The following is a 57,671-nucleotide window of genomic DNA, read 5'->3' as shown; positions in this document are numbered from 1 at the left end:
CATCGACGCCGGGGGCCACCGCGCCGCGGTCGAAGATCATGGGAGCGGCATCGATGTCCTTAGAGGCTCCGGCCCAGATTCCTGCCCGAATGCCGTCGCCGGTGCAGGTGGGGTTGAAGCTGGAAGCGGTGCAGCAGGCCACGGCGGCCGGCTGAAGGGCGCGCATCATGACGGGGTTGGCCGCATAGCCGCCGGTGGCCAAAAGCGTGTTCTTGGCGTTGATCTGCTTGTAGCCGTCCTTGGTCTTGAAGATGGCACCGGTCACCGTGCCCTCGCCGTGGAGCAGTTTCACCATCTCATGCTCGAAGAGGATGTCGTGGCCCTGGCCGGAAAGCCGCTCGGCGATGACGTCGTTGCGGGTCGGCGGTACGTAGGAGGGCTCCCACAGGTGCTGCACATAGGGGACGTAGTAGTCAGTGCCCCCGGTGGCGTGGGCGGGCGGCATATCCAGCATGACCTCCTTGCCCTGATCCTTCATGACCTCGGTGACCCAGTCCACGTACTCGGCGCTCTCGTCGATCCACATTTTGATGAGCTTCTGGTTGCACTTGCCCGAGGCATAGCGCGTCAGCTCGTTCAGAAGCTTCGGCTTGTTGATTTCCACGTTGTTCGCCTTGGCGTAGGCCGTGTCGACTCCGCCCAGGTACTCGCGGGTCTCGGGCACCTGGTTCGCCTTGTCGCAGATGATGAAGTTCAGTCCCAAGTCGGCCGCGGCGCCGGCGGCGGCCAATCCCGCCGTACCCGCGCCGATGATGAGGAAGTCGGTGTCCAGGGTCTCTGCGATATCGCCCTCGGCGACCTCCGGCTCAGTGCCGAGCCAATCGGATGCGGCCGCAGCATCGGTTGCCGCACCTGTTTCGCCGAGGCTCTTCTCGGCGGGAGCACTCGGAGCGCAGCCCGCAAGGCCCAGGGCGCCGACGACGGCGGCTCCGGCGGCCCCGAGGCCGAGGAAATCGCGGCGATTCATGCTCATGGTTTTGTTGCTCATTGGTCCCTCCTGTCGGTGATACTCGGGCGCGCCGCTCTCCTGCCGCTTCGTCACGAACGGGCGGGGCGAAGCGCGCGACGCAAGGGCACCATAGGAAAATGCGAGGGCGCTATCTATCGCCCTCTGGCGGCGATTGGAGAAATCACCCTTCTGAGGTGATGCCGTTATCAGGGCTTTTCGCGAAGGGCGGGGGAGGGACAGCGGTATACTCTTCCGAGGAAAATTCACGTGGCGGTATTCGCGCTGCGTGGCAGCCTGTTTGTTTTCGCGGAGTCGGGGGGGGAATTTGGTGAAGAGCGTGACGGCTCGGGGGAGAGCCTTGGCATCGCTGGGATATATCGAATCTGCTTTCAAACTGCGCTATATGGGCATCGGGCTCGTTTGGGCGTGGCTGTACTGCTCGTATTCCACCTCGGCGCTGTTTTCCGAGCGCCAAGGGCAGTCCATAAACGCCGACGCGTCGTGGCTCGCCTCGGCTGCGGCGGTGGTGATCGTGTTTCTCGTCGGCGGTATGGCTCTCAGCCGGATTCCCCGAACCTCGTCGCTGTGGCTTCCCTTGCGCCTGGCAGCGCCGCTGCTGATGGCGGTTGGCACGATCCTCTCCTATCTGGGGGTGGGCGCTCCGATGCTTTCGGGCGCAGGCGGATTGCTGACGGGCGTGGGCTACGCTCTGCTCAGCTTGCTGTGGGCCCAGGCCCTCATGGTGCTCGACATCGAGGAGATGGAGGTCGCCATTCCCCTCTCTTTTATAGTGATCGTGCCGTGCGTAGTGGTCTTTCCCCACCTGCGGGGCTTGTCGGGGCTGGCGGCCACGGTGCTGCTGCCCTTGGCGTCGGGGGTACTGCTTCTGCTGTGCGCCCGCGACGGCGAGGCGGGGGAACGGGCCGAGGGCTCCTCGCACAAAGGGGATCTGCCGTGCGCCGAGTTTTGCGTGGATGGGAATCGCGCTGCGCGAATCCCGATCGAGCGATCGTGGCGCGTCTATCTTCTCCGTGTAGTTCTCGTGCTGGCGGTTCTCTATGTGTCGGTGGGTTGGCTCTCCTCGCTTGCGGAAACGCGCGACGGTCTTCACGAGCTCGTTGATTTCGATGTCGCCATGCTCCTCTCTAGCTTGGCCAGCGTGGCTTTGGGGGTGGCCATCGTTTTCTTCTCGAAGAAGGTGAGCTTCTCGGGCCTGTTCCGCTGGGCGGTGCCCTTCGCCGTGGTGACGCTTGTGTTGCGCGAGATGCCGGGTTTGTGGCCGGGATTCGCCGCCAGTGCCATTGGGGAGACCTTCGATTCGCTCATCCAGGTGCTCGTCTATCTCTTCGCGCTGACGCTCGCCAAACAGGGGAAGGTGCCGGCAGCCCTGGGCGTGGGACTGCTCAACGGCGCGGTGCAGGCGGGGGTGCTCGTGGGAAACGTTGGCGGCGAGCTGTGCGTTGCCGCGGGCGTGCCGCTTACCACGGTGGGACTGCTGCTCATCTGCCTGGTCTCGTTTGCCGGCGTCGTGGCGCCTTCCGGCGAGCCGACCGAAGATGCCGATCAGCTTGTCGGGGCGAACGCGGTGGAGCGTGCGCTGATGGAAGGCTGCCTGCGCCTGCAGGAGCGCTTCGGTCTGTCCGATCGCGAGACCGAGATAGCGTTTCTCCTGGCTCAGGGCCGCAGTCGCCCCTATATTCGCGAGAAGCTGTTCATCTCGAAGAACACGGTGGCGACGCATATCAAGCACATTTACCAGAAGCTCGGCATTCATTCCAAAGAGGAGCTCATCGACTTGGTGACGGCGGTCGCTTCCCAAGGGTAGCGGCGCGTAGGCTTGGCCCCGCATCTTCGCAGCCTTCCGGGCTGCCGGTTGCAAAATACGCAGGGGCTATTCCGATAATCTGCATAGCCGATTCCCTTTGTGAATTGCGCGAAAGGGGGCCGCGCGGTTACTATGGTCTCAAGAGGAAAAGCGGACGTGCCGCGCCGAGGGCGCTGGCCTTAAACGAAGGAGACCCTTGTGGACAGCAAGCGCGTTATCGAAGTGAAGAGGAACATCCTGGCCGCCAACGACGAGGCCGCCGACGCCTTCCGCGCCGCGCGGGCCGAGGACGGCACGTTCTTCGTGGACGTGATGGCGAGCCCGGGCGCCGGCAAGACCACCATCCTGCTCGCCATCATCGCCGAGCTGCGCGGCCGCGGCGTGGAGGCGCTCGGCGTCATCGAGGCGGACCTCGAGAGCGACGTGGATGCGCTCAAGATCAAGGAGGCCGGCGTGGAGTCGGTGGAGCTGAACACCCGGGGCGTGTGCCATGTGGAGATGGGCATGGTGGAGATGGCCTTCGAGGCCTTCGACGGCTCGCGGTTCGACTACCTGTTCCTGGAGAACATCGGCAACCTCGTGTGCCCGGCCGACTTCGACACCGGGGCCCACACCCGCGTCATGCTGCTCTCGGTCCCCGAGGGCTGGGACAAGGTCATGAAGTACCCGCCCATGTTCGCCGCCGTGGACGCCCTCATCGTCACCAAGTGCGATTATCTGCCCTTAAACGAGGACTTCGACATGGACCGCCTCAAGGAACAGGCGCGTCTGCTGAACCCCGCGCTCGACATCTTCGTCACTTCCGCCCGCACCGGCGAGGGCATCCCCGAGCTGGTGGACTGGCTTCAGGCCCAGCGCGCCGCGAAGGTGAAATAGCGTCTCCGGCACTCCGCGGCTTAGCCGAAGAGGAGCTGCAGGAAGTCGATGTGCTTCTGCAATCCCTCATAGATGAAATCGGTGCGTCCGTACATGGAGGGGTTCTCGTCGAGTAAGTCGGTGGCCCATTCGGGAAAGCCCGCCAGCTTGTCGAAGTCGAGCCAGGAGGTGTCGCTCGCAAGGCGCAGCTGCCGATCGGCGTCGTCGTAGAAGGGGCGATGGCGCCGCCTTCGATGACCCTGCAGAACACGCCCTCGCGGGGCATGATGCAGTCGCCCACCTGGTGGTAGATGGCACAGTGCGCTGGCGCTGAGGCGGGCACGACAGAGCTGATGCATATGGCTTGGGCGCACCTTGCGAACTATTGCAATTTCTGACCTGGTATTATGTTAGAAAATGTTAGAATGTTAGAAAAAGTTAGAATATGTTAGAAACCAATCCAGGGGAGACGGTCGTGAAACTTGACTTTCAGGCCGGTTTCACGAATCTTGCGCTCCTTCTCTCGGATCAGTGCCCCTCCTTTCTCAAAGCGGCCGCCTTTGACGATGACGAGCGCAACGCCTTTCTGGAACGCGAAGAGTACACCGGATCCCTTTTGGCCCAGCTCGATAGCGCCTATGAGTTCCTTGAGTCGCACAACAAGTTCAAGACGCGCTACGATGGATTGGAGCGCGTGGACTTCGACGACTATCCGTCGACGGCATTGCGGGAGGCGCTGGTGAATGCCGTGGCCCATCGCGAGTATGCCCTTTCCGGTCCAACGTTGGTGAGCGTTATGCCGTCTCGCATCGAGATCGTGACGCTCGGCGGTCTGGTGCCGGGGATCACCTTTGCAGATCTGACTGCTAACATATCAGTTCCAAGAAACAAGTTGCTTGCCTCGGTCTTGTATCGCCTGGGAATTATCGAGGCATGGGGGACGGGCATTGGCCGGATGCGATCGGCCTACGAGGGGCGGCCCGCGGCAGTCGAGCTTTCGGTCACACCCAATACCTTCACCGTGGCACTGGCCAACAGAAACGCGAGGAGGCTCGGTAATGTGCCAGTGGGAGAGCTGACGCGCGACGAAATTGCCGTGGCCCGCGCCATTGCGGAGGGCGAGACGACGCGAAGCGCCCTTCAAGAGGCGGCGGGCTTTTCCCAGACCAAGACCATCAACGTGCTCAACGACCTTATCGACAAGGGGATCGTTGTAAGGGAGGGCGGTACGCGAAATGTGAGGTACCTTCTGAAATGATAAGGTGAGTTGCCCAGGCGAAAATTGAGCCCCGAGTCGGACTGCTGGCTCGGGGCATTTTCGGAGAGCACTGACCTAGAGGGCGGCGTGCTTCTCATCGCTGAGGGCTCGCCTCCAGCTTACTGCGCGATTTCGATGGCGTCGCCGGGGGCGATGGTACCGCCTTCGATGACCTTGCAGAACACGCCCTCGCGGGGCATGATGCAGTCGCCTACCTGGTGGTAGATGGCGCAGTGGGCGTGGCACTGCTTGCCGACCTGAGTCAGCTCCAGCACCGCGTCGCCGCAGGCGAAGCGCGTGCCGATGGGGAGGCTCTTCAAGTCGAAGCCCTCCACGACGATGTTCTCGCCGAAGGAACCGTGGCCCACGTCGGCCCCGCGCGCCTTGAAGGCTTCGATCTGCTCGTAGGACAAAAGGCTCACCTGGCGGTGCCACGGCCCGCCGTGGGCGTCGCCCTCGATGCCCCAATCGGGCTTCAGCTCGATGGCGTCCTGTTCGGTTTTCTGGATTCCCTTGATGCTGCTCGTGCATACGGCTTTGACAACGCCCATGATGCACCTTTCTCGCTGGCGACAGGCCGTGCGCCACTCTCGACCCGCCCGGTGCATTGGACATATCCCCGGCCCGCTGCACGACGAGAGGGGGAAACTTCGGCGCGGGAAAATTCTAGCGAATTCCTGGAATATTCGCAAGGGAGAATAATAGGGCCCGCACACCTATCCGCACAGTCCGCAAGCCACAAGCAATATCACGAGAAAGGCCACGTTCAGCAGGGTGAACAGACCGAGAAAGCGGCCAGTTGACAGCTCGGGCACGTCGCGCGTTTGGGGAAACACCTTGCGCACGCTGGTGAAATGCTGAAGGGTGATGAGGCTGGCGAGCGAGCCCACAAGGGTGCCCGCGCCGCCGATGTTCACGCCGACGAGCAGAGGCTGCCACGCGTCCGTGAAGTGCGACAGCAGCACGGCGGCGGGCACGTTGCTGATGACTTGGCTTGCGCCGGCGCTAATAATGAGGCCGTGATCGTCCATGAGCGGGCCGAGGATGGCCGCCAGCTCGGGAATGCGGGCCAGGTTCCCCGCGAACACGAAGAAGCAGGCGAAGGTGGCGAGCAGCGACCAATCCACGGCGGCCAGCGCCCGGCGGTCGAGTGCGGCGAGGGTTGCCGCCACTGCCGCGACGGCCACGGCGATGGGCAGGACGCGGAACACGGCCAGCAGCGTGAGGGCCAGCAGCACGCCGTAGGCGCCGAGACGACGGCGACTGAGCGGCATGGGACGGCGAGGGACGGGCGCGGTTGCGGGTTCGGCGGCGGCCCCGATGGCGGCACGAGCCGCAGGTGTCGAGGAGGCGGGAGCCTTCGCCGTGGTTATGCCCCGGGTCGCCTCCGCGCTTGCCTTCTTCCTGCCGGGTCGCCCTGCGAGCCACCAAGTAGCGGCAACGACGCCGACCACGGATACGGTGAAGGGAAGCGCCATGGTGCGCAGGAAGTCGCCGAGGTGCAGCCCGTAGTACGAGTACAGGTACAGGTTCTGCGGATTGCCGAAGGGCACGATCATGCCGCAGAGGTTCGCCGCCAGGCTCTGCAACACGAAGACGGCCGGTATCAGCCGTGCCCGCCCCGCGCCCACGAGGGTGGCGGCCGACAGCGGCAGCATCATGATGAGGGCCATGTCGTTGGTGGCCACGCACGAGAGTGCCGCTGTGGTGAGTACGAGCGCAAGCGCAAGGGATCGCGGGCTCCCGAATCGCGCGATGACGGTTCGGGCCGCGCGGTCGAAGGCGCCCATGAGCCTGAGAGCGCTCGCTACGGCCAACACGCAGAACAGGCAGCCGAGCGTCTTCCAGTCGAAATATCCCCAATACGCGCTGTCGGGCGGCACCGCCACCATGGAGGCTACCGCCGCCACGGCCGACACCGCAAGCACGGCATGCTCGCGCAGAAACGCGATGGGGGATAGCGGCTTCAAGGGACGGCCTTTCAACGGGAGTTTGCCAGCGTCGGTCAGTATACCTTACGGCCTCTGGGCGTTGGGAATCCTTCTCTTACTGCAAGGAAAGCGCGGCATACTCCTCATCGGTGACGGGCTCGCACCACTCGCTCGCGCAGGCGGTGCCCGGAGCCTCGAAGGCCACGTGGCTCATCCAGCTGTCGGCGGTTGCGCCGTGCCAGTGCTTCACGTTGGCGGGGATGACCACCACGTCGCCGGGCAGAAGCCTGCGAGCCGGCTGGCCCCATTCCTGGTACCATCCTTCGCCATCGGTGACGAGCAGGATCTGGCCGCCGCCGTCTTCCGCATGGTGGATGTGCCAGTTATTGCGGCAGCCAGGCTCGAAGGTGACGTTGGCGATGAACTGGGTCTGCGCGGGGTCGGTCAGCGGGTTTAAGTACGACTGCCCGGTGAAGTACTGCGCATAGGCGTCGTTCGGGCCGCCCAAGCCGAAGATGCCGCCATGGGACGTCGGGCTTTCGGTGCCGAGCGCATCGCGGCCGGCGGTCTGGACTACTTTGGTCATGGGGATCCTTTTCGTTGAGGGCTGGGTTCAACGGTATAACTTCGAGTAAACTCCAAGTCAAGTAAGTCTTCGACGTCTACGCGGCCGGCAGCAGGGCGCGGGCGAGCAGCTTGCCGGCCAGCACGCCGGCTACGCAGAGGACGACGCTGGCCAGGGCGTAGGCGCCGGCCACGGCCCATTGGCCGCCTTCGATGAGCTCCAGGGTTTCCAAGGAGAAGGTGGAGAAGGTGGTGAAGCCACCGCAGAGGCCCACTTTCAGGAAGAGCACCGTTTCGCGGGGCAGGGCGGTTGGGGCGAGGGATGCGGCCTCTGCGACCGCGCCGATGACCACGGAGCCGACGAGGTTGATGAGCAGGGTCACGAGCGGCAGGCCCGATGCCAGGGGAATGAGGCCGAGGCCATAGCGGCTCACCGCGCCCACGAAACCGCCCGCCCCCACGCACAGCACGCTCATCATGATGTTGCCCTTTCCCCATCGTTTCCGTTTTCGCCAGTATAGGCGATGGGCGGCTGCAAGGGCGTCCGCGGGCGCTGGGCGCTCGGTTGCCGTGTGGCTGGAGGACGGTTGGCGTGCGGCCGACGGGCGGTGGTCGCACGGTTCGCAGACGGACATGGGGTCTACGAAGCGTAGGTTGCCAGGGCGGTCGCGAGCGCCCATAATCGGCGACGTTCAATATTCGGAAGAAGGAGCACCCCATGACCTCATACATCAGCGGCGCGTCCATCCGCGCCCTGCGCGAGCGGGCAGGAATGACCCAGCGGCACCTGGCCGATCGGCTCGGCATCACCGACAAGGCGGTATCGAAGTGGGAGACGGATCGCGGACTGCCTGACATCACGCTCGTGGAGCCTTTGGCCTGCGCCCTCGGCGTGTCGGTGGCCGAGCTTCTGTCCGGCGAGCAGATCGTGAACGCCAACCGCGCGGGTAACCTGCTGCGGGCGAAGTTCTACGTGTGCCCGCTGTGCGGCAATGTCATCCACGCTACGGGCGAGGCTTCCATCAGCTGCTGCGGCATCGCGCTGCCGGTGCTGGAAGTGGAGAACGCCGTCGACGGGAGGATTCCCGCGGCTCCCGAGAACGCGGCGGCGGCCGACCCGTCCGCTCATCTGCCCCGGGTAGAGGTGGCCGACGGCGAGGTGTATCTTACGATGGAGCACCCCATGGGCAAGGACCACTTCATCAGCTTCATGGCATACGTGACCACTGACCAGGTGTTCTTCCGCAAATTGTACCCCGAGCAGACGGCCGATGCCCGCTTCCCTTACCGCGGTCTCGGCATCATTTTCGCCTATTGCAACCGCCACGGCCTGTTCGCCTGCCGCACCCCGCGCGTCCAGCGCAAGAGCACCGTGCGCCTGATGTAGAAAGGCGTAGTCGATTGAGCTTAGAGCGTGATACCCGTTATAGGGTGTGATCGCCTCGTCAGGCGGCGTCCTTTACCAGGCATAGATGGTCGATGGGAAAAGAGGCGTTTGAATTTGAAGGGGCCGTCGGCCGTTGCCAGCGGGGTCATCCTGATATATAACGCTGTCATGGAAAGACGGTAGGAAAGGGCAAGGTCGGATGACGAAAGAGACGCAGAGGCAGCCGCAATCGGTAGAGCACGGCATTCCGCCGGTGTTCGATGGACGGTCGGAGGTGCTCGTGCTGGGCACGATGCCTTCGCCGAAATCGCGGGAGGCGGGGTTTTTCTACGGCCATCCGCAGAATCGGTTCTGGCGCGTGCTGGCGGCGCTGTTCGACGAGCCGGTGCCCGAGGGCAACGCCGAGCGCACCGATCTGCTGCTGCGCCACCATATAGCGCTGTGGGACGTGCTCGCCTCCTGCGACATCGAGGGCGCCTCCGACGCTTCCATTCGCAACGCCCGGCCCAACGATCTCTCGCGCATTCTGCATGCGGCTCCCGTGCGGCACGTGTTCTGCACCGGCGCCACCTCGGCGCGGCTCTACGAGAAGCTGTGCGAGCCCGTTTGCGGCATCGCGGCCCAGAAGCTGCCCTCCACGAGCCCGGCCAACGCCGCCTGGTCGCTGCCGCGGCTCGTGGAGGCCTACCGTCCCATGGCCGAGGCGGTGACTTGCTTCGAGCCACCGGTGCTGGATGTGTCCGCAGTGGTGGCGCTGGAACGGGCCATCGCCGCCGCCGGCACGCCGCTCGACAGACTCATGCGCCGCGCGGGCCGCTTCCTGGCCTACGAGGCGCGCAAGATGCTGGAGGGGAGAACGGCTGGCGGGAACGTTGCCGCAGAGAGCGGTGCCGCGGGTGCCGATGTGCCGCTAGTCGCCGTTGGCGCCGCAGCGGGCTTCGATGGGTCGGCGGCAGCCGTTGGCGCCGGGCACAGGGGCTTCCGGCGCGAGAGCCCGGTTGTCGTCTTCTGCGGCAGCGGCAACAACGGGGGAGACGGCTGGGTGGCCGCCGAGTACCTGGATCGGTGGGGTATCCCGGTGCGCGTGGTGACGGCGCGGGCTCCCGAAGACCTAAGGGCCGAGCCGGCGCGCTCGGCGGCGCTCAGGGCCCGAGCGGCCCTGAGCGACCGCGCCGCGGTGCTCGTCGCGCCCGATTCCGGTGAGGTTGCCGATCTTTTGGCGACCGCGCCCCTCGCCATCGACGCCATCCTCGGCACCGGATTCTCCCACGATGCGGTGAAAGCCCCCTTCGACAGATGGATTCGCGCCCTGAACGACGCCCGCGTCCGGGGCACCGTGGTGGTGGCCGCCGATGTGCCGAGCGGGCTCTCGGCCCAGACGGGCGCGGCCGCCGCCGACACGGTGCGCGCCGACGTCACGGTCACCATGATCACTCCCAAACCGGGACTGTACATTGTCCGCGATCAAGGTTGCGCTGGGCGAGGCGGTGCCGAGGGCGGGCCGCTCGCCGTGCAGGTGCCTGGCGGCCAGGCGGCCGCAGCAACCGCCCCGCTCGTTCCCGCGCCCTGTTGCGGTCGCATTCGCGTGGCGCCCCTTGCCTATATCGAGCCGCTTCTCGAAGCCGCCGCGGGCTGACCGCAGCGGCGCCCCGGTGCCGTGGCGGCCCGTTCGCTCCGGTTCGTTGCGCTCCTACCGGTGCTCTTTCCGCACCCCGTCGGGAAGGCCCGCTTCGGGAACGTGCAGGGTGCCCGCTTTCTCGCGCCGGCGCAGATCCCGCAGCATGAGGGCCGCTACGGCCAGCAGGGGCAAGCCGCCCACGATACCCGTGCACAAGGGTCCCACGAAGGGGCTGCCGCCCGAGATGGAGCAGATGGTGACGAGGTTCACCGACCCGTTCAGCGCGCCATGGCCGATGGCCGCCGCGAAGGTGGAGCGCGTGCGGATGGTCACGTAGCCGAGGAACACAGCCAGCGCCACGCACCAGGCGCACATCGCCAGGACACCGCCCCAAGGTTCGGTGGGATAACCGGTGCCGTAGTTGTGCCCGAGGGCCACGATGGGTGCGTGCCACAGACCCCAGATGACGCCCGTGACCACCAGGGTGGGCACGATGGAGAGGCGGGTCGCCAGCTTCGGCATGAGGTAGCCGCGCCAGCCCCACTCCTCGCCGAAGGTGGTGACGATGTTGAGCGCGGGCGCGATGGCGCAAGCTCCGAGGAGGCTGACGACCATCGCGAGGGGCGCAGCCGCTGCCTCATTGAACGCTGCCAGAGTCGCTGGGTCGGCGCCGTTCGCCATGGCCGCGGCGCGCTGCGCCTCCACGAAGGAGATGAGGGCGGGATCGAAGTCGCCGGGGAACAGCAGGTAGTACACGGCCCCTCCCGCCAGCACCAGAAGGATCGGCCCGAACCAGGCCACGGCGAACCACGGCAGCGATTGGCGCGGCGGTGTCGGCTTCAGCACGCAGTTCTTGAATCCCTCGCGCGTCACCACGCGCGTGAGCACCACGCCGAGCGCGGGGAAGAGCATGACGAGGGCCACGGCTCCCATGTAGGCCAGCGTCGGCGAGACGAGGTCGCTTATGTAGGGCGCCGTACCCGCTGCCAGGGGATACACCACGAGAAACTCGTAGGCGTAGGTGATGCCGAAGGTGATGGCGAGGAAGATGAGCGCTCGTTTCATGGGGTACCTCCTGGAGCAATTTTGTTCTATTGAAGCTATAACAATTTCTGTTATAATACGAATAGAACAGAAAGTCAAGAGAAAGGGGAGCGCCATGATGCTCGCCGTGGACGGGGCCCTGGAAGAGCCTCTGTACCTGCAGATTCGCAACCAGATCGTGGCCGGTATCGCCACTGGCGAGCTGGAGCCCGGCCAGGCGCTGCCGTCGGTGCGCTCGCTGGCAAGCGACTTGGGCATCAACCTGCATACGGTGAACAAGGCCTACGCCGTCCTGCGCGACGAGGGCTACGTGCGCATGCGGGGCCGCGCGGGCGCCGTCATTGCCGACCCCGCCGCGGCCGATCGCGCCGATGCGGACGAGCGTGCCCAGGTGAAGATGGAAGACGAGCTGTTCAAGCTCGCCCTGGCCCACCGCGCCCGCGGAGGCGCGCGCGGCGCCTTCCTGGAGGCGGCAGCCGCCCAAGCTGCCCGCGCCTACGGCGTGATGGGCGCCTCCGTCGAAAGCGCCACGCCCGGCGCCTCCGCGGCGGACCGCCTCGCAACAGGGGCGTGCGGAATGCCTCTGCAGGGAGCGAGCGTGTAATCGGGCGCAAAATTGCGGAAATGGTGCAAGCCCCGGCTCTGAAGGCCTCTCAAAGGCGGGAATCCCTCGAGTCGTGGCGCATGGTTTCGTTTTTGGTGCAGTTTGGTTCGATTCGACGTTTAGGGGCGACTCGAGATGCACCAAAATCGAAAAAATGCGCCATCTGAGGGCATTCCGTCCGCCACTCGATCCGTGACGCCTCGTTGCATCTGCACCGGGTGCTACTGAGCGAAAGGAAAACCATGATATCCATCGAACCGACCATGATGCTTTTGCTGGGGGTGATCGTGATCGCCCTTCCCCTGACCGGCGCCCTGTTCGCGTTCACGCCCTACCTGATGCCCAAGCGCGAGTGCTTCGCCGTCACCGTGCCCGATGCCGCCCAGGCCGACCCGTATCTGCGTCGCCTCAAGCGCGCCTTTACCGCGAAGGTGCTCGGGCTCACGGCGGCGCTCACCCTGCTCTCCGCGCTCTCGCTGGCCTTCGCCTCGCCCCAGGCTTTCCTCGCGGTGCTCTGCCCGGCGCTTCTCGTGCTCATGGTGGCAGGCTACGCCCTCATGCTGCGTTCCCGTGCGAAGGTGCGCACCTACAAGCGCGAGCGCGGTTGGAAGGCGGCCGGGGAGCAGATGACCGCGCTCGTGGCGGACGAGTCGTTTCCCAAGCCCCTCTCGCTGTGGTGGTGCCTGCTGTACGTGCCCGTCATTCTGCTCACGCTCGCCATCGGCCTTGCCGGCTACGGCGCTATGCCCGAGCGCATCCCCATGCAGGTGAGCCTCGACGGTGCTGTGACCCGCTGGGCTGACAAGTCCCCGGGTGTCGTGGCGTTTCCGGTCATCTTCGCCATGTTCATGGCCGCCTGCTTCACCTTGGGGCAGTGGTCTATCCTGCGCTCGAAGAAGGGGAGCGATCCGACATGTCCGGCGGCCAGCACCTGGGCCTACGGCATGTTCGCCCACGCCCAGAGCATCCTCATCTTGGGAATGGGGCTGCTTGCGAGCCTGATCGGCCCGCTCATGCAGCTCGCGTTCGTCGGCGTGCTCACCTTGGCCCAGACGCTCGTGCCGCTTGTCGCCATCGTCGCGATCATCCTCGTGGCAACGCTCGCGGTGAGTGTCGTGTACGGTCAGAACGGCAGCCGTCTCATCGCGCGCATGGAGGCGAGCGATGCCATGGCCCGCGACGACGACCGTTTCTGGAAGCTCGGCATCCTCTACGTGAACCGCGGCGACGCGAGTCTCTTTTTGCCCGAGCGCTTCGGCATCGGCTGGACGATCAACTGGGGCCGCCCGGCCGCATGGGCGCTCACGGCCGGCTTTGTGCTCGTGACCGCGGCCTTCGTGGCGGCCACGCTGCTGCTCACGTAGGCATGCGTCGTTTCACGGCGTTCGAGCGCGCTCCTCGGGTGCTCAAGCGCCGTTCTTGCGGCAGTCGGCGCGGGGGCGCTCGCAGGTCTCGCAGCGGTGCAGGGGGTGTTCCGCTAGCTCGGCTTCCCAGTCGAAGTCGGGCGGCGGCCCAAGCGGCCCGTCGGCCGCGCCGTCGCCGCCGGCCGTCGCGCCTTCGGGATGGCCGTCCCACTGGTGGGCGCCCATGAGCACCCGGCCCTCCTCGTCGAAGGCCACCCCCTCCGCGGCCAGCATCTTGCGCTGCTCGTCAGGGCCGCCGAAGGCGAAGCCCGTGGCCATGCGGCCGTCCTTGAACACCACGCGGTGGCAGGGGATGCATCCCGGATCGGTGCCCGGCTCCGGGTTGCCGTGCAGGGCATAGCCCACGTAGCGGGCCGCCCGCGGCGCCCCGATCATACGTCCCACCTGGCCGTAGGTGGCCACCTTCCCCGCGGGGATGCGCCGCACCACCGCAAATACCCGATTGGCGAAATCTCCCATGACCGACCTTCCGTGGACGCCCGTTGAAGTTTTGCTGTCAGCATAGCGCAGTTTCTGGTTCCCGAGGGCGCGCGGTGGTATCGTGCGCTAAGAAAACCACGCGGTGCTCGGCGCCGCTTTCCCCGAAAGGTTCGTTATGCTCAAAGTCCGTTCCAAGTACCTGCTGCTCATCGCGGCCGCGGTGTGGCTTATCGCTGGAAGCCAGGTGGCCCGCATGGGCATCGAGGCCATAGCCGCGGGCCAGGGCAATCTGTGGCTGCTGCTTCTCGGCATTCCCGCCACGTTCCTCGTCTTCCATATGATGTTCTCGAAGCTGGTGGGCAAGCATGCCGCCCGCATCCGCAGCTACGGGGAGGAGAAGATGCATGTGCTGAAGTTCTTCGACGTGAAGGGCTATGTCATCATGGCCGTTATGATGGGCGGCGGTGTGGCCCTGCGCTCTTTCCACCTGGTGCCCGGCTGGTTCATCGCGTTCTTCTACACGGGGCTCGGCATAGCGCTGGCCCTGGCGGGCATCGGGTTCGTCGTGCACTACGCGCACCGGAACGGGTGCATCACCTGTCCGGTGACGGGCAAGGTGCGCGAAGGGTAGGAGGGGCACCGCCGAGGGGCGCGGCACCCGATTCGCAGTGCCTCTGGTCGAACGAAAAGGCCAGGCGAATTCGCCTGGCCTGTAAGGGGAGGGCGCCGTGTAGGGAGGGCTACTTGCCCTTTTTCTCCCAGTAATGCTTGCATTCCTCATATTGCATGGGATTTTTCGGTTCCATCTTGCCGGTGAGGGCGTGAATGACGGCATAGCGGCCCATGGTCATGTAGATGCCGCAGCACAGGCCGCCCTGGGCGAGGTTCCACTCGAGGCCGCCACTCACACTGCCCGCGCCCGATCCCACGGAATACAGGCCCGGGATGGGCTCACTGTTCTCGTCGACCACTTGGCAGTTCCCGTTAACTCCAATGCCCGAATTGATGGCCGAGCAGCGAATCCATTGACGTGTGCCCCAGTACGGCGGTGTGTCGATGGGCTTCATGAGCTCAGAGCTCAAACCGAACTCCAGATCCTCGCCGGTCTCGCACATCTTGTTCCAATCCTCGACGCTCTTCTTCAGGGCATCGACGGGAATGTCAAGTTGCTCGGCCAGTTCATCAAGCGTATCAGCGCGATAGGTATCGGTGAGGTCGGGGTATACGTTCTCGGGATCTTCCTTGAACCCGGGAATGTAGTTCTCCAGGGTCTTTACGCCCATCGACGGCGGCAACTCGTATTTTGCCTGGTAATCGTTATCAAAGATGCGAACGAAGCGGCCCGGATCCTCGACATCTAGGGAGCGTTCGCGCAAGGTCAAATCCCAGCTTTCCATGGGGATGTCCTCGTTCATGAAGCGCTTGCCGCTCTCGTCGAGGGCCATGAAGGGCTTGCGAGTGAGGAGCATGGGCTGGGCATCCATGTCGTGCATGGTCTTCGCGTGGTTCACCGGGCAAATCCGGCCTCCTGCCAAAGCTGCCATGAGGATACCGTCGCCCGTGCGGCCGGACTGCTTGCGACCAAAGCGCGCGACATCGGGGGACAGCGCCTTGACCATGTTCTCGTTGTTCTGGTAGTCGCCTGCGGCGATGATGACGGCTTTGTTTGCGATGAGCTTGACGTAGCCGTCGGAGTTCTTGCCGATGGCGGCAACTACGCGGCCCGAGTCGTCTTTCTGAAGCTGCACGCACGGAGTGCCGTAGTAGAAAACGGCGCCTTCCTTCTCAGCTCGCTGGGCAAGGGTACGCATGAGAGTGCCATGGTTGTCGGGCTTCGGGCCGTAAGACTTCAAGACGGCTGTGCATGTGCCCTTGTCGCCTTCGTACTTATTGGCGGTTGCGGAAACGTTGTAGGACGGGAAGCCCTCTTCGTCCGAGCGCGTGAGAATCCACATGGCGGTTTCTCCCGAATGGTCCATGAACAACTGGAGAAGATCACTCTGCATGCGATAGCCGCCTGACTTGCGCCATGCCTGGATGTACTGCTTCATGCCCAGCGGGTTCGACTCTTCGAGGATAATGCCCGACGAGCCGTTGCCGTTAGCCTGGGCGCTGTCCTCGCGCTGCAGGCAGGCAACGGTGGCGCCCTCTTCAAGGGCGGTCAAAATGGCGGGCACGCCGGCTGTGCCCGCCCCGATAACCACGATATCGTAACGAGCTGGGGGCGCCGATGTTCTGAAGAGCATAGGCGTCCAAAAAGGCGAGTACGTTGAGGGAGAGCGCCTTACGCTGCTCTGCTGGATTTTCTTCGTTCTGCTCTTCTTTGTGGGCATGGCGGTTATCGTTGCGAGTCAATCCTATGCGCTCGGTGGCCATATCGTCGTTGTCGCGCGGAGTGGGCTCGATTTCCTGCTGTGGATCTTGCTGTGCGGCATTGCCGCAAGCGAGCGCGTGCGCACGTGCCGACTCTTTCTCGTATGCGGCGTGCTTACCGAAATTGCATCATGGACCATAAGCTACCTGATCATTCCCTTGGCTGCCACGGAAAGCCAGGAGTTTTTCTCATCGTTGGGCGGGCGCAGTATCTTGCTCAGCCTGTTCTTCTTGCTCGCAATGCTCACGCTCACGTTCGGCGCGCTTTCCCTTAATCGCGAGCCGGTGGCCACAAGCGGGACGGTGGCCGATATGAAAGCGGATCGACCGGATGCCATCGCCCCCGAGCTCGTCGGTCGGTACGGACTCTCGAAGCGTGAGGCGGAGGTTGCGTGGCTCTACGGTCAAGGCTATAGCCTCTCGAAAGTCGCAAGTCGGTTGTTCATCTCAACGGGAACGGCGCAAACCCACATCAAGAGCATTTATCGGAAACTTGACATCCATAGCCGCAACGAGCTTATCGAAATTATCCTGCCGCGCTAGACGAGCCGATAGATCACTTGCTTGTTGCCGATCAATCCGCTAAGCATTATCATGGCTGGGTTGGCCGTAAAAGGAGCCGACGGGATTATCCATCAACTGAAGGAGCGGGAATGAAACTGAAGGCAAAGATCTTGGCTGTGGCAGCTTGCGCGATTGCCCTGACCGTGGCTCTCACGGGCTGCGGCGGCGGTGGCAATTCCGCCGACAACGCCGCGAATTTCCAGGGCAACTGGGTGCTCACCAGCGGTAACGTGGACGGTCAGGAAGTGACTCCCGAGGTCATGGACGAGGCCGCCAAGCTCGGCATGTCCATCTACATGCAGTTCAACGAGGACGGCTCCTGTGTGCTGAACGTGCTGGGTAGTGAGATGCAGGGCACCTGGGAGGCCAAGGACGCCACCACCGTGTCCTTCACTTTCGAAGGCTCCACGGAGCAGGCCAAGCTGGAGGGCGATGAGCTCGTCATGAGCTACGGCGACGACAACATGCACTTCAAGCGCGGCGACATCCCCACGGCCGCCAGCGAGACCGAGCAGGGCGCCGAGCAGGAGGCTACCCCGGAGGCCTAAAGACCTGCGGAAACGCTTCCCTATGTGGAAACTGAGAGCCCGCCGCACCATGCGGCGGGCTCTTTTTGTGCAATTGCACAAGAGGACGAGAGGTATTAAATCTAGGCATTATACGGGTATGATAGGTGTTCAGATGATCCTTTTGATCAGAAAGTGCTACACTGTAATAGTGCACCAGCGGAGGATTTTCGGATGATCTGTCAATGGGAGCGTACCATGGATGAGATGTTGCAGGTTTGGGCGATGACATTCGACCGCAGCCCGCAGCCCTTCGGCATCGTCGAGGTGCTCGTCGACGACGACGGCCGCCCCTACGATGCGGCCTACCGCTACCTCAATCCGGCCATGGCGGCGGTGACCGACCACACCGTGGAAGAGCTCACCGGCGCGCTCATGTACCTCATGTGGGGCGGCGATCCCACCTGGCTCGAGCACTTCTACGAGGCGGCCTTCGCGGACCGCGTCGTCCAGTTCGAAACGCTCTCCGACATGCTGCAGCAGTTCTTCCGCGCCGAAGCCTTCCCCGTGGCCCCGGGTCTGTGCGGCTTCACCCTGCAGGATGTGACGAGCTGGATCGTGCCGGCCCAGCGCTCGCTCGATAAGGCCGGCGCGGGCCTGTTCTTCTACGATATGCGCTACCGCCAGCTGCTGCTCACCGACTCGGCCCGCGAGCAGAGCGGAGTGGATACCAACTACATCAGCCTCCCTGAGTTCATCGAGCTTACTTTCGGCGCCACCGCCGGCGATGATCTGCTCCGCCAGATGGAGAACTTCCTCGACGACCAGACGAGCCTCTACCAGGAGGGCCAGCTGCCCGACGGGCGCTGGCTGCGCATCAGCTTGGATCACACGGGCCATTCGGAGCGCTTCGCCTACGGCTTCGTGGAGGACTTCACGCGCACCAAGCAGGCCGAGCAGAAAAGCGAGCAGTACGTAGAGGTCATCGACAGCCTGGGTGCCGAGAACTTCGCGCTGTATTTGGTGGATCTGGAAACCAACGAGCTGGAAGTATATCGTCGCGGTGCGGATAACGCGACTCAGTTTGCCCTCATCAGCGAGCAGGAGGGTGACTATCCGGTCGCTATGGAGCGCTACATCGATACCTACGTGGTGGAAGAGGATCGCGCCCGCGTGCGCGCTGAGGTGGGGCCCGATGCGTTGTGGCGGCGCCTCGCTGAAGGCGATGCCGATTTCTCGGTGGGCTACCGGCGCCTGTTCGGGGACGAGGAGCAGTACGTGGAGCTGCGTATCATCCGTCTTCCGCGGCCGAGCTCCAAGGTGATTCTCGCAGCGCGCAACGTCACCGCCGAGATGCGCGAGCAGCTGCTGCAGAAGCTGGCGCTGCAGAACGCGCTCGATCTGGCCGAGCATGCCAGCCGGGCGAAATCGACCTTCCTCACCAATATGTCCCACGATTTCCGCACGCCGATGAACTCTATATCGGGATTCGCCTCCATTGCGCTCGACCACTTGAACGATACCGACCGCGTGCGCGACTGCCTGCGCAAAATCATGGTATCGAGCGATCACTTGCTGAGCCTCGTGAACGATATCTTGGACGTGAGCCGCATCGAGAGCGGCAAGCTGTCATTCAACGAGGATGTGGTCGATCTAGCCGAGGCGGCCGAGGAGGTGGCCGCGATGTTCGGTGACAAGGCCGAGGCCTCGGGCATCGATCTGACGGTAAGCACCTCGGGGCTTTCCCACAGCCGGGTGGTTACCGATCCGCTGCGACTCAGCCAGGTACTTGTGAACACCGTCGGCAATGCCGTGAAATTCACGCCGGCCGGCGGCCTGATCACGGTGACCTTCAGCGAGAGCGGCGAGGCGCCTCGCGGGTTCGGCAGCTATGTTATCACGGTGAGCGATACCGGTTGCGGCATGACGCCGGAGTTCCTCGACCGCATCTTCCTGCCTTTTGAGCGCGACGGGTTGGGCTATGCCAACCGAACCGAGGGTACCGGCCTTGGTATGACCATCACCAAGAGCCTCGTGGACTTAATGGGCGGCGAGATCCAGGTGGAAAGTACCGTGGGCCGCGGCTCCACCTTCACCATCACGCTGCCGCTGCGCCTGGCATCGCCGGAAGAGGTGTCCCGCGAGGAGGCGCGGAGCTCTGCGACTGATGAGTGCCGCCGCGATTTTACGGGCTGCAAGGTGCTCGTGGTGGACGATGACGATCTGTCCCGCGAGATCCTCATGGAAATTCTGAAGGACTACGGCTTCGCGGTGGAAGAGGCCCGCGACGGCGACGCGGCCGTGCGCAAGGTGGCCTCGGTGGTGCCGTTCTACTACGATGCGGTGCTCATGGACATGCGCATGCCCCGCATGGACGGCGACGAGGCCACGCGCGAGATACGCGCGCTCGACCGCCCCGATGCCGCCAGCCTGCCCATCATCGCCGAGACGGCCGATGCCTTCGAGGAAGGGCAGCGCCGCGCCCGGGAGGCCGGCATGACGGCGCTGACCACCAAGCCTTTGAACACCCACGCCCTCATCGCCCTGCTCGCCGAGCACATTTCAGAGAAGTAGGGGAAGGCGGCGCGCCCCTCCGTCGTTGGAGTCCACTTTCTTATGGGCGGCGGGACGGTGGGTGGCGTCCGTTTCGGTCCTTGCGGTCGGGGCGTGTCAAGCTGTAGAAAACAGGAAGGGGAGCCGAAGCGCTTCGGTTCCCCTTCCTTGTGCATGTATGAGTGCGAGACGTGTGCAGCCGCGAGATCCTAGGCCACCGGCGGGGTGCCCTCCCAGTTGCCGGCGATGGCGTCGATCATGATGCGGGCGCCGAAGGGCAGCTTGCCGCAGCCGACGACCTTGCGGGCCGGCTTGTGGTCGCCGAAAAAGGCGGCATAGGCCTCGTTCATGGCGTCCAGATCGGCCAGGTCGGCCAAAAACACGTTCACCTTCACGATGTCTTCCACCACGTGGTCCACCGACTCGATGATGGTCTTCACGTGGGCGAGGCACTGGGCGGTCTGCTCGGCCGCGCCGCCGGCGATCAGCTTGCCGTCAGCGCCGAAGGGCAGCTGGGCAGAGATGTTGTTGTAGTGGGAGAAGGCCACGGTCTGGGTGGAGAAGGGGCACTTCGGGGCGGCGTCGGTGTTGTTCGCCTCGATGATGAGACCGTGACGGTCCTCGATGGCCTGGGGCGGGGTGCCGTCGCCATGGGACACCACGGCCTCCACGGCCACGTCGCAGTGGAAAGGCAGATCCTTCACGGGCACCACGGTGCGGGCCGGCAGGTAGTTCACGGCGCGGGCGATGCCGGAATCGGGGAAGAAGGTCTTGTACACCTCGTTCACGGCCTCCATATCGGCGAGGTCCTTCACGAAGATGGTCACCTTCACGATGTCGTCCAGCGGTACGTCCACCGACTCCAGGATGGCCTTCACGTTCTTCAGGCACTGGGCGGTCTGGGCGGCCGCATCGCCCAGGATCGGGCGACCCGACTTCGGGCACAGCGGCAACTGCATGGTGATGTTGTTGTAGTGGGAGAACGCCACGGTCTGGGTGGAGAGGGCGTCGTAGGGAGCGGCATGGGTGTTGTTGGTGAGCTTCACCAGGTCGCCGGCCTGGGGCACGGACTGAGTGCCCTCGCCGTTATCCACAAGGGCCTCGATGAACACGAGGGCGTCCTGGGGCAGGGCGTCCACGGCCACCACGGTGCGGGCGGGCTGGTAGGTGGGGAAGAAGGAAGCCTGCACCTTCTCCACGGCATTCAGATCCATGATGTCGGCCAGGTAGACGGACAAGCGGATGATGTCGTTCATGTCGTGGCCGATGCTCTCCACGATGGCCTGGATGTTCTTGAGGCACTGCTCGGCCTGCTCGGCAGCGCCGCCGGCCACGATGGCACCCGTCGCCGGGTCGATGGGCAGCTGGGCCGAGAGGTTGTTGTAGTGGGAGAACGCCACGGTCTGAGAATAGAGGTCGCTTACGGGCGCCTTCTCGGTGTTGCGGGCCACTACCACGTTCGGATCGGTCATTGGTACCCCCTTCAAGGTAGAATGTGCACCGTTTTGTGCAAGTGCATTAAACTTTACGGGAAGGGTCATTGTCAATGCCGTTGGCCGATAAAGGAGCCATATGCAGGTATTTGACAGAATGTCAGGCATCAAGCGAGAGAGAAACCACAGGTCATCATCGACAAATAGTGCACTTGAACAAAAATATTCCTTTTGTGTGCGGCGCCTCTCGCGCTGCGGCGGCGTTGAAGGCGCCCACGGCTTTGCGGCGGTGTCGGGGGGCGTGCGGCGCTGTGGGGATACCTTGGAGGGGGCGTGCCTCGAGGCCCCGACGCGCTAGGATGGCCTTTCCAGAGAGAGGAGCGATGCCGGAATGTTGAAGTTGCACGTGCTGGCCAGCGGGAGCCGCGGCAATGCGGCCATTGTGGAGAACGGGCGCACCGGGCAGGGCGTGCTCGTGGATTGCGGCATCTGCAAGCGGGAGTTCCTCGATCGGGCCGCCACCTGCGGCTTCGACCTGTCGGGCCTGGCCGCCGTCGTTATCACCCACGACCACGGCGACCACGTGAAGGGCCTCGGCGTGGTGCTGCGGGGCCTGGCGAAGGCCGGCGTGCGTCCGGCGGTGTACGCGAGCGAGGCGGTGCTGGCGGCTTCGGCGCCCCTGCGCGACGCCGTGGCCAGCGTGGGCGTTTCCTGCCGGGTCTTTGCCGCTGGCGACCGGTTGCCTCTCGCGGGTCTTGCCGTGCGTCCCTTCGCCACCTCCCATGACGCGGCTGCCTCCTTCGGCTTCCGCTTCGACGAGCCGGTGCCCCGGGTCGAGGAAGGCGGAGCGCCCGAGGTCGCGGCCGATGCCCTCGGCTTCGTGACCGATACGGGTTTTATGACCGACGAGGCCTCCCGGGTCCTGGCGGGGGTGCGCCTGCTGGCGCTGGAGAGCAACCACGACGATCGGATGCTGCGGGAGGGGCCCTATCCCTATCCGGTCAAGCAGCGGATCGCCTCGGATCGGGGCCATCTTTCCAATGAGCAGGCCGCTCGGGCCCTGGTGGATCTGGTCCACGAGGGGCTCGAGGCCGTCGTGGCCATGCACGTGTCCCAGGAGAACAACACCTACCGCCTGCCCCGTGAGACGCTGGAGCGGGCTCTTGCCGAAGCGTCTCCGGCTCTGGCGCCGCAGGTGCGCGTGACGGTGGCCTTCCAGGATCGTCCCGTCACAGTGGCGTGACAGATTGACCCGCGCCGTCCTTCCCGAGGCGGTGGTGCCCTATGCTGAGCCCATAGCGTGAGGCACGGGGTTGCGCGGCGGCCCTGGGAAAGGAGCTTCCTGTGGCTGAGAGCGCAGTGCGCCCCGCGTCGGGCATCGGACGGAACCGGATGCTCAAGATCATCGGCATCGTCTTGGCTTCGGTGGCCGCCCTGGTTCTGGCGGCGGTCATCGGGCTCAACCTGTACGTGCGCGTGGCCTTCGGGTCCTTCTACAACCAAGCTGAGCGGGAATTTGCCATACCCGGGGTGGACAGCGGCTTCGTCTGCCAGGACCTCGATCACCTCCAGGGGAGCGATGCGTGGCTGTTCAGCGGCTATATGGTCGATAGCGGCCCCTCGCCGCTCTACCGCCGGGCGGTGGATGGCGCCATCGCGCGGCTGCTCGTGCAGACGCCGGACGGCGAGCTCTACCAGGGCCACGGCTCGGCCATCACGAGCACCGACCAGTACGCCTATCTGGCCTGCGAGGAGGGCTATCTCGTGCTCGACGCCGAGGAGGTGGCCACAGCCGCCGACGGCGCCACGGTGCGGGCCCTGGCCCGGGTCGAGCTCGATTTCTCCCCGGCCTTCATGAACATCGAGGGCGACACGCTGCTCACGGGCGAGTTCTACTTTCCTGGCGACTACGAGACACCGAAGAGCCATCGCATCGCCACTCCCGACGGCGCAGAGAACCCGGCGGTCATGTACGCCTATCCGCTGGATCCCAACGCCCCCTTTGGTGTGGCCGCCCTGCCCGAACGGGTCTATTCCATTCCCGGCATGATTCAGGGGGTCTGCACGGCGGGGGAGAACCGCCTCGTGCTGTCCCAGTCTTACGGCGTCGCCCCCTCGCACCTTCTGGCCTACGATATCGCGCATCTGGCTCCCTCGGGCACGTTTACGGCCGATGGCGCCGAGGTGCCCCTCTACTGCCTGGATAGCCGCAGCCTCGGGGCCGATGTGGAGGCGCCGCCCATGGCCGAGGGCATCGAGTCTTACGATGGCCGGGTGTACGTGTCCGACGAGTCGGCGAGCAACAAGTACTTCTTCGGGAAGCTCTACGGTGCCGGGGTGGTATATTCCCTGGCCATGGAAGGGTAGAAGAGCACGGAAAAAAGCCCCGGACAGGGGCTTGCATCTTCATTATAGGGCACGGCTCGTCCCGTGGGGAGGAACCTTGCCGCGATACCCGGCAGCCTGCAGGGCGATACCGCGAAAACGCCACAGTCGCGCGGGGGTGCGCGGGGCGGCAGTGGTGTATACTCGATAGTCGCATTTTTCCGGAAGACGCGGCGGTCCGAGCCGCCGCCGACGCAAAGGAGCCCCTGTGATTAAAGAGATCATCACCGACGAGGACATTCTGTCGAAGCCCTGCGAGCCGGCCACGGCCGAGGACGCCTCCATCGGTACCGACCTGGTGGAGACGCTGCTGGCCAGCGACGAGGCGGTGTGCCTGGCCGCCAACCAGATCGGCGAGACGAAGTGCATCGTCGCCTACCTGAACGAGGCGGGGCGCCCGGTGGTCATGTACAACCCGAAGGTGACCCAGAAGCTGAAGCCCTACACGGCGGTGGAGGCGTGCCTCTCCCGCGAGGAGCCCACGGCGGTGCAGCGCTACGACTGGGTTCGCGTGAGCTACGACCGCTTCCAGGACGGCAAGCTCGTGCCGGCCAAGAAGAAGCTCGAGGGTAACGCCGCCCAGGCCGTGCAGCACATGATCGACCACTGCGAGGGCATCCTTGTCTAGCGCCGCGTCCGATCCCGAATTTACCACCGAGCAGGCGCACTTAACGGAGACCTACGGAAAGCTGGAGAAGATCGGTCGCGATGCCGTGGCGGCTATGGAGGCCGTGGCGGCCCAGGCGGCCGAGGACAAGAAGTCCATGGCCGACGAGCTGGCCGTGAACTTCGCCACCTGGGACGACATTCTGGAGACCCACGCCGACATCGTGGCCATGAACAACATCATCGAGGCCCACGACATGGCCAACTCCGTGCAGGCCGAGCGCCTGCGCGCTGTGGAGGTGCTTCTGCGCGAACCCTACTTCGCGAAGATCGCCCTGCGGTTCAAGGAGGGCGCGCCAGCCAAGGAGCTCTATATCGGCTCGGCGGGCATCTCGGACGAGAACTACCGTCGCCTGGTGGTGGACTGGCGCAGCCCCGTGGCCGAGGTGTACTACAATCAGGCCATGGGGCCGACGTCGTACGTGGCCGACGGGCGCGTCATCCACGCCGACTTGCTGCTGCGCCGCCAGTTCGAGATCGATCGCGACCAGCTGCTCGGTTACTTCGATTCCGACGTGGCCATCGAGGACAAGCTGCTTTTAGCCTCGCTTTCCCGGGGTCGCTCCGCCCACATGCAGGCCATCACGGCCACCATCCAGAAGGAGCAGAACACCGTCGTGCGCCATGCCGACGTGCCGGTGCTCCAGGTGGCGGGCGTGGCGGGCTCGGGGAAGACCTCGGTGCTCATGCAGCGCATCGCGTATCTGTTCTACCAGCATCGCGGCACGCTCGACCCCACGCAGGTGTTCCTCATCTCGCCGAATCCGGTGTTCGGCCGCTACATCGACCGCGTGCTGCCCGATCTGGGCGAGCGCAACCCCGAGATCCTCACCTGGGCCGAGTTCTTGGCGCCGCTTCTACCCGCGGGGCGCGGGGCGGGGGAGGGCAACGTCTCCTACGAGCGCCTGCGCGCCATCGACGCGGCCCTGGCGCGCTTCGCCTTCGAGCGTTCGGACTTCCGCGATATCACGGCGGCCGGCACGCGCCTTGTCGGCGGCGATGCCGTGGCGAAGGTGGCGGCGAAGTTCGATCATTTGCCCGCCGGCCCGCACCGCGTGACGCTCATGAACGAGGAATTGGAAACGCGCTTGCAGAGCCGGCTTGCGAGCATTGCGGCGGCCGAGGACACCCACGACGAGATTTCCGACCTTCCCATCGAGGAGCAGCTGCGGCTGTTCGGCGAGACTTTCGACCCGCAGAGCGAGGAGGAGGCCCGCACGCTCGTCCTCACCTACGTGCGCGAGAAGTACGCGGCCGGCATTCAGCAGGTGCGTGCCATGGACTGGCTCGACATCGACGAGATCGCCCGTCGCCTTCTGGGCTGCGACGGGCTCACCTCAGTGGAATGGGTGTATCTGAAGATGGCGCTCACGGGTATGGGCGACCCCGATGCGAAGTACGTGATGATCGACGAGGTGCAGGACTATTCCGAAGGTCAGCTGGCCGTGATGGCCCGCTATTTCCGCCGGGCGAACTTCCTGCTTTTGGGCGACCCGAACCAGGCCATCGCCGAGGGCACGGCCGGCTGGGGCGAGATCCGTGCCGTGTTCGAAGCCGAGCGCGGATCGGTGGACGAGTGTCGCCTCATGACGAGCTACCGCTCCACCCCGGCCATCACCGATCTGTTCGCATCGCTGCTGCCGCCGGACGAGGCGGTGGAGGTGTCCTCGGTGCAGCGGGAGGCCGCCCCGCCGGAGATCGTCGTGGCCGCGGACGGAGAGGCCTGGGCCGCCGAGCTGCGGCGCGTGGCCGATGAGGCGGCCAACGCCGATACGCTGACGGCCGTCATCGTGCCCTACAAGAGCGAGGCACGGCGGGTGGCAAAGGTGCTGGGAGAGGCCGCTGTGGTGCTCGGCGAGCGCGACAGCCTGCCCGATGGCGGCGTGGTGGTGCTGCCGCTCAAGTTGGCGAAGGGGCTGGAGTTCGACCGCGTCATTGTCCCCGATGCCTCGCCGCAGGTGTTTCCCGCCAGCGACTTGGCCCGCCGGCGCCTGTACACCACTATCAGCCGCGCCACCCGCCACGTCACCATCCTCGCCAACGGCGAGCTCACGGAACTCTTGAGGTAGTTATGACGAAAAGGCAATCGTTGACGATGCGCAGTTTGCACTACTACTGGCTGGCGACGCGCAACCACCTGGGGCTGTTTGTGGCACTGGTGGCTTCCACGATCGGGTTCTGCGGGTTTCTCACTTACGGCAACCCCTACGTGATGAGTCTCATCGTGGATCGCATCAGCGCGGCACCGGTGGCCGCCGACGAGGTGTTCACCGTGTTCGGGCCCTATATCGCGGCGCTCATCGCCATCAACTTCGCCGGCCAGGCGTGCTCCAAGTTGCAGGACTACACGTTGTGGAAGTTGCAGATCGCCGTGAACTACGACTTGGCCACCACAGCCTTCGACTGCTTGTGCAACCAGTCGCTGTCGTTCCATTCCAATCGCTTCGGGGGCACGCTCGTGAGTCAGACCTCGAAGTTCATGGCCGGCTACACCCAACTTCTGCAGACGATGAACTTCCCGTTTCTGCCCATCCTGTGCTCCATCACGTTCACCTGCATCATTCTGCTGCCGGCCGTGCCGGTGTACGCGGGCGTGCTCATGGCCATGCTCGCGGTGTACGCGACGGTGAGCTACCTCATGTACAAGCGCATCCTGCACCTGAACGAGAAGGCCGCCAGCGCCCAGAACCAGCTGTCGGGCGAACTGTCGGACGCGGTCACGAACATCCTGGCCGTGAAGACCTACGGGCGCGAGGACTACGAGCGGGGGTTGTTCGACACGGCGAACCGCGAGGTGGTGGCCCGCGACTCCAAGCGCATGCGGGCCTCGCTCGCTCGCGGCGTCACCACGGCGGCCATCACCGTGGTCATCATGAGCGTGGTCACCGTGTTCATCTCGGGCGGCAACGCGTGGTTCGGCATCACGCCGGGCACGGTCATCCTCATGTTCACCTACACGAACACCGTCACCAACCAGTTCAACTTCATCAACACGGGCCTGCAGCGCATCAACCAGGCCTTCGGCGACGCCTCCGGCATGACGGCCGTGCTCGACGAGCCGCGGCTGGTGGCTGACAAGCCCGGCGCGCGTCCGCTTTCCGTGGAGCTTGGCGACATCGACTTTAAGGACATCAACTTCTGGTACACCGACGGCGATGTGAAAACCCAGGTGTTCAAGGACTTCAACCTGCGTATTCCCGCCGGTCAGCGCGTGGGACTGGTGGGTATGAGCGGCGCGGGGAAAACCACGCTCACGAAGCTCTTGCTGCGGCTGGCCGACATCCAGGAGGGCGAGATTCTGGTGGACGGCCAGAACGTGGCCGATGTGACCCAGACGAGCCTGCGCCGGCAGATCGCCTACGTACCCCAGGAGGCGCTGCTGTTCCACCGCTCCATTGCCGAGAACATCGCCTACGGGCGGCCCGATGCCACCATGGACGAGATTCGCGAGGCGGCCCGTGCCGCTAACGCGCTCGAGTTCATCGAGGCGCTGCCCCAGGGGTTCGACACCATTACCGGCGAGCGCGGCATCAAGCTCTCGGGCGGTCAGCGCCAGCGCATCGCCATCGCCCGCGCCATGCTGGCCGATTGCCCCATCCTCGTGCTGGACGAGGCCACAAGCGCGCTCGATTCCGAGAGCGAGGCGGCCGTGCAAGAGGCTCTGTCCAACCTGATGGAGGGGCGCACCTGCATCGTGGTGGCGCACCGGCTGTCAACGGTGGCGAGCCTCGACCGCATCGTGGTGCTCTCCCACGGCAGGATCGCCGAGGACGGCCCTCATGCCGAGCTCGTGGCCAAGGGCGGCGACTACGCCCGCCTCTGGAACCGCCAAACCGGCGCCTACGGAGAAGAGTAGGGAAGCGGGGTTGTGCCCCGCTTCCCTCCGCGTAGTTCCTGGTTTGCCATCGTGGTGATTCTCCGGCTCCGAACTTTCCCGCTTTGTGGGTGAAGTTCGGAGTCGCTTACAGCTTCACGACGGCATCGGTGGGGCCGGATTCGGTGGCGTTGACGAGGGTGATCGAGGAGGGGCTGGAGATCTCGCCGGTGCAGAGGGCCAGAAGAATGCGGCGCATGGGTGTCTCCTCGATTCTCGGGGTGCGATGGGATTGCGGGAGAATTCTAGCATGACGGGCGCGGTACCCATCATCCGCGCGACCGTATTTTCGCGCACGACGCGGCTGGGCGTGGCGTTTCGGGCGGTCGTGGGGCTCGCGGGTGCGCGGAGATGTGGCCCGGCGGTGTCGATTTCCCTTCCGTTTTTGCGGGAGATCGCCTGCGCTCTTCGCGCATGGCGTTGTTGTGGTAACCTCAAGTGTTCGCAATTCGTTGTGGGAAGGAGGGCGTCGTGGGCGTCGGAGGCATCAAGCTGGCCGATTACGCCGATCCGCGTGCCGTGTCGCGGGGCGTGGGCATTGCCGCCAGCGCGAAGTCAATCGCGGGGCGCACCGTGCGTCGCGACGAGGATGTGACGGTGATATCCGCCCGCGTGGCCTCAGCCTCGGGCATCGCCGACTACTTCGACGCCTCGGTGATGTTCGGCGACTACGAGTCGCGCATCGTCGACTACGAGTGCACCTGCCCGGCCATCGCCCGCTTCGATGGCCTGTGCAAGCACTGCGTAGCTCTGGTGACCTCCTACTTTACCCAACCGTGCAGCTTCGAGGAAGGTGCCGTGCGCGCTGCGGCTCCGATGGCACGGCGCACGAGCGAGGCCCTCGGCCGACTGTTGGCGGAGGGGAAAGGCGGCGCGGCGGGGTTGGCCGCCCCTGCCTCGCGTGGTGCGGAAGGGACGGCCTCGGGCGTGACGCCCGGCAGCGTGCGCCTGGATGTTCAGCTCGTCTACGACGGGCGCCTCTGGTCGCTGCGCCTGGCGGTGGGCGGTGCGCGCGGAACCTACCAGGTGCGCGACATCGAGGACTTCGCCCGCCACGTGCAACGCGGTGAGTTTCACGCCTACGGCAAGAAGCTCGCCTTCGCCCATCGCCTGGAGGCCTTCGACGAGCCGTCCCGGGCCGTGGCCCGGGTGGTGGCCGGGCTCTTTCCTGACGAGCGCCTGTTCGGGGGCTCGGCCTTCCGCACTGCCGGCACCGGCAAGCGCGAGGCACGGGTGCGCGAGGCGGAGGTAGTGGCCCTGCTGGACGCCCTCGGCGAGGGATCCTTCACGTTTGCGCGTCGCGCCGGCAACGCCGAGGCGAGCGCCGACGTTGCGCCTGAACCGTGGCGTGTGGCCGCCGACGCACCGCTTACGGCCCTTCTGTTCGATGCTGCCGATGGCGGCTACGACCTGCACCTGTCCGAATCCGCGCTGGTGGTGCGGGGCTTGGAGCGGGCCTACGTGCTCGCCGACGGCGTGGCCGCGCGGGTGGAGGGCGCCGCGGCGGCAGCCTTCGCGTTTCTGCGGGAGGCGGGCCTTGCCGACGGCGCCGCGGCCTTCGTGGCCGAGGGCGACGGGGCGGCGTTCTGCCGTCGGGCGCTGCCGGTGCTGGAGGCGGCGGTGGACGTGCGCCTGCCTGAGGGGTGGGAGGCTCTGCGCCCGGTGGCCGGCACCCTTGCCTTCTACTTCGATAAGACCGGGAAGAAGGAGGCGGCGCTCATCCGCCTGACGGTGAAGGCGTTCTACGGCGAGCGCGAGGTGGTGCTGGCCAGCCCCGCCGACTCGGGCGAGGAACCCGAGCTGCGCCCCGCCTCGCAGCAGCCCTTCCGCGATCAGGCGTTGGAGGACGCCGGCATCATGCTGGCCGCCCAGTTCTTCGACGGCTCCATGACGCTGCCGCTGCGCCAGGCCGACCTGGCCGGCGAGCTGCTCTACGGGGGCCTCGCGCAGTTCCGCGCCGCGGGCGAGGTGTTCACCACTCCGGCCTTCGATCGGCTCGTGGCAGAGCGGCCGCCGCGGGTGCAGCTGGGTCTTTCACTGGTCGCGAACCTCATTCAGATGGACGTGCGCGACAGCGACGTGTCCCGCGATGAGCTGGCGGCGATGTTCTCCTCGCTGCGCCGCCGCAAGCGCTTCCACCGCATGAGCGACGGGCGCATTGTGGCGCTTGCCGAGGGCGATGTGGCGCATCTCGGCGAGATGATGCGCGATCTGGGCGTGTCGGCCGACGATCTTCTGAACGGCTCGGCGCAGATTCCCACCTACCAGGCGTTCTACCTCGATCGGGAATACGCCGACGCGGTGCGCGACGCGACCTTCGAGGACTACCTGCGCCGGGTGGAGGAGCCGGGCTGTCCCGTGGAGCCCCCTGCGGGCCTGGCCGCCACGCTGCGTCCCTACCAGCTGGAGGGCTTCCGCTGGCTCGCGCGGCTTGCCTCCCTCGGCTTCGGCGGCATCCTCGCCGACGAGATGGGCCTCGGCAAGACGCTCCAGACCATCGCGCTTTTGCAGAGCCTGCGGGACGCGGGGCGGCTGGAAGCGCCCGTGCTCATCGCGTGCCCGGCTTCCCTCGTGTTCAACTGGCTGGACGAGTTCGCCCGCTTCGCGCCTGCCGTGCCCGTGGGGGCCCTGGAGGGCACGCGCGCCCAGCGCGAGATGCTCGTGGCCCGGGCGGCTGCGGAGGAGGGCAGCGTGATCGGGCGCGGTGCGCGGGCGGCCGGTGACGGTGCCCCCGCGGTCGCACCGGCTGTCATCGTGGCCTCCTACGACCGCGTGCGCATCGACGGGCCCTTCCTGCAGCCGGTCGGCTGGGGCATGGTGGTGCTCGACGAGGCCCAGCGCATCAAGAACCACGCCACCAAGACCACCCGCGCGGTGAAGCGCCTGCGTGCCCCGCTGCGCTTCGCGCTGACGGGCACGCCCATCGAGAACCGCCTCTCGGAGCTGTGGAGCATCTTCGACTTCCTCATGCCGGGGCTCCTCGGCAGCTACGAGCGCTTCCGCGAGCGCTACGAGCTGGGCATCTTAGGGGAAGACGAGGAGGCGGCCGCCCGCCTGCGGGCGCTCGTGGAGCCGTTTCTGCTACGCCGGCGGAAGGCCGACGTGCTCACCGATCTACCAGCGAAGACCGAGATGGTGCGCTACGTGCCCCTAAGCGACGAGCAACGGCGCCTCTACGACGGGGCCGAGCAGCGGCTGCGCGAGGACTTGAACGCCCAGAAGTGCCAGAACGCCTCGCGGGCGAACCGGCGCGGGCGCCTGGCCGAGGCCGAGAAGAGCTCGGTGGAGGTGCTCGCCGAGCTCACGCGTCTGCGTCAGATCGCGCTGGATCCGTCCCTCGTGTTCGAGAACTACCGGGGCGGAGCCGAGAAACTCGGCGCCATCATGGAGCTGGTGGCCGAGGCCCAGGAGGCCGACCGCAAGGTGCTCGTGTTCTCCCAGTTCACCAGCTATCTATCGGTGCTGGCCGACGAGCTTGACCGACGAAGGCTTACGCACTTCACCATCACGGGCGCCACGCCCAAGCGCGAGCGGGTGGAGCTGGTGAAGCGCTTCAACGAGGACGACACGCCGGTGTTCCTCGTGTCGCTGAAGGCCGGCGGCACGGGGCTCAACCTCACAGGCGCCTCGGTGGTGGTGCACGCCGACCCGTGGTGGAACGCCGCGGCCACCGACCAGGCCACCGACCGGGCCCACCGCATCGGGCAGGAGCACGAGGTGGACGTGTACAAGGTGGTGGCGAAGGGCACCATCGAGGAGCGCATCGTGGCGCTGCAAGAGGCCAAGCGCGACCTGGCCGACTCCGTGGTGGCCGCCACCGGTGCCGATGCCCTGGAAGGCCTCACCCGCGACCGCCTCGCCGAGCTTTTGGGGGAAGAGTAAAAAGTATTAGTTTTCGACGGGTCCAAGAGCGCGATTCTTCGCGCGTGCTATGATGCTTCGTCATTATCAGGGGATATGGAAGTGGGGGCGATATGAACGACCAGGAGCGACAGACGTACGATCGACTTATACGAAAGGCTCAGGAGGCTTTCTTGCTCGCCATCGAGCTCTATAATCGCCCTACTATTCAGTACCATGTAGAAGGCTGCTCTTTCTTCCTCTGCAACGCATGGGAGCTCATGCTTAAAGCTCATATTATTGAGCGGTATGGAATTGGGGAGATCTATTATCCTGGAAATACGCGTACTCTTTCCCTAGAGGATTGCCTCAAAAAAGTGTTTACGAACAGCAAAGATCCTCTTCGCAGGAATATGGACAAGCTCATCGATGTGCGAAATACCAGCGCTCATTTCGTTGTTCCTGAATACGAAAGTTTCTACGGGCCCATTCTGCAAGCCTCCGTTGAAAATTTCGATCGTCAGGCAAGAAGGCTCTTAGGTATCGAGGTGAGCGACCTCATTCCGGAGAACTATCTTGTTTTGTCTGTTCGCAAATCTGCAGTGGATGAAGATGAGTGCCGCGCCCGCTACGACCCCATTGTTCTTGAGAAGATGTTGGAAAAACGCGAGGGCATCCTTACCACAGCTGATGAACTCGATAACAGAAAATTCAGCTGCACCTATGTAACTGAGTTGAGAAGTACGAAGAAAGGCGATGCCGACCATACTTTTCGCATTGCCGAGAGCGGTGATGTGCCCGTGGCGATCATCAAGACACCTGTTGAAGTTAAGAACAAATATCCCTATCGCCCGAGTGGAGTGGTAAAGGCTATTTGCGAGCGTCTGGCGAAGTCGAACGTTGTTCTGATGCAGGATGGCTCGGATACGCGCGCCCGCACAAAGAATCGTCGCCCCTTCAACCTCTATATGTTCGGACTGTTTACTTCATTCTATGGAATGAAAACCGATAGCCGATACTCTTACGATAACTCGCTGGAAGGGGAGGCCTCTTCTTTCATTTATTCGCAGCAAGCGGTGGATTTGATTTGGGATAAGATACGAGAGAATCCGGAAGGCATCATCGATCGCCTGAAGAAAGAAGTTGCGAAACGACCAAAGCCGACCCCAGGAGCAAAGGAATTCTAAGCATACAACCTATGCCTACTCCCATTCGGGAACCCAGCTTGTATCCACTCAAGTCGGCTTTGGTGAAATAGATTATAGCAGGTGCGTCATTTTGCGGCAATGTCAATATGGAAACAAATGTTCCTATATTTAATAGAGTTGACACAAAATGAAAATGGCAGACTCATGAGTGGTATACACGTGAGTCTGCCATGACGACTGAACGGCCTACTTCCGCTCGTCCTTCTCCACCATGGCGTTCATGGCGGCGCGCTCCTTGTCTGCGAGCTTCTCCTCGGCCACATCCAGGGCGCGTTTGTCATGCTTGGCGTTGGCGATGGCCAGCACCGCGCCCGATAGGGCGAACAGCGCAATGGCGTTGGGAATGACCATGAGCTGGTTAAACATATCGGCCATCTCCCATACCAGGTCGTTGGACAAAAGCGAGCCTAGGAAGATGAACACGAGCGCGATCACGGTAAAGGGCAGCACGGCGCGCTTTCCGAAGAGCCACTCCACGTTCAGCTTCGCGAACAGGTTCCACGACAGAATGGTGGAGAAGGCGAAGAACAAAAGGCAGATGGCCACGAACCAGGCACCTGCGCCCTCGCCGAAGAACTGCCCGAAGGCCAGCTGGGCGATGTTGGTCTTGGTGATAGTCTCGGCGGTGAGGCTCGCGTAGTCGCCGGTAGCGAGCATTCCGTCGCCCACGTACAGGGTGGACAGCACCACGAGCGCGGTCATGGTGACCACTACGATGGTGTCCACGAACACGCCGATCATGGCCACAACGCCCTGCTCGTGGGGGTCGCGCACCTCGGCCAGCGCGTGGGCGTGCGGGGTGGAGCCCATGCCGGCCTCGTTGGAGAACAGGCCGCGCTTGGCGCCCTGGCTGATAGCGGCGATGATGCCGAAAGTGGCGCCGCCCACGGTGGCGGCGGGGTTGAAGGCGCACTCGAAGATGAGCGCGAAGGTGGCCGGGATGTTCGCCGCGTTCATGATGAGCACGATAAGCGAGCCGAGCACGTAGAGGATGGCCATGATGGGCACGATCTTCTCGGTGACGGCGGCCAAACGGGACACGCCGCCGATGAACACGATGCCGGCCAGAATGACCACGGCCAGGCCGATGACCCAGGTGGGAATGCCGAAGGCGGTGTTCATGGTCTCGGCGATGGAGTTGGACTGCACCATGCAGCCCATAAATCCGAGCGCCAGGATGATGGCCACGGCGAAGAACCCGGCGAGGAACTTGCCCAGACCGCCCTTGAAGGCCGTGGTGATGTAGTACACCGGACCGCCGTGCACGGTGCCGTCCTCGTCCACGACACGGGTCTTCTGCGCCATGACGGCCTCAGCGTAGTTGGTGGCCATGCCCAGAAGCGCGATGATCCACATCCAGAAGATGGCGCCCGGGCCGCCCACGATGATGGCGCCGCATGCGCCCACGATGTTGCCGGTGCCCACCTGGGCCGCGATGGCGGTGGACAGGGCCTGGAACGAGGTCATGCCGCCGCCCTGGTTGCCGCCGCGCAGGCTGAAGTCGCCGAACACGCGGCGCCAGCCCTCGCCGAAGCAGCGGAACTGGATGCCCTTGGTGCGCACGGTGAACCAGATACCCATGCCGAGCAGCAGGATGATGAGGATGTAGTTGGAAAGATAGTTGTTGATGGTGGTAACGATACCAAGCAGTGCCTCTTCCACGGCGTTCCCTTCTTCTCGCGAGAAAACTCGGGGGAACTTATGCGTGGCCGGCCGAAAAGGTCGCGTCATCGCTCTGTCCGTTTGCCTGAGAGATTCGGCGCCCGTGAACGGGGCCTTGCACCTTCGGCACTCACTTAAGAGTTCTCCAGAGTTTTCTCCGCCTCCGGTTTGCGGGTCGCGTTCGTGCTGCGACATTGCGGCGGGGCCGCCCTGCCGTCAACGCGAGCGCCTTGCACATCCCGAAGACATCACAGAAATATTGACGCAGGCCACTCTACACCCTGACGCGTTGTCGATCAACAACTATTTTGGTTAGCGTTCGTTTCGTTGCCGCATCGTCCGCGAAAGGCACCGGACGTGAAAGATTTCTGCGAAAGTCGAAAAAATGAGGCAAAATGTGACTTATGAGCGTCCGTGTTACGGAATTTGGTAGTGGTGCTATGCGTTGGAAAACTGCGACCTGGGATTTCTTGAAATGTCGATGAAGCGGTTCATGCGAGATGGGCATCGAGACGCTCATAAGTCGCGTTTTCGATACAAAATCGCGCTGCTCGTCTAAAAAGAGAAGGGAGCGGGAGAATGGGGGCGTTTTCGAGGATTTTGAAATGCGGAAAGGACGCGCCATGAGCAAGTACGACAAACTGTGGGACTGGGTAGCTGCCCAGCCTGGCGAGGAGCTGACCCTCACCTTCGACGAGGTGGGCGAGCACGCCGGTGTTCCCCTGGACCATTCGTTTCTGAATTATAAGAAGGAGCTCGTGTGCCGCGGCTGGGAGGTGGGGAAGATCTCGATGAAGCACAAGACGGTGCAGTTCTCGCGGGTGAGCGGCTAGCTGAGCGTTTGCATTGCGAGGGAGCGGCGCCATGGTGTCGGTCCCACGGTGCCACGGTGTCGGCGTCGGCGGTGCGGCCCCACGGTGCCACAGTGTCGGTACTGGCGCCGCGGTACCACGGTGTCGGCGCGGCGTCCGCAGCGTGGTCGACTTGCCGCGGCGGCCCCAAGAGAGCTCCCGCAGGCGCTACTCGCCCAAATCTTCTACAAAGCCCACGCGGTAGTTCTTGAAGATGACCTCGCCCTCCTCTTGGGTGGCATCCAGGTCTACGTCGGCTTCGATGCGGAAGTCGCCGTCGCCGTCCTCGTCGAGGAAGATCTGGCGCACGTGCCAGAGATGCTCTTTCTGCTCCGGTCCCTCGTCGATGGCCAGGTAGGCGGCGCTGCGCGCATCGCCGTCCAGGCGGATCTCGTTGTGCTCGGCGAAGTAGTCGTCCAGGGCCGCATCCCAGGCGCGCTCGGTAAAGCCCCAGTTCTCATCCAGATTCCCCAGCTCGCGGGTGCGCTCCAGGGCCGCCAGGCGCACGCGGGCGAAGAGCGCATTGCGCACCATGACCTCCATGCCGTGACGGTCGGCCACCACGGCATCGGCGGCCACGGGCGGGGCGCCGGCCTCGGGCAGTGCGCCGGCATTCTCCCAGGCGTCCACGAGCGACGAGTCGGTGGTGCGCACCATGAACCCGAGCCACGCGATGATGTCGCGCAGCCTATCGTCCAGCGCATCGGGCGGCAGGGTGCGCACGAGCACCCGGAAGGCGTCGGACAGGTAGCGCAAAAGCGTCCCCTCCAACTTCGCGATGCCGTAGCGGCCGATGTAGGTCTTGAAGTCGCTCGCCGTCTCCACCATGTCGCGCAGCACGCTCTTGGGCAGAAGCTCGTAGTCGCGGGCCCACGGCACGCCCTGACAGTACAGATCGAAGGCGTGGGCGAGCAGCTCTTCCAGGGGCTTGGGGTAGGTGATTTCCGCCAGCCGCTCCAGGCGCTCCTCGTATTCCACGCCGTCGGCCTTCATGGCGGCCATGGCGGCGTCCCGCGCCTTGCGCTCCTGGGCCCGCAGCACCTTGGCGGGGTTCTCCAGCGTGGCCTCCACAAGCGAGATCACGTCTAGGGCGTAATCGGGGCTCTCCGGATCCAGCAGGTCCAGCGCCGCCAGCAGGAAGGGGGACAGGGGCTGGTCCAGGGCGAAATCCTCGGGCAGCTCCACCGTGAGCTCGTAGGCGGCACTGCCGTCCTCAGCGGTGCCGCGCACCACCACGCCGGCTTCCAGCAGCGTGTGGAAGATCTCGTCGGCCCGCGCGTTCAGCTTGATCTTCTCCTCGGGGGACTGGGCCGAATCGGCGATGAGCTGGTGCACGTTGGCCCAGGCGTCGCCCCCGCGGCTCACCACCGACAGCACCATGGAATGGGTGATGCGCATGTGGGGGTTCAGCTTCTCGGGCGGCTTCTCGATGAGGTGTTCGAAGGTCTGCTTGTTCCAGCTGACGAAGCCCTCGGGCGGCTGCTTCTTCTTCACCCGGCGCTGCTTCTTCGGGTCGTCGCCGGCCTTCAACATGGCCTTGTGGTTCTCGATCTCGTGCTCGGGGGCGAGCGCCACCACCATGCCCTCGGTGTCGAAGCCCGACCGCCCCGCACGGCCCACGATCTGGTGGAACTCGCGCGAACGCAGCCGGCGCATCTTCTGCCCGTCGAATTTCGTGAGCTGGGTGAGCACCACCGTGTGGATGGGCACGTTGATGCCCACGCCCAAGGTGTCGGTGCCGCAGATGACCGGCAGCAGCCCCTGCTGGGCCAGACGTTCCACGAGCAGCCGGTAGCGCGGCAACATACCCGCGTGGTGCACGCCCACGCCGGCGGCCAGAAGCCGTTGGAGGATCTTGCCGAAGGGAGTGGTGAACTTCGTGCCCTTCATAGCCGCCTTCACGGCCTCGCGCTGTTCCTTGTCAGCCACGCCGTAGCTCGCGAGCGCGCGGGCGTTCTTCAGCGCCTCGTCTTGGGAGAAGTGCACGATGTACATCGGCGCCTCGCCGGCGCGCAGGCCCAGCTCCACGGTGGCCTCGAGCGTCTCCAAGGTGTAGTCATAGGACAGCGGCACGGGCCGCGGCGCGTCGGTGACAAGGTCGACGGGGCGTGCGGTGCGCTCCTCCACGAGGGCGGCGATGTCGGTCACGTCGCCGAGCGTGGCGCTCATGAGCAGGAACTGGGCGTTTGTCAGGGTGAGCAGCGGCACCTGCCAGGCCCAGCCGCGGTCGGGGTCGGCGAAGAAGTGGAACTCGTCCATCACCACGCAGGCCACCTTCGACGCGGCGCCCTCGCGCAGAGCCTGGTTCGCGAGGATCTCCGCTGTGCAGCAGATGACCGGCGCCTCGGTGTTGATGGTGCTGTCGCCGGTGATCATGCCCACGTTGTCGCGGCCGAGCACCTCTACCATGTCGAAGAACTTCTCGGACACGAGCGCCTTGATGGGGGCCGTGTAGTAGGCAGTGCGCCCCGTGGCGATGGCCATGAAGCACAGTCCCAGGGCCACCATGGACTTGCCCGAGCCGGTGGGCGTGCCCAGGATGACCGAATCGCCCACGGCCAGGTCCATGAGCGCGTCCTCCTGGTGGGGCCACAACTCCATGCCCCGCGCCTCCACCCATTCCAGGAACACCTCTAAGGCCTCGTCGGGGGTGAGCACGTCGCCCTCGCCGGTTTCCGCCCAGGGCAGAAGCCAGCCGAGCGAGCCCGGCTCGAAGGGGTCGACGGGCGCGACGGGGTTGTCGGCGTCCGCGCAGGTGGTGCGCTCGGCAGCCTCGGCGGCGATGTCGTCGGAGGTCTCGCAGGCGCCTTCCTCGACGCGGTTTTCGGCTGGGTTGTCCATAGAATGTCCGTTCTGACGGGGCGATGTCTCACCATCTATTATAAGTAAGGGCCGCGTGAAGAAGATGACGCATCGGCAGCGGTTTTTGTGGTGTACTATAGGCGGGCTGTTTTTTCAGAGACGAAGAAGGTGAAGTTCGACGTGAAAAAGGGAAATGTGGCGGCGCTGCTGCCTATCGGGGTGTTCCTCGTGCTGTATCTGGGGCTCGGCGTTCTGTTCGAGTACGGCATGGGCATCTCCATGGGGTTCTACAACATCCCCATCGTGGTGATCTTCCTTATTGCGCTGCTGGTGGCCTGCTTCCAGAACCGCAAGCTGCCCTTCGATGACAAGCTGGTGGTTATGGGCCGTGGCATCGGCGATAAGACCATCGTCACCATGATCCTCATCTTCATGGCCGCCGGCGTGTTCGTGGGCACCGTGGGGCGCGACTCGGCCGAGTCAGTGGCCTACCTCATGCTGTCCATCATTCCGGCGGAGTTCTCCGTGGCCGTGCTGTTCGTGGTCAGCTGCTTCGTGTCCATCTCCATGGGCACCTCGGTGGGTACCATCACGCTCATCACCCCCATTGCCGTGGCCGTGTCGGCTGCCTCCGGCTTCAGCCTGCCTCTGTGCGTGGGCTCGGTCATGGGCGGCGCCATGTTCGGCGATAACCTGTCGTTCATCTCCGACACCACCATCGCCGCCTGCCAGGGCCAGGGCTGCCAGATGAAGGACAAGTTCCGCGAGAACTTCAAGATCGCCCTGCCCGCGGCTATCGTGACCCTCGTGCTCATCTTGGCGCTGTCCCTGGGATCCAACATCTCGGGCACGGTGCACAACGACTACAACCTCATCGAGCTCGTTCCGTACCTCATCGTGCTGGTGGGCGGCATTCTGGGCATCAACGTGTTCGTCGTGCTGCTGCTGGGCATCCTGTCCGGTTCCATCATCGTGGTGGCCGAGGGCGCGGTGGCGGCCACCGATCTTTTGGGGAGCATGGGCACGGGAGCGGCCGGCATGTTCGAGACTACCATGGTGGCCGTGTTGGTGAGCGCCATCTGCGCGCTCATTCGCGAGAACGGCGGTTTCGTGGCCCTGCTCGCCGGCATCAAACGCGTGTTCAAGGGGCGCAAGGGCGGCCAGCTGGGCATGGGTCTGCTCGTGGGCGCCATGGACATCGCCACGGCCAACAACACCGTGGCCATCGTGATGGCGAACCCCATCGCCCACGAGATGGCCGAGACCTACGACATCTCCCGGCGCAAGACCGCATCCATCTTGGATACTTTCTCCTGCGTGTTCCAGGGCGTGATTCCCTACGGCGCTCAGATGCTCGTGGCCATCTCCGCCTGCGCCGAGTTGGGCTTCAATGTGTCGGCGTTCCAGATCATGCCATTTCTGTTCTACCCGTTCTTCCTGCTGCTGAGCTCGCTGGTGTTCATCTTCCTCGTGCCGGATAACCGCGGCTACGAGCCCGATCATGCGGGCTTCGAGGAAGAGGTCCTGGAAGTGGCCGAAGAGGCTTAGGGGTTCCGGGCATACCCGACGATGCAGGGGCGGTCGCAAGGCCGCTCCTTTTTCTTGCGGCGTGGGCTCGCTATCGGTTGGGGCTCCCGGCTCGGCGCTCGCTACCACTCTTCCAGCGGGTGGTAGTCGGTAAGAGCCACAGCCTCGGGCGTGATGGCGAAGTCGGCCTGCCAGAGCTCCACGCCGGCGGTGCGCGCCTCGTCCACGCAGGCGAGCATCTCCTCGTAGGTGGTGCCGTGGTAGTAGCGGAAGCCGTCGTTCTCGTAGTAGAGGCAGTACAAGATGACGGCCCGCTCGTTGTGCTGGAGGGACGCGGCCAGTTCCCGCAGATGGCGCTGGACGCGCTCGGTGGAGTCGAAGGGAACCGGGGGCACCGTGGGCACCCAAGGCGGAATAGCGGTCTGTATCTGCACGAGGGGCGTCTTCACTTCCAGGTACTGGTTCTCGTTCACGAGGAAGTCGAGGCGCGAGGAGCCCAAGGGCACCTCGCGGCGCAGCTGGTCCACGGGCCCGGTGACGGCGCTGAAGGCGCCTTCGCGCAGGAAATGCTCCACGTAGCGGTTCGAGGCATTCTGGTTGATGCCGATCCATTGCTTCTCGGCCGCGTCGGGTTGCTGCAGCGAGAAGGCCTCCACGGTGAGGGGCAGCTTGCGCTGGGGGTTGTGGGAATCAGACACCAGGCAGGGCCGTCCCGTCAGATCCAGGTCGCCGATGCGCGAGACAGCCGGGCAATGGCAGCGCACGGGAGCACCGTCGCTGAAGGCCACGTCCATGATGAAGCGGTTCGGCCGCGCCAGGATGACCCCTTCCCGCAAAGGCTCGGGGAAGAGAAGGGGAGCGGTATTTGCTTTGGGGGAGGTCATGGGCCTGTCCTTGCGAGTAGAAGACGGAATCGTGGACAAAAAGCCGTCGAGTGAGCTCTGCGGAGGTCAATTTTGGGCCAAAAGAGCGTTGGACAGCGTCAAATTACCCTATCTGATAGCGAAACGTGATAAATCAAAGCCGTCGAGTGGCTTCCGAGAGCTCACTCGACGGCTTTTTGTCCACTTTTCTGCGAAGTGCTCACAGCGCCGGTTCGCAGAGGCGGTTGCTGCGTGGGTAAACCTTAGCGGGCCGCGTCGGCGAGGGCGCTGAACAGGCCGCGGTGACGGTCCAGGTACTCGGGATGCCACTGCACGCCCAGATAAAAACGGCGGCTCGGATCTTCCACCGCCTCCACCACGCCGTCATCCGAGCGGGCCGCCACCGTCAGACCCTCGGCCACGTGATCGATGCCCTGGTGGTGCATGGAATTCACGTCGAAGGCCCCTGCGGTACCGAGCACGGTGGCCAGCAGGCTGCCTGCGGCAATGGTGATGGTGTCGGTGGTGCGGTCGTAGGGCGGTTCCTGGCGGTGGCCCCGCTCGGTGACGCCGCAGTTGTACAGGTCGCGGTAGAGACTGCCGCCCAAGGTCACGTTCATCACCTGCATGCCGCGGCAGATGCCGAGGCACGGAATGCGCCGGTCGTGGGCCAGGCGGGCCAGCTCCAGCTCGAAGCCATCGCGGTCCTCGCTGACGGCGAGCAGGTCGGACAGGCAGGGCACCGCCGGCCGATCCGGGTCGGTGAGCACGTTGCGGCCGTCCAAGGTGGTCACCTCGTCGGGGCCGGGAGGGCCGCCCATGGCCTGGCGGAAGGCCTCGTCAGATGCGTTGTGGCCGCAGAAGGGCACGGGTGCGCCCGTGGAACGGCAATGGGACGCCGAGCCGCAGCCGAGGGCTGCCACATCGTCCATGTTCAGGGCATCGCGGTTCTTGGCTGGATCGGGCACGTAGTAGCGGGGGTGCACATCGCCGCCGCCGGTGATGACGAGCGCATCCACCGTATCGATGACCTGCCGCGCCAGAGCGCGGTTGGCCTCGGCCCCGCCGCGCACGGGCGTGAGCAGCACCGGTGCGGCACCTGTGGCGGCCACGCGGTTGATGTACTCCACGTTGACGCGCTGGAAGCCGTCGGCCTCGTTGAGCGTGGTGGTGATGCCGATAATCACTGAGATTTCCTCCCTGGTTGTTTTCTCAGGTACGAACATACCACCATGCGCGAGGGGCGCTCGTCTTGCATCGGCCAAGCAGCGCCGGCGAAGCGTGGAAGGGCGCCCGGGGCCATGGGATGCTCCGATGGCCCCGGGCGCAGCGGTGGCGATGCGTCGGGGGCACGGTCGCGCTTGCGCCGACGGGTGCGGCGATGCAGGATGAGGCGACGGGTGCGACGACGCCGCGGACTCGTCCTGACGAGGGGTGATGGGGTCCGGCCCCGTCGTCGGGGACTCGGTCGAGCCCCTCACTTCGCATTCCTACTCGGCTTCTCCGTCCATCACCAAATCGGTGAACTGGAAGGTGGTGCAATCCACCAGGCCGCGGTTGGTGAGGCGCAACTCGGGCAGGCAGGCCAGCGGAATGAGGGCCATGGTCATGAAGGGGGAGGGCATGGTGCAGCCGATCTCGGCCCAGGTGTCCTCCAGGTGGTGCACCTTCGCGCTCATCTCCTCGGCGGTCAGGGCATCCATGAGCCCGGCGATGGGCAGCTCCACGAGTCCGAGCACCTCGCCGTCGGCCACCACGACCATGCCGCCGCCCACCTCGGCGAGCGTGTTGGCCGCCAGGGCCATGTCCTCGTCATTGGTGCCCACCACCAGCAGGTTGTGGGCATCGTGGGCCACGGTGGAGGCCATCGCCCCCCGCTTGATGCCGAAGCCCTTGGTGAACCCGACGCCGAACGTGCCCGTCTCGTGGTGGCGCTCGAAGACGAAGGTCTTCAGCATGTCCTGGTCCAGGTCGCTTTCCAGGGCCCCGTCGCGCACGGCGAGGGCTACGGAGGCCTCGCGGTCGGGCACCGATCCGGGCAGAAGCTCGATGGCCCGCACGGTGACGGCATCGCCGTCGGAGGCGCCGGCGGGCGCTTCCACGCGGAAGGTGTCGGGAGTGATGGCGCGCCCCAGGTGCATGGAGTGGGTGACCCAGTCCGGGTAGTCGAAAGGCGCCAGATCGAAGATGCAGGCACCGTTTTCTGCCACCACGTCGCCGTCGATGAGCACGCGGGTGACGTTCAAATCTTCCAGGTTGTCCAGAAACACGATGTCGGCGCACTTGCCCGGGGTGATGGAGCCCAGCTCGTGCTCCATGCGGAAGCAGGTGGCGGTGTTGATGGTCATCATCTGGATGGCGGCCACGACGGGGATGCCCAGGCTCACGGCCATGCGCAGGATGTAGTCGAGGTGCCCCTCGGCCACCAGGGTGTGCGGGTGGGTGTCGTCGGAGATGAGGTTCGCGAAGCGCGTGTCGATGTCGGTCTCGGTGATGGCGGCGGCCAGCTGGGGCAGGTCGAGCCAGGCTGAGCCGTAGCGCAGCTGGGCGTACTGCCCGAGGCGCATCTTGGCGAGCACGTCCTCGGCCCGGGTGGACTCGTGGCAGCAGCGCACGCCGCAGGCAATGTAGGCGTTCAGTCCCTGGTCGGTCTCGGGGATGGAGTAGTGGCCCGTGATGACCTTGTCGGCCTTCAGCGTCTCGGCCAGCTCGCCGTGGGCGTGGTCGGCGCCGGCCAGCACGCCGGGGAAGTTCATCATCTCGCCCAGGCCCACCACCCCGTCCCAGGTCATGGACTCGGCGATCTCCTCGGGCCCCACGAAGGAGCCGGTGTCTTCGAAGCCGGGCACGGCCGGCACGCAGGAGGGCGTGGTGACCATGGCCTTCAGGGGCGTGCGGGCGGCGTCGCCCATCATCACCTTCACGCCTTCAAGCCCCAGCACGTTGCACACTTCATGGGGGTCCCAGTAGATGCCCACGGTGCCATGGGGCACCACGGCCCGGGCGTACTCGCCGGCGCCGAGCATGGAGGATTCCACATGGATGTGCCCATCGAGGAAGCCGGGGGCGATCACCTGGCCGGCGGCATCGATCACGAGGGTATCCGCGCCGATGCAGTGCTCGGCGCTCGGTCCCACGTAGGTGATGCGCCCGCAGGCGATGGCCACGGCGATGTCGTCCTGAATCTCGGCGGTGCACACGTTCACGAGCCGCGCATTGGTGATGACGGTGTCGGCTGGCACCTGGCCTTGGGCCACGGCGGCCAGGGTACGGGTGCACTCCCAGAGCGGTTGCTTGCAGAAATGGTTCAGCATGGGCGCCTCCTTCAGCGCTCGGGCGGGCCGCGCGGTCGTGCGCAGGTGGGGTCGGGGCCCGGAAGGTGTGCGCCGCGGGTGCGGCCGGGGCCGGGACGTGCGCGGCATGACCGCTCGGGCCCGCTTTCGTCCGATGGCGTCAGTGTACGCCCGTCGGCCCCTGGCGGCGCGTCAACGACCGATAATGCAGAAGGGCTTCACGCTATAATCGTTGACCTGGAGTTCGCTTCAAGTGATTGAATGGCCGCAACGAGACAGGGGACGAGAGGAGCACCATGGAATACCGCAAGCTGGGCCGCACGGGATTGCAGGCGAGCGTCATCGGGTTCGGGGCCGAGTGGATCGGCAAGATGGAGCAGGCCGAGGTGAACGCCATGGCCGCCCGGGGCGCGGCGGCGGGCATGAACATCGTGGACTGCTGGATGAGCGACCCGGCCGTGCGCTCGGCCCTGGGCGAGGCGCTCGCGCCTGCGCGCGAGGAGTGGATCATCCAGGGACACGTGGGCAGCACCTGGCAGGACGGCCAGTACGTGCGCACCCGCGACCTGGCGCTGGTGCGTCCCGCCTTCGACGACCTGCTCGCGCGGCTGCGTACCGATCATGTGGAGATCGGCATGATCCACTACGTGGATGCCTGCGACGAGTTCCGCTCTATCATGGCCGGCGACTTCATCGCCTACATGCGCGAGCTTTTGGCCGAGGGCCGCATTCGCCACATCGGCCTTTCCACCCACAACCCCGAGGTGGCGCTTCTGGCCTGCGACGAGCCGGAGATCGAGGTCGTCATGTTCTCGCTGAACCCGGCCTTCGACATGATGCCGGCCTCGGAGAACTTGGACGACCTGTTCGGCGACTACGAGAACGTAGGCGGCGACGGCATCGAGCCGGTACGTGCCCGCCTGTACGCTCGGGCCGAGGCGACCGAGACCGCCCTCACGGTGATGAAGGGCTATGCGGGCGGGCGGTTGCTTTCGGCCGATACGTCTCCCTTCGGCGTGTCCCTCACGCCCGTGCAGTGCATCCACTACGCGCTCACGCGCCCGGCCGTGGCCAGCGTCATGGTGGGCGTGGAAACCGTGGAACAGCTGGACGAGGCTTTGGGCTACGAGGGCGCCACGGCGGCCGAGCGCGATTACGCCAGCGTGCTGGCCGGCGCCCCGAAGCACGCCTATATGGGCCAGTGCACCTACTGCGGCCACTGCGCCTCGTGCGCGGTGGGCATCAACATCGCGCTCGCGAACAAGTTCTACGACCTGGCCGAGATGGCCGTCGGGGGCAGCGCGGCCCCCGTGCCCGCCTCGGTGCAGGCTCACTACGAGGCCATGGCCGTGACCGCCGGGGCCTGCACGGCTTGCGGCCAGTGCGAGCCCCGCTGCCCCTTCGGCGTGCCCATCCCCGAGCGCATGGAGGCCACCGAGGAGCTCTTCGGCTGCTAGGGGGTGCCTCGTCTGGCGCCTGCCAATCGGCGCACCCGATATCTGCGCCCGTCGACGGCCCCGTCCCCGGCAAGAAGCTCGGGCGGGGCTGTTTTCCATCTCACCCGTTCTCGGGTATATTTGGCGTTTTCCCAGGTAGCATCTGGGTGAATACCCGAATGCGGGCGATGTGCGGCTCGGGGTTCCTCCGCTAGGATGCGTTTCGTTCGGTTCGCTTATGGGAGGGCCGGATGCGCACTGCTCCCCGTGGAAGGGGCGGGCGCGAACCGATTCTTAGAGGAGGACACCATGGAGACCAACCTTTCCCGTCGCGGATTTCTGACCGGCGCCGCTGTGACCGGCGCTCTGGCGGCCATGGGCCTGGCGGGCTGCGCGCCCCAGGTCTCGGCCGAGGGCAACGCGAAGGCCGCTGACACCGGCGCGGCGACCAGCTGGCGCGACAAGCCGGAGATGCCCACTGAGTTCATCGAGACTGTGGATGCCGACATCGTCGTGGTGGGCGCGGGCAACGGCGGTCTGGTTGCGGCCACTACGGCGGCTCAGAATGGCGCGAAGGTGGTGGTGCTGGAGAAGGCCGGGGCTATCGCCGCCGCCCGCGAGGCCATTGGCGCGCTGAATTCCAAGCTGGCGCCCGACCATAAGGTAGACGTGCCCACGCTGCTGAACCACGCCAACATGACCCAGTCCGGCGATGCCAACATGCTCATGTACAAGACCTGGGCCGAGAGGTCCGGCGAGATGATCGAGTGGATGGCCGATACCCTGGGTCCCAAGGGCATGCTCTTCCCCTTCGAATGGCACGCCCCCGACGATGAGCACGCATACTATCCGGCCATGTGCTACAACCCCTGCATCGGCGAGTACAACCCCGACGGCCCGAACTACAACGCCTACGCGCACTTGTCTGTTTTGAGCGACGTGTTTACCCAAGATCTTGGCGGCGAGATCCGCTTCGAGTGCCCGGCCCAGCAGCTCATCGTGGACGAGGCGGGCAAGGTCACCGGCGTCGTCGCCGAGACTGAGGGGGGCTTCATCCAGGTGAACGCCGCCAAGGGCGTCATCGTGTGCACCGGCGGCTACGGCGCCAACAACGAGATGCTGGCCGACCTGGCTCCGGGCAATTCCGCCTGGTGCGCTCTGCGCGATTCCGTGACGGAGACCGGCGACGGCATCCGCATGGCCCTCTGGGCCGGAGCCGAGCTGGAGGCCGGCGGCGCCTGCATGATCTGGAACCGCGCCATCCTGCCCGACGGCTTCGAATTCAACGAGGACCGCATGGGCGGCGACATCTTCCTGCCCGGCAGCCAGCCTTTTCTGCACGTGAACGTGAACGGCGAGCGCTTCATGAACGAGGACCAGTGCTATCCCATGAGCTACGCCGCCGGCGCCAACCAGCCGCGTCACTACAGCTGGATCGTGTGGGACGGCAACTACTGGGAGGACATCGCCCAGTTCGACACCTGCGGCTGCTCGCGTTTGTACCCGGCGCCCTCCGGCACCGCCTTCAACGCCGACGTGTACGACTGCGAGGCCATGAGCAAGGAGCACCTGGACGAGTTCTGGCTGAACCCGCGCCTGGAGGCCGGCACGCTGAAGAAGGCCGATACTCTGGAGGCCCTGGCCGACCTGATGGAGTTCGACGCTGATCAGAAGGCCACCTTCCTGGCCACGGTGGAGCGCTACAACGGCCTGGTGGCCGCCGGCGAGGACACCGATTTCGGCAAGCCGGCCTACCGTCTGTCCGATGTGGAGACCGCGCCCTTCTACGCGGCCCGTATCGGCGGCGAGCTCTTGGTGACCATCCACGGCGTCATCACCGACGTGAACTCCCAGCCGCTGAAGGGCGACGGCACGGTCATCGAGGGTCTGTACGTGTGTGGCAACGACCAGGGCGGCTTTTACCCGCACAACTATCCGAGCAACTTCACGGGCATCAACGCCGGCCGTGTGGCCACCTTTGCCCGCATCGCCGCCAAGCACGCCCTCGGCGTGGCGTAGGGCGAGCCGCCGCGACGAGCGCCGGGCGAAGGCGGCACGGGACATCTTCGCGCCCTTCCGCCCGGCGGTGTTGCGGCGCAATCAGTCGATCGTGCGCCTGCTCTCCCTCCCCGCAGGCGATCGTTCCGGGGCTTCCCTTCGGGGAAGCCCCTTTGCATGGGGGCGGTTCGGTCAAACGTCCTCCGCTTCCGTTACGGGGAGGACTTTCGGAAAGTGAGGGCGCTGAACTGCAATGAAAATGACGGTTCTCGTAGTCGCCGGATGTCGAAGAGTCTGTTTGAAAACACGCGACTTGGGAAAACAAGCACGCCTATCGCAATGAGCCCTTGGGAGACGGCTTCGAAACTACGAGAACCGTCATTTTCGTTGCAGTTCAGCGTTGGACGAGATCGATGAGCTCCTGGCGGGAGTGCACGCCGAGCTTCGCGTAGATGTGCTTGGCGTGGGTGGCCGCCGTCTCGCGGCTGATGATGAGCTCGTCGCGGATGTAGGGGATGGAGCGGCCCTGGGCGAGCAGGGCGAGCACCTCGGTCTCGCGCGGTGTGAGGCCGCCGGCGCAGGCGAGCTCGGCGACGCGCTCGGCGCCTCCGGCCTTGGGGGCGGTACGGGCCGAATTGGCGGAGGGGGGCGGGGCGGAAGCTGCATCGTCGCTCGAGTCGGGCGTCGGGGCCTTGCCGAGGTTGTTTTTCTGTTCTTCCGGAACCCGGAGGAAGGTGGTGGTGTCGCCCATGACGAGCATGGTGACGGTGACGAGGGCGACGATGCACCCCACGGCCGTGGCCGTTATGCCTCCGGACAGCAGAGCGACCACGGGTTCGAGGACGACCCACAGCGCGGCGCCCAGCAGGTCGCCGCCGTGGACGAACAGCCAACCGAGGCTCGACGACTGGGCCGGGGTGGCGCGCCCCGCAGCGGCGTAGTTCGCGAAATAGACCTGGGCGATGAGGCAGAACGTGAAGCGGCCTCCCAGGGAGGCGGCCACCGCCGCAATGGCCCCCGCCTCGCCCCAGAGAATGACGGCCGAAAGCCCGATGACGAGGGTGGGGCACATCCAGCGGTAGAGGAAGAACAGAGACATGCGGCGCGGGCCCGATACGGCTATGAGCGCCACTACGGCCATCATGACCGCGCAGAACAACAAAATGATTTGCAGCGGCAGGCTCGTTATGCGCTCGGGATGCAGCATTCCCGCGATACTGATGACGGCGAACACTCCGAGAATGCCTGCTCCCGTGCGCCCGAGCCCAGCCAGGGGCGCGGGGCTTGGACTGGCGGCAGCGCCCCGCGCCCGGGCGAGCCGACGTTCGGCGCGTTCGGCCTCGGGAGTCCAGACAAGGTAGAAGCAAAGCCCCGACAGGAGGGGCAGCGTTGCCGCCACGGCGATGGAGACCCAGCCGTCCATGGCCGACACGAGCAGCACGATGAGGGCTGCCGACACGGCCGATGCTGGGGCTAGCAGCTCCGATTTCTCGCGGGGGAGCACGGCGTAGTACGCGCCCCACATGACCCACAGCAGGGCGCTCCCGATGCCCGTGGCCACCGATCCCGCGCCGAAGAGCAGGGCGTTGGCCAGCGGGTCGGGGGCGGCCACGAACATGAACGGCGTGCTGACCGCCGTGAGCAGGGGCGCGGCGACGATGAGGCGCCGATGGTCGGTGGGCGAGCCGAAGCGGGGCTCGGCGATGACGATGGCGATGAGAGTGGCCACCGAGGCGGCCAGGGGCATGGCGACGTAGAACAGCGTTCCGGCGACCGAGCTTGCGACGGCGCTATCGTTGCCCTGCACCGCCGCGCTGCCGGCCCCATCGCTCAACACTCCTGCGGCATTGGTATAGAACACGCAGAACACCCAGGCGAGCAGAAACGCCCATCCCAGCTGCCGCAGCGGCACCCATTCCCGGGGCTCGTCCTTGACCATCCCATCACCCTCCCTCGCTAAAGTTCTCCTATTGTACTTGAAGCGGCGCGGAGTGTTCGATTCAAAGGCGTGGCTGTCTCAACCCATGCAAATCACGTATGCGCAAGTAGTCGTGACGCGTATTGGCCTTTTACGCGGGCGCTTCATAGAATTTTTCCCAGAGAGAGCGGCCGTGTGCCGCTGGAGAACCGAAAGAGAAGGGGAGCCCTATGAGCACCATTTCGAGATGCTCGTTCGTAGGAGCCAGCGCGCTCGCCGCTGCTGCCATGGTGGCGGGCTGCGCGCCCGAGAACGCGCTGGATGCGACCGATGAGGGCCAGTCGCTGAGCGCCACGGGACAAGGCTATACCGTTGACGCGGAATTCGACGAGGCACAGGCCGGCGAATGGGTGCCGGTGAGCTGCTGGACGAGCTGCGGCGGCCGCTGCCTTCCGAAGGCCTACGTGGTTGACGGCATGCCCATGCGCATCAAGACCGACGACATCGAAGAGGACAGCTTCGACAACTTCCAGAACCGCGCCTGTCCGCGCGGCCGCGCCCAGCGCATGCACGCTTTCAGCGCCGATCGCATCAAGTACCCCATGAAGCGCAAGAGCTGGCAGCCCGGTGGCGGGGAAGCCGCCCACGGCGAGCTGCGCGGCAAGGACGAGTGGGAGCGCATCAGCTGGGACGAGGCGCTCGACCTGTGCGCAACCGAGGTGAAACGCATTGCGGATACCTACGGGCCTATGGCCATCAACTACGCGGGCATTCCCTTCTACAACGCGCCGGTGGCCCAAACGCTGCTGCCGGCCCTGGGCGGCTACACGTGGCATCTCGGCTTCACCTCCTACGGCTCCTGGTGCTCCGAGCCCGATGCCATCGGCATCGACAACACGGCCGGCGAACCGGGCACCATGGGCACCAACGACCGCTTGAGCATGCTGGAGAGCGATCTCATCGTGCTGCACGGCAACAACCCCGTGCACGCGGCCGCCGGCTCGCCTCCGCTGCATCTCATGCGCGCCCACGAGGCGGGAATCCCCTTCATCTTCATCGGCCCGGACTACAGCCAGACGGCCGCCCTGGTGGAGGCCCGCTGGATTCCCGTGCGCCCCACGACGGACGCGGCCTTCCTCTCGGCGGTAATTTACGAGATGCTGCGCCTCGATGAGGAGCGCGGCAGCGTCATCGACTGGGACTTCCTGTACAGCCACACCGTGGGTTTCGACGACGACCACATGCCGGCGGACGCGAAGCTTGCCGAGAACGTGCGCGGATATGTGGAAGGCGCCTACGACGCCATCATTGCCGTGCGCCGCGCCTACCCGCGGGTAGTTTTCCATCTGCATGCCGGCAGCTCGCTTACGCTGCTCGATCGCCTGAATGCGGGCCCAGCTCGATTTCATGCTCGAAGTCGAGCATATTGCGCGCCCCGGCTACGAGGGCTTGGTCTTCCCCGGGGCGGATGTTTGGGGCGTCTATCCTCTGCCCGACACGCCGCTTGCGGGAAAGACCTCCGTTCGTCCCGAGGATTTAGTGGGGGAGCCCCTCATTGTGTCGCGCCAGTTTCTCAAGAGTGGTTTTCTGAAGCAATGGGCCGGCGAGTGCTATGCCAGCATCAAGCCTGCGGTTTCCACGGATATCTTTCCCAGCCATTGGCGTCGGTTAGTGGAGGGCCGCGTGGGCCATATGCTGGGATACCTTTATTTCCAGAACGAAGAGGATTCCGTCTTGGGTTCCCACGGCATTCCCTTCGATCCTCCCTTGGAGACGGGCAACGCGCTCATCTGGAAGAAGGGGCGCCCCCTGTCGCGGGCGTCGCAGGTGTTCCTTGAAGAGCTCCGAAGGATCGTGGGCGGCGAGTGAGGGGCATGCCCTGCAGGTATGGAAAAGTATGAGAAGAGGGTATTGGCGCTTGTGCGACAGGATGCAGCATAATGGGGGTGACCCTTCCTCCCCTTGGGCCGGCCTTCGGGTCGCCCTGTTTCGTTGAAAGGACGCCTTATGGACATGCAAGGCTACCTCGATCACCTGAATGCGGGCCGTACCGTGGTCGGTGGCTCGGAGGAGCATCGCTTCATGCACGGGGTGAGCCAGGAGGCCATCCGCATTTGCATGGAGGTCAACAATCGCTACCATACGCCCGAAGAGCTGCGTGGGCTCATGGCCGAGCTGACCGGCCGGCCCGTGCCCGAGGGCTTTGCGCTCTTCCCGCCGTTCAACAGCGACTGCGGCAAGAACATCCATTTGGGCCGCGACGTGTTCATCAATGCCGGTTGCAAGTTTCAGGACCAGGGCGGCATCTACCTGGGAGATCGGGTGCTCGTGGGCCAGAACGTGGTGCTAGCCACATTGAACCACGGCATGGATCCGGCCCATCGCGCCGACTTATACCCCGCGCCGATCCGCATTGGCGATGACGTGTGGATCGAGGCGAACGCCACGGTGCTGCCGGGCGTGACCGTGGGCGATGGGGCCGTCGTGGCCGCCGGTGCCGTTGTGACCCGCGACGTGCCCCCGCTCACCGTGGCCGGCGGCGTCCCGGCCCGCGTTATCAAGCGGATTGAGGTGGAAAACCCGAAGGATTTAGCCGCAACGGTGGGATCTGGTTTCGTCGACATCCGATTCGAATAGATCGGCTTCGGAAAGCTCTTCGCTACAACCAGAGGGCTGTGTTCCCCATGAGGTAGAGGGGCACATTAGTGAGCCAATCCTGCGCGCGATAGTCGGAAAGCGAGAAGCGCCGGGCTTGAATATCGGGGTACTTCTCCTTGAAGCTGCGCAGGCTCTTGGCACGCAGGTTTTCCTTGGCCTTCACCTCGATGCCGTAGACGGTGCCCGCTGATTGCGCAAGGAAGTCCAGCTCCCCCCGGGAGTTCTCGGCCGACCAGTAATAGGGAACAAGCTTGCAGCAGGCTATAAGCTCTTGGCACACGTACTGCTCGGTGAGCGCCCCTTTGAATTCCTCGAAAAGGGTGTTGCCCTCGATAACGCTCTTGCTGTCCAGCTCGCTCATGGCACCGAGCAGTCCCACGTCTAGCAGGAACACTTTGAATGCGCCCGGATCGCGATAGGCCTTAAGGGGTATTCCCGGTTTGGACACGCGCGGTACCTGGTAGATAAGGCCGGCTTGCCTCAGCCACGTGAGAGCGCTCTCGAACTCTTTCGCCCGGGCGCCCTTAGCGAGACGGCCGAAAATGAACTTCTTGTTCTCTTGGGACAGGTGGGCGACGACGGAGTCCCACACGGCGAAAACCCGCTCGGCCTCGCGGGGGGCGATGTGCTTGGAGAAGTCGCGCTCGTAGTCGGCGAGAATCCGCTTCTGAACGGCCCGTGCGTCATCGTAGTTCCTGCTGTCGAGAAACACGCTGACTGCCTCGGGCATTCCCCCGACGAAATAGTAGGTTTTCAAGAGAGCGATCGCCCGTGATTTGAAGGCCTGGATGAGTGTCGGGTTTGGACTCTGCAATGAAGCAAGGAACTGCTCTCCTTCGGCCGCTAAGGCGAATTCTTCGAAGGAAAGGGGATAGAGGTCGAGTGTTTCCACCTTCCCCACCGGAAAACCCGTCCCGCTTTGGAGAAGAATTCCCAGCAAGGAGCCGGCGGCGATGACCGAGAAGCCGCGCGAGTCCTCGTCGAAGTACTTGAGGGCCGTGAGTGCCTTGGGATTTTCCTGGACTTCGTCGAACACGATGAGGGTCGAGTCGGGCTCGATGGTAACGCCGGTTTGCAGCTGGAGGCCGGCGATAAGAACGTCGATGTCGTACCCGATGTCGAACAGCTCGCGCATGGCCGCGTTGTTGTCCATATTCACATAGGCGACGCTCTTGTAATGGAGCCTTCCGAACTCTTTGATGAGCCATGTCTTCCCCACCTGGCGAGCCCCGTTGATGATAAGGGGCTTCCTGCGAGGATTCTCGCACCATGCTTCGAGATCGCGCATAAGAAAACGTTCCATAGACACCCTCTTTGCTCGGTGGACGTTGTGAGTATACAAAAACAAGGACGTAAAAGTAAGAAGATTCGCAAAAACAAGGACGTAAAAGTGTCAAAACTCACACAAATCAGGGCGTAATGGGAGATAGTGCTGTGGTGCTCCGTCGGCCTCGGCGAGAGAGCTCCAGGCGAGGCCAAGCAGATCAGCTAGCTGTTTTCCGCTCCCGCTCCCATACAAAGCGGAGGTTGTCGGGGCCTTCGGCCCATTGGCGTGAGGAGAAATCGAACAACAGCTCGTAGGTGCGCGACGAGGCGAAAACGTCAAGGGTCTCGTCGAAGGACGCGCCCGCGTCGTCGCACCAGTCTTCCAGTATGGCGCGCATGACCTCCACCGCGCAGGCTTCGCGCTGTGCGTCAGTTACCAGCTCCTCGTCAAATCCCATAGGGTTCGCTCCCTTTGAATCCCAGACATGCTATGGCCGCCGGCGTCAGAAAACAGTACTGGTCTTCAAGTCGGTTCGGCAGCATGGTGGGCATTTTTTTGCGGCGAGGTGGTTTTCGACGTCATCAAGCGCTCGATCATAGCTGCTCAGATGCAGCAGGTCATAAAGCTCGGAGATGTAGGCGCACACGTCGGCGTGACGGAAGATTCGTGCGATCTCGGCGGCCGGCAGGCCCCAGCGCTTCTGGGCCAGGCGCAAGAGTCAGCACTTCATATCGGCAATGTCGGACTGTCGTGGCGACATGGGGTCTCCCCTTGAGAATTGCAGTTGGACTAGCATCTATTATAACGGCTGCCCCGACAGTCGGCTTTTGTGATCGGACGGAAAGTTCCGTTGCCCTACAATAGGAGTCGTGCGATGTTCGGTTTCTCGAAAGGGAGGTCCCTATGAGCAAGAGCGCAGTGGTGTTTCTGGCCGATGGCTGCGAGCCGTTGGAGGTGGTGGCGCCCACCGACGTGCTCCGGCGCGGCGGGGTGGAGGTGGTGCTTGCGAGCATCGAGGACGATCTGACGATTCGCGCGGCCCATGGGGTGACCCTTGTGGCCGATGCGCCGCTTTCCGCCCTTGACCTGACGGGCTTCGCCCTGGCCGTGGTGCCCGGCGGCTCGGTGGGCGTGGACAACCTGGGAAAGAACGCCCGGGTCATGGCCGAGCTGACGCGCCGTATGGAAGCGGCCGAGCCCGTGGCCGCCATCTGCGCCGGCCCCGTGCTGCTGGCCCGCGCCGGGTTGCTGAACGGCCGCAAGGCCACCTGCTACCCGAGCTGCGAGGAGGGCTGGCCGGCCGGCGTGTACCAGGCCGATGTGGCCGTGTGCGTCGACGGCAACCTCATCACCGCCACGGGCCCCGGCACCGCGCTGCCCTTCGGCATCCAGCTGCTGCGCATGCTGGCCGGCGACAATGCCGCCGATACCGTAGCCGCCGGCATGCTGGTGAAGTAGGAAAGCCCATGATGGCATCGCCCGCAGAACCGACTCAGCGGGCGGCACGCTCTGCCCCCCCCTGCAGTGCCCAATCACGTCATCCGCTTGCGTCATTTGTCATCCTGAAGCAACCGTTCGGCGCTGAACGGGGGCTGGCAGCGCGTCCTCTGGGAGGGGCGTCTTCTGCGTCCATCTCCGGTTGCCCAGCTCAAAGCGTCCGCGGTGGTCTCTGAGCCCTCGCCAGCGGTTTCAGCGCGAGCGCAGGGGCTCGCCGGCGGCTTGATCGGTGAAGCCCTGGGTGTAGGCGCTCGGTACCACCAGTGTCCCGCCGGCGCCCTTGACGCCTTGATTCAACAGGTGCATTTGGCGCAGCTTGAAGGCACACTCGTCGTCGCGGTAAATGTCACTCGCCTCATGGAGCATGGCCGCGATATCGCTCTCCACTTCGGCCAGCACGATCTGCGCGTCGCGCTCGCGTTCGGCCCGGGCCTCGGCGGACATGGCCTCTTGCAGCGAGCGGGGGATCACCACATCGCGAATCTCAACAGACAGTACCGAGATGCCCCAGGGCTCCACCTTCTCGGCGATGGCGGCCTTCAACTCCTCGTCGAGGCGCACCCGACGTGAGATGAGGTCGGTGATGGCGTTGCGGCCGATAGCGTCGCGCAGGGTGGTCTGACTGGCCAGGGCCACGGAATCGTAGTAGTCCTCCACCTCCATGCAGGCCTTCTCGGCATTCCAGACCATCCAGAACACGATGGCGTTCACGTTCACGGGCACCATATCGGCAGTGAGCGCCTCCTCGGCGCCGAAGCCGGTCAGCTGCACGCGGGAGTCGGCGCGCAGGGCCACGTGGTCGATGAAGGGCACGGTGACGAACACGCCTGGGCCGGCGGTGCGCTGGTACTTGCCCAGGCGCAGGATGACCACCTGCTCCCACTGGGAGGCCACCCGCACGGTGAGCACGGTGAAAGTGGCCACGAGCACCGAGGCGGCCACCACCCACACGTTCACTTCGCCAGCCGCAAGCCAGCCTGCGGCCACGGTAGCCAGAGCCGCCACGCAGAACAGAGCGGCCGAGAAGATGGTGCCGGCGTTCTCATCGGCGTAACGGGTCTTGGGCGAGTTGTAGGCCTCGATGGAAAAGGTGTCCTCGCGCTCGCGGCGCTGCGAGCCGGTGGGTAGTGTGGACTTGGGAAACTTCTTCATGGGCGCTTAGCTCCTTTGCGGGTCGGCGTCCTTCTCGGCGGATAGGCGTGCGGAAAGCAGGATGTCATCCAGGTGCCCAGCGATGTCCTCGTAGGTCATGCCGCGGGCGCGGTACTGGCGGATGCAGTCTTCGAAGATGGCGTCCACGTCTGCGGTGGTGTCATCGGTGCCCGTGGCCGCCTGCACGAACATACCGCGGCCGCGTAGCGACACCACGAGTCCGGCTAGTTCCAGATCGCGGTAGGCGCGGGCCACGGTGTTATAGTTGATGTGGGCCGAGGCCGCCAGGCTGCGCACGCTGGGCAGCTGCTCGCCCTCTTTCAGCGCGCCAGTGCGAATGAGGAAGGTGAAGCGGTTGCGCAGTTGGGCCCAGATGGGCAGGTCGGAGTTCTCGTCTACGGCGAACAGGTCGCCGGGCGCCAGCTCGCTGGGGGTGGTGGCCTCGCGCGCGGCGGTGGTGTGCGGATACGGTTTCATCGGCTAATGCGCTCCTCCCATGATCAAGCACCAGCGAAGACAAAAGCCTCCAATCAGACAGATAACATCAGAGACGGGGATAGCCCGCCAGCTTTTATATGCCAGCGCGTAGGTTTCCAGCGCCAGCGGTATCACGAGTCCCATGCCGACGGCGCCCACCACGGCGGTTTGCAGCAGCCCCGGCTCGCGCAGCAGGGTCAGGGCCGACGCGGCATCGGGATTGGCCAGCACGGCGGCGGTGTAGGCGATCAGGGTGACGGCTTCAGCGGCCAGCACGGTGAGGTGTGCCCGCTGAAGGGGCCGGGCGGCGCGCAGCAGCAGGGTCTTACCCTGGACGAACCAGTTGCACAAAAGCACTACCGAGATGCCCGATGAGGTGGACGAACAGAGAAACAGCCCGATGAGCCACGGCGAGCTCCACAATGCAACGGCCTTCTGGTTGAACAGGTACACGGCGGTGTAGGTCATCACGGCCAGGGAGGTGGCGACGCAGACCCACTCCAAGGCCGCCTTCGCACGTCCGGTCATGAAGCGCGGGCGCAGCCCGTTGGCGATGAACAGGGCGAATCCCACCAGCGCTTCTAGGCTGAGTACGAAGAATCCGAAGGTGAGTGCCGTGGGCTGAGGCCGCAGCAACAGCAGCAGCGCCTTCTCGGGCACCTTCAGATCGGCGAACAGGCAGCCAAGCGAGATGAGCAGCAGCAGGAAGCTCACGGTGTACACCACGCGCTTCATCACCCGAAACGCCAGCCGCAGTCGGCGGTCGCGCACCCGCTCCTCGCGGTGGTGGAACCCCAGGCTCCATACAGCCATGACGAGGAAGGCCCCGCTGGCTGCGCCGCCGAGAAACAGATATGCGATCACGAGCTCGCTGTACACGTTCGGCCCTTCCGCCGCTAGTGTCCCACCGTTTCGCAACATTATGACACAAAAGATCAGGGTTGGCGGGAGATGGGGCTGGTGCGGCGGGGACTCGTGGGGCGCAAGGG

General features: G+C 64.8%; 47 protein-coding genes, 1 pseudogene and 1 riboswitch (1 of these 49 running past the window's edge). Of the genes and pseudogenes, 26 read left to right on the top strand and 22 right to left on the bottom strand.

The features are described from left to right. A protein-coding gene (locus F8D48_RS04970; RefSeq protein WP_240806234.1) for an FAD-binding protein crosses the window boundary here: on the bottom strand, positions 1 to 973 show its 5' portion. Its footprint begins 716 nt before the window's first position; 973 of the gene's 1,689 nt are visible here — the first part of the coding sequence; its start codon is at positions 971 to 973; its stop codon lies beyond the left edge, outside the window. A 334-nt stretch (positions 974 to 1,307) separates the two neighbouring features. On the opposite strand from F8D48_RS04970, the gene F8D48_RS04965 reads away from it, so the two are divergent. Together F8D48_RS04965 and hypB are read left to right on the top strand one after the other, a co-directional pair. After that, positions 1,308 to 2,774 (top strand): response regulator transcription factor, encoded by a 1,467-nt coding sequence (locus tag F8D48_RS04965; RefSeq protein ID WP_240806233.1) that lies wholly within the window; start codon positions 1,308 to 1,310, stop codon positions 2,772 to 2,774. A gap of 198 nt (positions 2,775 to 2,972) precedes the next feature. Continuing rightward, positions 2,973 to 3,650, top strand: coding sequence for a hydrogenase nickel incorporation protein HypB (hypB, locus tag F8D48_RS04960; RefSeq protein ID WP_151430179.1), 678 nt, complete (start codon positions 2,973 to 2,975; stop codon positions 3,648 to 3,650). A 20-nt stretch (positions 3,651 to 3,670) separates the two neighbouring features. Here the strand turns inward: hypB and F8D48_RS04955 are convergent, their stop codons facing one another. Continuing rightward, positions 3,671 to 3,988, bottom strand: coding sequence for a hypothetical protein (locus F8D48_RS04955; protein ID WP_170272727.1), 318 nt, complete (start codon positions 3,986 to 3,988; stop codon positions 3,671 to 3,673). An 86-nt stretch (positions 3,989 to 4,074) separates the two neighbouring features. Between F8D48_RS04955 and F8D48_RS04950 the strand changes: the two genes are divergently transcribed. Continuing rightward, on the top strand, positions 4,075 to 4,887 hold the full coding sequence (locus F8D48_RS04950) for an ATP-binding protein (protein ID WP_151430177.1): 813 nt from the start codon (positions 4,075 to 4,077) through the stop codon (positions 4,885 to 4,887). Positions 4,888 to 5,006: 119 nt separating this feature from the next. Here the strand turns inward: F8D48_RS04950 and F8D48_RS04945 are convergent, their stop codons facing one another. The 4 genes from F8D48_RS04945 to crcB form a co-directional block, all read right to left on the bottom strand. After that, positions 5,007 to 5,438: an MOSC domain-containing protein gene (locus tag F8D48_RS04945; protein WP_151430176.1), complete on the bottom strand. Its 432-nt coding sequence runs from the start codon at positions 5,436 to 5,438 to the stop codon at positions 5,007 to 5,009. Between the two features lie 165 nt (positions 5,439 to 5,603). After that, positions 5,604 to 6,857, bottom strand: coding sequence for an SLC13 family permease (locus F8D48_RS04940; protein ID WP_240806232.1), 1,254 nt, complete (start codon positions 6,855 to 6,857; stop codon positions 5,604 to 5,606). Positions 6,858 to 6,933: 76 nt separating this feature from the next. After that, positions 6,934 to 7,404 (bottom strand): cupin domain-containing protein, encoded by a 471-nt coding sequence (locus tag F8D48_RS04935; protein ID WP_151430175.1) that lies wholly within the window; start codon positions 7,402 to 7,404, stop codon positions 6,934 to 6,936. Between the two features lie 76 nt (positions 7,405 to 7,480). Next, positions 7,481 to 7,861, bottom strand: a complete 381-nt coding sequence (gene crcB, locus F8D48_RS04930; RefSeq protein WP_151430174.1) for a fluoride efflux transporter CrcB — start codon at positions 7,859 to 7,861, stop codon at positions 7,481 to 7,483. A gap of 239 nt (positions 7,862 to 8,100) precedes the next feature. Between crcB and F8D48_RS04925 the strand changes: the two genes are divergently transcribed. Both F8D48_RS04925 and F8D48_RS04920 read left to right on the top strand, forming a co-directional pair. Then, the gene (locus F8D48_RS04925; RefSeq protein ID WP_151430173.1) at positions 8,101 to 8,769 is read left to right on the top strand and encodes a helix-turn-helix domain-containing protein; all 669 of its coding nucleotides are present in this window, start codon (positions 8,101 to 8,103) and stop codon (positions 8,767 to 8,769) included. 199 nt (positions 8,770 to 8,968) lie between these two features. Further along, positions 8,969 to 10,405, top strand: a complete 1,437-nt coding sequence (locus F8D48_RS04920; RefSeq protein WP_151430172.1) for a DNA-deoxyinosine glycosylase — start codon at positions 8,969 to 8,971, stop codon at positions 10,403 to 10,405. A gap of 54 nt (positions 10,406 to 10,459) precedes the next feature. Here F8D48_RS04920 and F8D48_RS04915 read toward each other — a convergent pair whose 3' ends face one another. Then, entirely contained in the window at positions 10,460 to 11,452 is a 993-nt protein-coding gene (locus F8D48_RS04915; protein WP_151430171.1) for a CPBP family intramembrane glutamic endopeptidase, read from the bottom strand. A 94-nt stretch (positions 11,453 to 11,546) separates the two neighbouring features. On the opposite strand from F8D48_RS04915, the gene F8D48_RS04910 reads away from it, so the two are divergent. Further along, a complete protein-coding gene (locus tag F8D48_RS04910) occupies positions 11,547 to 12,035 on the top strand; it encodes a GntR family transcriptional regulator (protein WP_151430170.1) in 489 nt (162 codons plus the stop codon). A gap of 242 nt (positions 12,036 to 12,277) precedes the next feature. Continuing rightward, on the top strand, positions 12,278 to 13,399 hold the full coding sequence (locus F8D48_RS04905) for a DUF1648 domain-containing protein (protein ID WP_151430169.1): 1,122 nt from the start codon (positions 12,278 to 12,280) through the stop codon (positions 13,397 to 13,399). A 42-nt stretch (positions 13,400 to 13,441) separates the two neighbouring features. Here F8D48_RS04905 and F8D48_RS04900 read toward each other — a convergent pair whose 3' ends face one another. Further along, positions 13,442 to 13,918: an MGMT family protein gene (locus tag F8D48_RS04900; RefSeq protein ID WP_135969745.1), complete on the bottom strand. Its 477-nt coding sequence runs from the start codon at positions 13,916 to 13,918 to the stop codon at positions 13,442 to 13,444. Positions 13,919 to 14,054: 136 nt separating this feature from the next. Between F8D48_RS04900 and F8D48_RS04895 the strand changes: the two genes are divergently transcribed. After that, positions 14,055 to 14,510 carry a hypothetical protein gene (locus tag F8D48_RS04895; protein ID WP_151430168.1) on the top strand — a complete coding sequence of 152 codons (456 nt, stop codon included), beginning with the start codon at positions 14,055 to 14,057 and terminating at the stop codon, positions 14,508 to 14,510. 109 nt (positions 14,511 to 14,619) lie between these two features. Here the strand turns inward: F8D48_RS04895 and F8D48_RS04890 are convergent, their stop codons facing one another. Further along, complete coding sequence (locus tag F8D48_RS04890) at positions 14,620 to 16,125, bottom strand: FAD-dependent oxidoreductase (protein WP_240806231.1); 1,506 nt, start codon at positions 16,123 to 16,125, stop codon at positions 14,620 to 14,622. An 85-nt stretch (positions 16,126 to 16,210) separates the two neighbouring features. Between F8D48_RS04890 and F8D48_RS04885 the strand changes: the two genes are divergently transcribed. From F8D48_RS04885 to F8D48_RS04875, 3 genes are all read left to right on the top strand, one after another. After that, positions 16,211 to 16,795: a response regulator transcription factor gene (locus F8D48_RS04885; RefSeq protein ID WP_151430166.1), complete on the top strand. Its 585-nt coding sequence runs from the start codon at positions 16,211 to 16,213 to the stop codon at positions 16,793 to 16,795. Between the two features lie 110 nt (positions 16,796 to 16,905). Then, a complete protein-coding gene (locus F8D48_RS04880; protein WP_135969741.1) occupies positions 16,906 to 17,364 on the top strand; it encodes a hypothetical protein in 459 nt (152 codons plus the stop codon). A 192-nt stretch (positions 17,365 to 17,556) separates the two neighbouring features. Further along, positions 17,557 to 19,896, top strand: a complete 2,340-nt coding sequence (locus F8D48_RS04875) for an ATP-binding response regulator (RefSeq protein WP_151430165.1) — start codon at positions 17,557 to 17,559, stop codon at positions 19,894 to 19,896. Between the two features lie 188 nt (positions 19,897 to 20,084). Here the strand turns inward: F8D48_RS04875 and F8D48_RS04870 are convergent, their stop codons facing one another. After that, entirely contained in the window at positions 20,085 to 21,347 is a 1,263-nt protein-coding gene (locus F8D48_RS04870; protein WP_151430164.1) for a RidA family protein, read from the bottom strand. Between the two features lie 352 nt (positions 21,348 to 21,699). On the opposite strand from F8D48_RS04870, the gene F8D48_RS04865 reads away from it, so the two are divergent. From F8D48_RS04865 to F8D48_RS04835, 7 genes are all read left to right on the top strand, one after another. Next, positions 21,700 to 22,551 (top strand): MBL fold metallo-hydrolase, encoded by an 852-nt coding sequence (locus F8D48_RS04865; protein WP_135969738.1) that lies wholly within the window; start codon positions 21,700 to 21,702, stop codon positions 22,549 to 22,551. A gap of 101 nt (positions 22,552 to 22,652) precedes the next feature. After that, positions 22,653 to 23,675: a hypothetical protein gene (locus F8D48_RS04860; protein ID WP_135969737.1), complete on the top strand. Its 1,023-nt coding sequence runs from the start codon at positions 22,653 to 22,655 to the stop codon at positions 23,673 to 23,675. A 226-nt stretch (positions 23,676 to 23,901) separates the two neighbouring features. Then, the gene (locus F8D48_RS04855; protein ID WP_135969736.1) at positions 23,902 to 24,321 is read left to right on the top strand and encodes a peptide deformylase; all 420 of its coding nucleotides are present in this window, start codon (positions 23,902 to 23,904) and stop codon (positions 24,319 to 24,321) included. Further along, complete coding sequence (locus F8D48_RS04850; RefSeq protein ID WP_240806230.1) at positions 24,314 to 26,428, top strand: HelD family protein; 2,115 nt, start codon at positions 24,314 to 24,316, stop codon at positions 26,426 to 26,428. Before F8D48_RS04855 ends, F8D48_RS04850 begins: the two co-directional genes overlap by 8 nt. 26 nt (positions 26,429 to 26,454) lie before the next feature. Beyond that, complete coding sequence (locus F8D48_RS04845) at positions 26,455 to 28,215, top strand: ABC transporter ATP-binding protein (protein WP_240806229.1); 1,761 nt, start codon at positions 26,455 to 26,457, stop codon at positions 28,213 to 28,215. A gap of 489 nt (positions 28,216 to 28,704) precedes the next feature. Further along, on the top strand, positions 28,705 to 32,115 hold the full coding sequence (locus tag F8D48_RS04840; protein ID WP_151430163.1) for a DEAD/DEAH box helicase: 3,411 nt from the start codon (positions 28,705 to 28,707) through the stop codon (positions 32,113 to 32,115). A gap of 92 nt (positions 32,116 to 32,207) precedes the next feature. Then, the gene (locus F8D48_RS04835; RefSeq protein WP_151430162.1) at positions 32,208 to 33,260 is read left to right on the top strand and encodes a DUF3644 domain-containing protein; all 1,053 of its coding nucleotides are present in this window, start codon (positions 32,208 to 32,210) and stop codon (positions 33,258 to 33,260) included. A gap of 207 nt (positions 33,261 to 33,467) precedes the next feature. On the opposite strand, the gene F8D48_RS04830 is transcribed toward F8D48_RS04835, so the two are convergent. Then, complete coding sequence (locus F8D48_RS04830) at positions 33,468 to 34,943, bottom strand: alanine/glycine:cation symporter family protein (RefSeq protein ID WP_240806227.1); 1,476 nt, start codon at positions 34,941 to 34,943, stop codon at positions 33,468 to 33,470. A 63-nt stretch (positions 34,944 to 35,006) separates the two neighbouring features. Next, positions 35,007 to 35,102, bottom strand: a riboswitch (glycine riboswitch). A 464-nt stretch (positions 35,103 to 35,566) separates the two neighbouring features. On the opposite strand from F8D48_RS04830, the gene F8D48_RS04825 reads away from it, so the two are divergent. Further along, a complete protein-coding gene (locus tag F8D48_RS04825; protein ID WP_028026810.1) occupies positions 35,567 to 35,776 on the top strand; it encodes a hypothetical protein in 210 nt (69 codons plus the stop codon). A 186-nt stretch (positions 35,777 to 35,962) separates the two neighbouring features. On the opposite strand, the gene F8D48_RS04820 is transcribed toward F8D48_RS04825, so the two are convergent. Next, complete coding sequence (locus F8D48_RS04820) at positions 35,963 to 38,635, bottom strand: DEAD/DEAH box helicase (RefSeq protein WP_151430160.1); 2,673 nt, start codon at positions 38,633 to 38,635, stop codon at positions 35,963 to 35,965. 141 nt (positions 38,636 to 38,776) lie between these two features. On the opposite strand from F8D48_RS04820, the gene F8D48_RS04815 reads away from it, so the two are divergent. Further along, entirely contained in the window at positions 38,777 to 40,144 is a 1,368-nt protein-coding gene (locus F8D48_RS04815; protein ID WP_151430158.1) for a Na+/H+ antiporter NhaC family protein, read from the top strand. Between the two features lie 101 nt (positions 40,145 to 40,245). Here F8D48_RS04815 and F8D48_RS04810 read toward each other — a convergent pair whose 3' ends face one another. The 3 genes from F8D48_RS04810 to ade form a co-directional block, all read right to left on the bottom strand. Then, the gene (locus tag F8D48_RS04810; RefSeq protein ID WP_151430157.1) at positions 40,246 to 41,007 is read right to left on the bottom strand and encodes a DNA/RNA nuclease SfsA; all 762 of its coding nucleotides are present in this window, start codon (positions 41,005 to 41,007) and stop codon (positions 40,246 to 40,248) included. Between the two features lie 242 nt (positions 41,008 to 41,249). Then, positions 41,250 to 42,173 (bottom strand): gamma-glutamyl-gamma-aminobutyrate hydrolase family protein, encoded by a 924-nt coding sequence (locus tag F8D48_RS04805; protein WP_170272730.1) that lies wholly within the window; start codon positions 42,171 to 42,173, stop codon positions 41,250 to 41,252. A 303-nt stretch (positions 42,174 to 42,476) separates the two neighbouring features. Then, positions 42,477 to 44,300 carry an adenine deaminase gene (ade, locus tag F8D48_RS04800; protein WP_151430155.1) on the bottom strand — a complete coding sequence of 608 codons (1,824 nt, stop codon included), beginning with the start codon at positions 44,298 to 44,300 and terminating at the stop codon, positions 42,477 to 42,479. Positions 44,301 to 44,575: 275 nt separating this feature from the next. Between ade and F8D48_RS04795 the strand changes: the two genes are divergently transcribed. Both F8D48_RS04795 and F8D48_RS04790 read left to right on the top strand, forming a co-directional pair. After that, entirely contained in the window at positions 44,576 to 45,736 is a 1,161-nt protein-coding gene (locus F8D48_RS04795; RefSeq protein ID WP_151430154.1) for an aldo/keto reductase, read from the top strand. A gap of 288 nt (positions 45,737 to 46,024) precedes the next feature. Continuing rightward, complete coding sequence (locus F8D48_RS04790; RefSeq protein WP_151430153.1) at positions 46,025 to 47,734, top strand: FAD-dependent oxidoreductase; 1,710 nt, start codon at positions 46,025 to 46,027, stop codon at positions 47,732 to 47,734. A gap of 373 nt (positions 47,735 to 48,107) precedes the next feature. On the opposite strand, the gene F8D48_RS04785 is transcribed toward F8D48_RS04790, so the two are convergent. Then, on the bottom strand, positions 48,108 to 49,652 hold the full coding sequence (locus F8D48_RS04785) for a response regulator transcription factor (protein WP_151430152.1): 1,545 nt from the start codon (positions 49,650 to 49,652) through the stop codon (positions 48,108 to 48,110). A gap of 209 nt (positions 49,653 to 49,861) precedes the next feature. Between F8D48_RS04785 and F8D48_RS12260 the strand changes: the two are divergent. The 3 genes and pseudogenes from F8D48_RS12260 to F8D48_RS12115 form a co-directional block, all read left to right on the top strand. Further along, positions 49,862 to 50,764: pseudogene (locus F8D48_RS12260) on the top strand (molybdopterin-dependent oxidoreductase); the annotation flags it as partial. A 253-nt stretch (positions 50,765 to 51,017) separates the two neighbouring features. After that, positions 51,018 to 51,500, top strand: a complete 483-nt coding sequence (locus F8D48_RS12255; RefSeq protein ID WP_420884880.1) for a LysR family transcriptional regulator substrate-binding protein — start codon at positions 51,018 to 51,020, stop codon at positions 51,498 to 51,500. Positions 51,501 to 51,638: 138 nt separating this feature from the next. Continuing rightward, on the top strand, positions 51,639 to 52,268 hold the full coding sequence (locus F8D48_RS12115; RefSeq protein ID WP_151430150.1) for a DapH/DapD/GlmU-related protein: 630 nt from the start codon (positions 51,639 to 51,641) through the stop codon (positions 52,266 to 52,268). Positions 52,269 to 52,290: 22 nt separating this feature from the next. Here F8D48_RS12115 and F8D48_RS04770 read toward each other — a convergent pair whose 3' ends face one another. From F8D48_RS04770 to F8D48_RS04760, 3 genes are all read right to left on the bottom strand, one after another. Continuing rightward, entirely contained in the window at positions 52,291 to 53,592 is a 1,302-nt protein-coding gene (locus F8D48_RS04770; protein ID WP_151430149.1) for an ATP-binding protein, read from the bottom strand. Positions 53,593 to 53,773: 181 nt separating this feature from the next. Continuing rightward, on the bottom strand, positions 53,774 to 54,013 hold the full coding sequence (locus F8D48_RS04765) for a hypothetical protein (RefSeq protein WP_151430148.1): 240 nt from the start codon (positions 54,011 to 54,013) through the stop codon (positions 53,774 to 53,776). Positions 54,014 to 54,058: 45 nt separating this feature from the next. Continuing rightward, entirely contained in the window at positions 54,059 to 54,271 is a 213-nt protein-coding gene (locus tag F8D48_RS04760; RefSeq protein WP_151430147.1) for a DUF3791 domain-containing protein, read from the bottom strand. A gap of 188 nt (positions 54,272 to 54,459) precedes the next feature. Here F8D48_RS04760 and F8D48_RS04755 point away from each other — a divergent pair, with 188 nt between their 5' ends. Next, positions 54,460 to 55,014, top strand: coding sequence for a DJ-1 family glyoxalase III (locus F8D48_RS04755; protein WP_151430146.1), 555 nt, complete (start codon positions 54,460 to 54,462; stop codon positions 55,012 to 55,014). A gap of 231 nt (positions 55,015 to 55,245) precedes the next feature. Here the strand turns inward: F8D48_RS04755 and F8D48_RS04750 are convergent, their stop codons facing one another. Genes F8D48_RS04750 through nrfD form a run of 3 tightly spaced genes read right to left on the bottom strand, consistent with a single transcriptional unit; the run spans position 55,246 to position 57,561 of the window. Next, positions 55,246 to 56,205, bottom strand: a complete 960-nt coding sequence (locus F8D48_RS04750; RefSeq protein WP_170272729.1) for a slipin family protein — start codon at positions 56,203 to 56,205, stop codon at positions 55,246 to 55,248. Positions 56,206 to 56,211: 6 nt separating this feature from the next. Then, entirely contained in the window at positions 56,212 to 56,682 is a 471-nt protein-coding gene (locus tag F8D48_RS04745) for a GntR family transcriptional regulator (protein WP_151430145.1), read from the bottom strand. Between the two features lie 3 nt (positions 56,683 to 56,685). Then, complete coding sequence (gene nrfD / locus F8D48_RS04740; protein ID WP_170272728.1) at positions 56,686 to 57,561, bottom strand: NrfD/PsrC family molybdoenzyme membrane anchor subunit; 876 nt, start codon at positions 57,559 to 57,561, stop codon at positions 56,686 to 56,688. Positions 57,562 to 57,671: the final 110 nt, after the last annotated feature.

Source organism: Adlercreutzia muris, assembly GCF_008831045.1.
Taxonomy (GTDB): domain Bacteria; phylum Actinomycetota; class Coriobacteriia; order Coriobacteriales; family Eggerthellaceae; genus Adlercreutzia; species Adlercreutzia muris.
Note: the sequence above shows the minus strand (reverse complement) of the source record. Positions and strands in the feature narration are given on the sequence as shown.

Excerpts from the sequence above, each read along its gene's own strand:
- F8D48_RS04955 (WP_170272727.1), bottom strand. The coding sequence starts at position 3,988 with ATGCATCAGCTCTGTCGTGCCCGCCTCAGCGCCAGCGCACTGTGCCAT.
- F8D48_RS04950 (WP_151430177.1), top strand. The coding sequence starts at position 4,075 with ATGTTAGAAACCAATCCAGGGGAGACGGTCGTGAAACTTGACTTTCAG.
- F8D48_RS04945 (WP_151430176.1), bottom strand. The coding sequence starts at position 5,438 with ATGGGCGTTGTCAAAGCCGTATGCACGAGCAGCATCAAGGGAATCCAG.
- F8D48_RS04935 (WP_151430175.1), bottom strand. The coding sequence starts at position 7,404 with ATGACCAAAGTAGTCCAGACCGCCGGCCGCGATGCGCTCGGCACCGAA.
- crcB (WP_151430174.1), bottom strand. The coding sequence starts at position 7,861 with ATGATGAGCGTGCTGTGCGTGGGGGCGGGCGGTTTCGTGGGCGCGGTG.
- F8D48_RS04925 (WP_151430173.1), top strand. The coding sequence starts at position 8,101 with ATGACCTCATACATCAGCGGCGCGTCCATCCGCGCCCTGCGCGAGCGG.
- F8D48_RS04920 (WP_151430172.1), top strand. The coding sequence starts at position 8,969 with ATGACGAAAGAGACGCAGAGGCAGCCGCAATCGGTAGAGCACGGCATT.
- F8D48_RS04915 (WP_151430171.1), bottom strand. The coding sequence starts at position 11,452 with ATGAAACGAGCGCTCATCTTCCTCGCCATCACCTTCGGCATCACCTAC.
- F8D48_RS04910 (WP_151430170.1), top strand. The coding sequence starts at position 11,547 with ATGATGCTCGCCGTGGACGGGGCCCTGGAAGAGCCTCTGTACCTGCAG.
- F8D48_RS04905 (WP_151430169.1), top strand. The coding sequence starts at position 12,278 with ATGATATCCATCGAACCGACCATGATGCTTTTGCTGGGGGTGATCGTG.
- F8D48_RS04900 (WP_135969745.1), bottom strand. The coding sequence starts at position 13,918 with ATGGGAGATTTCGCCAATCGGGTATTTGCGGTGGTGCGGCGCATCCCC.
- F8D48_RS04895 (WP_151430168.1), top strand. The coding sequence starts at position 14,055 with ATGCTCAAAGTCCGTTCCAAGTACCTGCTGCTCATCGCGGCCGCGGTG.
- F8D48_RS04890 (WP_240806231.1), bottom strand. The coding sequence starts at position 16,125 with ATGCTCTTCAGAACATCGGCGCCCCCAGCTCGTTACGATATCGTGGTT.
- F8D48_RS04885 (WP_151430166.1), top strand. The coding sequence starts at position 16,211 with ATGGCGGTTATCGTTGCGAGTCAATCCTATGCGCTCGGTGGCCATATC.
- F8D48_RS04880 (WP_135969741.1), top strand. The coding sequence starts at position 16,906 with ATGAAACTGAAGGCAAAGATCTTGGCTGTGGCAGCTTGCGCGATTGCC.
- F8D48_RS04875 (WP_151430165.1), top strand. The coding sequence starts at position 17,557 with ATGATCTGTCAATGGGAGCGTACCATGGATGAGATGTTGCAGGTTTGG.
- F8D48_RS04870 (WP_151430164.1), bottom strand. The coding sequence starts at position 21,347 with ATGACCGATCCGAACGTGGTAGTGGCCCGCAACACCGAGAAGGCGCCC.
- F8D48_RS04865 (WP_135969738.1), top strand. The coding sequence starts at position 21,700 with ATGTTGAAGTTGCACGTGCTGGCCAGCGGGAGCCGCGGCAATGCGGCC.
- F8D48_RS04845 (WP_240806229.1), top strand. The coding sequence starts at position 26,455 with ATGCGCAGTTTGCACTACTACTGGCTGGCGACGCGCAACCACCTGGGG.
- F8D48_RS04835 (WP_151430162.1), top strand. The coding sequence starts at position 32,208 with ATGAACGACCAGGAGCGACAGACGTACGATCGACTTATACGAAAGGCT.
- F8D48_RS04825 (WP_028026810.1), top strand. The coding sequence starts at position 35,567 with ATGAGCAAGTACGACAAACTGTGGGACTGGGTAGCTGCCCAGCCTGGC.
- F8D48_RS04820 (WP_151430160.1), bottom strand. The coding sequence starts at position 38,635 with ATGGACAACCCAGCCGAAAACCGCGTCGAGGAAGGCGCCTGCGAGACC.
- F8D48_RS04810 (WP_151430157.1), bottom strand. The coding sequence starts at position 41,007 with ATGACCTCCCCCAAAGCAAATACCGCTCCCCTTCTCTTCCCCGAGCCT.
- ade (WP_151430155.1), bottom strand. The coding sequence starts at position 44,300 with ATGCTGAACCATTTCTGCAAGCAACCGCTCTGGGAGTGCACCCGTACC.
- F8D48_RS04795 (WP_151430154.1), top strand. The coding sequence starts at position 44,576 with ATGGAATACCGCAAGCTGGGCCGCACGGGATTGCAGGCGAGCGTCATC.
- F8D48_RS04790 (WP_151430153.1), top strand. The coding sequence starts at position 46,025 with ATGGAGACCAACCTTTCCCGTCGCGGATTTCTGACCGGCGCCGCTGTG.
- F8D48_RS04785 (WP_151430152.1), bottom strand. The coding sequence starts at position 49,652 with ATGGTCAAGGACGAGCCCCGGGAATGGGTGCCGCTGCGGCAGCTGGGA.
- F8D48_RS12255 (WP_420884880.1), top strand. The coding sequence starts at position 51,018 with ATGCGGGCCCAGCTCGATTTCATGCTCGAAGTCGAGCATATTGCGCGC.
- F8D48_RS12115 (WP_151430150.1), top strand. The coding sequence starts at position 51,639 with ATGGACATGCAAGGCTACCTCGATCACCTGAATGCGGGCCGTACCGTG.
- F8D48_RS04770 (WP_151430149.1), bottom strand. The coding sequence starts at position 53,592 with ATGGAACGTTTTCTTATGCGCGATCTCGAAGCATGGTGCGAGAATCCT.
- F8D48_RS04765 (WP_151430148.1), bottom strand. The coding sequence starts at position 54,013 with ATGGGATTTGACGAGGAGCTGGTAACTGACGCACAGCGCGAAGCCTGC.
- F8D48_RS04755 (WP_151430146.1), top strand. The coding sequence starts at position 54,460 with ATGAGCAAGAGCGCAGTGGTGTTTCTGGCCGATGGCTGCGAGCCGTTG.
- F8D48_RS04750 (WP_170272729.1), bottom strand. The coding sequence starts at position 56,205 with ATGAAGAAGTTTCCCAAGTCCACACTACCCACCGGCTCGCAGCGCCGC.
- F8D48_RS04745 (WP_151430145.1), bottom strand. The coding sequence starts at position 56,682 with ATGAAACCGTATCCGCACACCACCGCCGCGCGCGAGGCCACCACCCCC.